The organism is Haloarcula sp. KBTZ06 (assembly GCF_048595605.1).
Classification (GTDB): domain Archaea; phylum Halobacteriota; class Halobacteria; order Halobacteriales; family Haloarculaceae; genus Haloarcula; species Haloarcula hispanica.
Map to the genome: position 1 here is coordinate 1209116 of NZ_CP184337.1, position 53234 is coordinate 1262349.

Annotated in this window: 60 protein-coding genes and 2 tRNA genes (1 of these 62 cut by a window edge); 31 read left to right on the top strand and 31 right to left on the bottom strand. The window is 63.4% G+C overall.

Going from position 1 to position 53234, the window contains the following annotated elements; genetic code table 11:
- Nucleotides 1-78 carry the beginning of a D-aminoacyl-tRNA deacylase gene (locus ACNO8S_RS06325; protein ID WP_420182669.1) on the bottom strand. The gene continues 1278 nt to the left of window position 1, outside the view, so 78 of the gene's 1356 nt are visible here — the first part of the coding sequence; the start codon lies at nt 76-78; its stop codon lies off the left edge, out of view.
- Nucleotides 78-1463, bottom strand: coding sequence for a sodium:calcium antiporter (locus ACNO8S_RS06330; RefSeq protein ID WP_420182670.1), 1386 nt, complete (start codon nt 1461-1463; stop codon nt 78-80). Before ACNO8S_RS06330 ends, ACNO8S_RS06325 begins: the two co-directional genes overlap by 1 nt.
- Nucleotides 1464-1576: 113 nt before the next feature.
- On the opposite strand from ACNO8S_RS06330, the gene ACNO8S_RS06335 reads away from it, so the two are divergent.
- From ACNO8S_RS06335 to ACNO8S_RS06355, 5 genes are all read left to right on the top strand, one after another.
- Nucleotides 1577-2374 (top strand): shikimate dehydrogenase, encoded by a 798-nt coding sequence (locus tag ACNO8S_RS06335; protein WP_420182671.1) that lies wholly within the window; start codon nt 1577-1579, stop codon nt 2372-2374.
- A 50-nt stretch (nt 2375-2424) separates the two neighbouring features.
- Nucleotides 2425-3042, top strand: coding sequence for a helix-hairpin-helix domain-containing protein (locus ACNO8S_RS06340; protein WP_008309421.1), 618 nt, complete (start codon nt 2425-2427; stop codon nt 3040-3042).
- Nucleotides 3043-3112: 70 nt separating this feature from the next.
- Entirely contained in the window at nt 3113-4582 is a 1470-nt protein-coding gene (gene pabB, locus ACNO8S_RS06345; protein ID WP_336330070.1) for an aminodeoxychorismate synthase, component I, read from the top strand.
- Complete coding sequence (locus tag ACNO8S_RS06350; protein WP_420182672.1) at nt 4579-5316, top strand: anthranilate synthase component II; 738 nt, start codon at nt 4579-4581, stop codon at nt 5314-5316. Before pabB ends, ACNO8S_RS06350 begins: the two co-directional genes overlap by 4 nt.
- The gene (locus ACNO8S_RS06355) at nt 5301-6173 is read left to right on the top strand and encodes an aminotransferase class IV (protein ID WP_420182673.1); all 873 of its coding nucleotides are present in this window, start codon (nt 5301-5303) and stop codon (nt 6171-6173) included. Before ACNO8S_RS06350 ends, ACNO8S_RS06355 begins: the two co-directional genes overlap by 16 nt.
- Nucleotides 6174-6248: 75 nt before the next feature.
- Here the strand turns inward: ACNO8S_RS06355 and ACNO8S_RS06360 are convergent, their stop codons facing one another.
- Together ACNO8S_RS06360 and ACNO8S_RS06365 are read right to left on the bottom strand one after the other, a co-directional pair.
- Nucleotides 6249-7550, bottom strand: a complete 1302-nt coding sequence (locus ACNO8S_RS06360) for an alpha-amylase domain-containing protein (protein WP_008309416.1) — start codon at nt 7548-7550, stop codon at nt 6249-6251.
- Between the two features lie 259 nt (nt 7551-7809).
- Nucleotides 7810-8868, bottom strand: a complete 1059-nt coding sequence (locus ACNO8S_RS06365) for a saccharopine dehydrogenase family protein (protein ID WP_420182674.1) — start codon at nt 8866-8868, stop codon at nt 7810-7812.
- Between the two features lie 217 nt (nt 8869-9085).
- Between ACNO8S_RS06365 and ACNO8S_RS06370 the strand changes: the two genes are divergently transcribed.
- Nucleotides 9086-9502 (top strand): Rieske (2Fe-2S) protein, encoded by a 417-nt coding sequence (locus ACNO8S_RS06370; protein ID WP_050037982.1) that lies wholly within the window; start codon nt 9086-9088, stop codon nt 9500-9502.
- A gap of 36 nt (nt 9503-9538) precedes the next feature.
- Here ACNO8S_RS06370 and ACNO8S_RS06375 read toward each other — a convergent pair whose 3' ends face one another.
- On the bottom strand, nt 9539-9829 hold the full coding sequence (locus ACNO8S_RS06375) for a transcriptional regulator (RefSeq protein ID WP_004592932.1): 291 nt from the start codon (nt 9827-9829) through the stop codon (nt 9539-9541).
- 125 nt (nt 9830-9954) lie between these two features.
- On the opposite strand from ACNO8S_RS06375, the gene ACNO8S_RS06380 reads away from it, so the two are divergent.
- Nucleotides 9955-10821 carry a universal stress protein gene (locus tag ACNO8S_RS06380; protein ID WP_014040221.1) on the top strand — a complete coding sequence of 289 codons (867 nt, stop codon included), beginning with the start codon at nt 9955-9957 and terminating at the stop codon, nt 10819-10821.
- Nucleotides 10822-10883: 62 nt separating this feature from the next.
- Here ACNO8S_RS06380 and ACNO8S_RS06385 read toward each other — a convergent pair whose 3' ends face one another.
- Complete coding sequence (locus ACNO8S_RS06385; protein WP_050007125.1) at nt 10884-11519, bottom strand: FAD-dependent oxidoreductase; 636 nt, start codon at nt 11517-11519, stop codon at nt 10884-10886.
- A 205-nt stretch (nt 11520-11724) separates the two neighbouring features.
- On the opposite strand from ACNO8S_RS06385, the gene ACNO8S_RS06390 reads away from it, so the two are divergent.
- The 4 genes from ACNO8S_RS06390 (at nt 11725) to ACNO8S_RS06405 (ending at nt 16857) form a co-directional block, all read left to right on the top strand.
- Nucleotides 11725-13485 carry a 2-oxoacid:acceptor oxidoreductase subunit alpha gene (locus ACNO8S_RS06390; protein ID WP_151146412.1) on the top strand — a complete coding sequence of 587 codons (1761 nt, stop codon included), beginning with the start codon at nt 11725-11727 and terminating at the stop codon, nt 13483-13485.
- Nucleotides 13482-14345 (top strand): 2-oxoacid:ferredoxin oxidoreductase subunit beta, encoded by an 864-nt coding sequence (locus ACNO8S_RS06395; RefSeq protein WP_151103327.1) that lies wholly within the window; start codon nt 13482-13484, stop codon nt 14343-14345. Before ACNO8S_RS06390 ends, ACNO8S_RS06395 begins: the two co-directional genes overlap by 4 nt.
- Nucleotides 14346-14601: 256 nt before the next feature.
- The gene (locus tag ACNO8S_RS06400) at nt 14602-15387 is read left to right on the top strand and encodes a methyltransferase domain-containing protein (protein ID WP_050037986.1); all 786 of its coding nucleotides are present in this window, start codon (nt 14602-14604) and stop codon (nt 15385-15387) included.
- A gap of 99 nt (nt 15388-15486) precedes the next feature.
- A complete protein-coding gene (locus ACNO8S_RS06405) occupies nt 15487-16857 on the top strand; it encodes a cryptochrome/photolyase family protein (protein ID WP_420182785.1) in 1371 nt (456 codons plus the stop codon).
- 22 nt (nt 16858-16879) lie between these two features.
- Here ACNO8S_RS06405 and ACNO8S_RS06410 read toward each other — a convergent pair whose 3' ends face one another.
- From ACNO8S_RS06410 to ACNO8S_RS06420, 3 genes are all read right to left on the bottom strand, one after another.
- Nucleotides 16880-17365: a metal-dependent hydrolase gene (locus ACNO8S_RS06410; RefSeq protein ID WP_014040227.1), complete on the bottom strand. Its 486-nt coding sequence runs from the start codon at nt 17363-17365 to the stop codon at nt 16880-16882.
- Nucleotides 17365-17913, bottom strand: coding sequence for a hypothetical protein (locus ACNO8S_RS06415; RefSeq protein WP_064287993.1), 549 nt, complete (start codon nt 17911-17913; stop codon nt 17365-17367). The genes ACNO8S_RS06410 and ACNO8S_RS06415 overlap by 1 nt, the downstream gene beginning before the upstream one ends.
- Nucleotides 17914-17981: 68 nt before the next feature.
- Nucleotides 17982-19148, bottom strand: coding sequence for a hypothetical protein (locus ACNO8S_RS06420; protein ID WP_420182675.1), 1167 nt, complete (start codon nt 19146-19148; stop codon nt 17982-17984).
- A gap of 111 nt (nt 19149-19259) precedes the next feature.
- Here ACNO8S_RS06420 and ACNO8S_RS06425 point away from each other — a divergent pair, with 111 nt between their 5' ends.
- The 4 genes from ACNO8S_RS06425 to ACNO8S_RS06440 all read left to right on the top strand — a co-directional run bounded on the left by ACNO8S_RS06425 (nt 19260) and on the right by ACNO8S_RS06440 (nt 22177).
- A complete protein-coding gene (locus ACNO8S_RS06425; protein ID WP_014040230.1) occupies nt 19260-20495 on the top strand; it encodes a digeranylgeranylglycerophospholipid reductase in 1236 nt (411 codons plus the stop codon).
- Nucleotides 20496-20549: 54 nt separating this feature from the next.
- A complete protein-coding gene (locus tag ACNO8S_RS06430) occupies nt 20550-21263 on the top strand; it encodes an NAD(+)/NADH kinase (protein ID WP_050037989.1) in 714 nt (237 codons plus the stop codon).
- A gap of 41 nt (nt 21264-21304) precedes the next feature.
- A complete protein-coding gene (locus ACNO8S_RS06435; RefSeq protein ID WP_420182676.1) occupies nt 21305-21766 on the top strand; it encodes a DUF7313 family protein in 462 nt (153 codons plus the stop codon).
- 234 nt (nt 21767-22000) lie between these two features.
- On the top strand, nt 22001-22177 hold the full coding sequence (locus tag ACNO8S_RS06440) for a DUF7317 family protein (protein ID WP_129755103.1): 177 nt from the start codon (nt 22001-22003) through the stop codon (nt 22175-22177).
- A gap of 44 nt (nt 22178-22221) precedes the next feature.
- On the opposite strand, the gene ACNO8S_RS06445 is transcribed toward ACNO8S_RS06440, so the two are convergent.
- The 8 genes from ACNO8S_RS06445 to ACNO8S_RS06480 all read right to left on the bottom strand — a co-directional run bounded on the left by ACNO8S_RS06445 (nt 22222) and on the right by ACNO8S_RS06480 (nt 27400).
- Nucleotides 22222-22491, bottom strand: coding sequence for a DUF7314 family protein (locus ACNO8S_RS06445; RefSeq protein WP_004517812.1), 270 nt, complete (start codon nt 22489-22491; stop codon nt 22222-22224).
- 10 nt (nt 22492-22501) lie between these two features.
- The gene (locus ACNO8S_RS06450; protein WP_014040232.1) at nt 22502-22801 is read right to left on the bottom strand and encodes a DUF7315 family membrane protein; all 300 of its coding nucleotides are present in this window, start codon (nt 22799-22801) and stop codon (nt 22502-22504) included.
- Between the two features lie 109 nt (nt 22802-22910).
- Entirely contained in the window at nt 22911-23675 is a 765-nt protein-coding gene (locus tag ACNO8S_RS06455) for a cytochrome bc complex cytochrome b subunit (protein WP_014040233.1), read from the bottom strand.
- A gap of 4 nt (nt 23676-23679) precedes the next feature.
- Nucleotides 23680-24483: a cytochrome b gene (locus ACNO8S_RS06460; RefSeq protein ID WP_008309387.1), complete on the bottom strand. Its 804-nt coding sequence runs from the start codon at nt 24481-24483 to the stop codon at nt 23680-23682.
- A 3-nt stretch (nt 24484-24486) separates the two neighbouring features.
- Nucleotides 24487-25353 carry a Rieske 2Fe-2S domain-containing protein gene (locus ACNO8S_RS06465; RefSeq protein WP_151146403.1) on the bottom strand — a complete coding sequence of 289 codons (867 nt, stop codon included), beginning with the start codon at nt 25351-25353 and terminating at the stop codon, nt 24487-24489.
- A gap of 1 nt (nt 25354) precedes the next feature.
- Nucleotides 25355-25774 carry a DUF7318 family protein gene (locus ACNO8S_RS06470; RefSeq protein WP_014040235.1) on the bottom strand — a complete coding sequence of 140 codons (420 nt, stop codon included), beginning with the start codon at nt 25772-25774 and terminating at the stop codon, nt 25355-25357.
- Nucleotides 25774-26430, bottom strand: a complete 657-nt coding sequence (locus ACNO8S_RS06475) for a halocyanin domain-containing protein (protein ID WP_420182677.1) — start codon at nt 26428-26430, stop codon at nt 25774-25776. Before ACNO8S_RS06475 ends, ACNO8S_RS06470 begins: the two co-directional genes overlap by 1 nt.
- A 64-nt stretch (nt 26431-26494) precedes the next feature.
- Nucleotides 26495-27400 carry a DUF7319 domain-containing protein gene (locus ACNO8S_RS06480; RefSeq protein WP_420182678.1) on the bottom strand — a complete coding sequence of 302 codons (906 nt, stop codon included), beginning with the start codon at nt 27398-27400 and terminating at the stop codon, nt 26495-26497.
- Nucleotides 27401-27487: 87 nt separating this feature from the next.
- Here ACNO8S_RS06480 and ACNO8S_RS06485 point away from each other — a divergent pair, with 87 nt between their 5' ends.
- Nucleotides 27488-27970, top strand: coding sequence for a DUF7321 family protein (locus tag ACNO8S_RS06485; RefSeq protein WP_064287997.1), 483 nt, complete (start codon nt 27488-27490; stop codon nt 27968-27970).
- Nucleotides 27971-28060: 90 nt separating this feature from the next.
- Nucleotides 28061-28567 (top strand): universal stress protein, encoded by a 507-nt coding sequence (locus tag ACNO8S_RS06490; protein WP_420182679.1) that lies wholly within the window; start codon nt 28061-28063, stop codon nt 28565-28567.
- A gap of 15 nt (nt 28568-28582) precedes the next feature.
- Here the strand turns inward: ACNO8S_RS06490 and nth are convergent, their stop codons facing one another.
- Nucleotides 28583-29266, bottom strand: a complete 684-nt coding sequence (gene nth, locus ACNO8S_RS06495) for an endonuclease III (RefSeq protein WP_420182680.1) — start codon at nt 29264-29266, stop codon at nt 28583-28585.
- A 117-nt stretch (nt 29267-29383) separates the two neighbouring features.
- On the opposite strand from nth, the gene ACNO8S_RS06500 reads away from it, so the two are divergent.
- Both ACNO8S_RS06500 and ACNO8S_RS06505 read left to right on the top strand, forming a co-directional pair.
- Nucleotides 29384-29902 carry a GNAT family N-acetyltransferase gene (locus ACNO8S_RS06500; RefSeq protein WP_044951813.1) on the top strand — a complete coding sequence of 173 codons (519 nt, stop codon included), beginning with the start codon at nt 29384-29386 and terminating at the stop codon, nt 29900-29902.
- A gap of 55 nt (nt 29903-29957) precedes the next feature.
- Nucleotides 29958-30497, top strand: a complete 540-nt coding sequence (locus ACNO8S_RS06505; RefSeq protein WP_044951815.1) for a GNAT family N-acetyltransferase — start codon at nt 29958-29960, stop codon at nt 30495-30497.
- Here the strand turns inward: ACNO8S_RS06505 and ACNO8S_RS06510 are convergent, their stop codons facing one another.
- Nucleotides 30498-30953 (bottom strand): redoxin domain-containing protein, encoded by a 456-nt coding sequence (locus ACNO8S_RS06510; protein ID WP_129755105.1) that lies wholly within the window; start codon nt 30951-30953, stop codon nt 30498-30500.
- 285 nt (nt 30954-31238) lie between these two features.
- Here ACNO8S_RS06510 and ACNO8S_RS06515 point away from each other — a divergent pair, with 285 nt between their 5' ends.
- Nucleotides 31239-31538 carry a PRC-barrel domain-containing protein gene (locus ACNO8S_RS06515; RefSeq protein WP_008309371.1) on the top strand — a complete coding sequence of 100 codons (300 nt, stop codon included), beginning with the start codon at nt 31239-31241 and terminating at the stop codon, nt 31536-31538.
- On the opposite strand, the gene ACNO8S_RS06520 is transcribed toward ACNO8S_RS06515, so the two are convergent.
- A complete protein-coding gene (locus tag ACNO8S_RS06520) occupies nt 31535-32998 on the bottom strand; it encodes a DHH family phosphoesterase (RefSeq protein ID WP_023843248.1) in 1464 nt (487 codons plus the stop codon). The genes ACNO8S_RS06515 and ACNO8S_RS06520 overlap by 4 nt on opposite strands.
- A 336-nt stretch (nt 32999-33334) precedes the next feature.
- Between ACNO8S_RS06520 and ACNO8S_RS06525 the strand changes: the two genes are divergently transcribed.
- Nucleotides 33335-33408 (top strand) — tRNA-Lys (locus ACNO8S_RS06525).
- A gap of 92 nt (nt 33409-33500) precedes the next feature.
- Here ACNO8S_RS06525 and ACNO8S_RS06530 read toward each other — a convergent pair.
- Nucleotides 33501-34292, bottom strand: a complete 792-nt coding sequence (locus ACNO8S_RS06530) for a YihY/virulence factor BrkB family protein (protein WP_151103337.1) — start codon at nt 34290-34292, stop codon at nt 33501-33503.
- A gap of 136 nt (nt 34293-34428) precedes the next feature.
- A complete protein-coding gene (locus ACNO8S_RS06535) occupies nt 34429-34869 on the bottom strand; it encodes a GNAT family N-acetyltransferase (protein ID WP_420182681.1) in 441 nt (146 codons plus the stop codon).
- An 87-nt stretch (nt 34870-34956) separates the two neighbouring features.
- On the opposite strand from ACNO8S_RS06535, the gene ACNO8S_RS06540 reads away from it, so the two are divergent.
- Nucleotides 34957-35181: a hypothetical protein gene (locus ACNO8S_RS06540; protein ID WP_014040247.1), complete on the top strand. Its 225-nt coding sequence runs from the start codon at nt 34957-34959 to the stop codon at nt 35179-35181.
- 205 nt (nt 35182-35386) lie between these two features.
- Here ACNO8S_RS06540 and guaB read toward each other — a convergent pair whose 3' ends face one another.
- Nucleotides 35387-36871, bottom strand: a complete 1485-nt coding sequence (gene guaB / locus ACNO8S_RS06545) for an IMP dehydrogenase (protein WP_050037996.1) — start codon at nt 36869-36871, stop codon at nt 35387-35389.
- Between the two features lie 413 nt (nt 36872-37284).
- On the opposite strand from guaB, the gene ACNO8S_RS06550 reads away from it, so the two are divergent.
- From ACNO8S_RS06550 to ACNO8S_RS06565, 4 genes are all read left to right on the top strand, one after another.
- The gene (locus ACNO8S_RS06550) at nt 37285-38172 is read left to right on the top strand and encodes a DUF5794 domain-containing protein (protein ID WP_014040250.1); all 888 of its coding nucleotides are present in this window, start codon (nt 37285-37287) and stop codon (nt 38170-38172) included.
- A 41-nt stretch (nt 38173-38213) separates the two neighbouring features.
- Entirely contained in the window at nt 38214-38441 is a 228-nt protein-coding gene (locus ACNO8S_RS06555) for a DUF5795 family protein (protein WP_004961693.1), read from the top strand.
- Between the two features lie 54 nt (nt 38442-38495).
- A tRNA-Trp gene (locus tag ACNO8S_RS06560) sits at nt 38496-38676 on the top strand.
- Between the two features lie 304 nt (nt 38677-38980).
- Nucleotides 38981-39661, top strand: a complete 681-nt coding sequence (locus ACNO8S_RS06565; protein ID WP_420182682.1) for a carbonic anhydrase — start codon at nt 38981-38983, stop codon at nt 39659-39661.
- Between the two features lie 5 nt (nt 39662-39666).
- Here the strand turns inward: ACNO8S_RS06565 and ACNO8S_RS06570 are convergent, their stop codons facing one another.
- Nucleotides 39667-39960 (bottom strand): chorismate mutase, encoded by a 294-nt coding sequence (locus ACNO8S_RS06570; RefSeq protein ID WP_420182683.1) that lies wholly within the window; start codon nt 39958-39960, stop codon nt 39667-39669.
- Complete coding sequence (locus ACNO8S_RS06575; RefSeq protein ID WP_420182684.1) at nt 39957-40835, bottom strand: shikimate kinase; 879 nt, start codon at nt 40833-40835, stop codon at nt 39957-39959. Before ACNO8S_RS06575 ends, ACNO8S_RS06570 begins: the two co-directional genes overlap by 4 nt.
- Nucleotides 40836-40974: 139 nt before the next feature.
- On the opposite strand from ACNO8S_RS06575, the gene ACNO8S_RS06580 reads away from it, so the two are divergent.
- Entirely contained in the window at nt 40975-41412 is a 438-nt protein-coding gene (locus tag ACNO8S_RS06580; protein WP_050007114.1) for a hypothetical protein, read from the top strand.
- A 100-nt stretch (nt 41413-41512) separates the two neighbouring features.
- Here ACNO8S_RS06580 and ACNO8S_RS06585 read toward each other — a convergent pair whose 3' ends face one another.
- Nucleotides 41513-41647 carry a hypothetical protein gene (locus ACNO8S_RS06585; RefSeq protein ID WP_256369578.1) on the bottom strand — a complete coding sequence of 45 codons (135 nt, stop codon included), beginning with the start codon at nt 41645-41647 and terminating at the stop codon, nt 41513-41515.
- A 132-nt stretch (nt 41648-41779) separates the two neighbouring features.
- Between ACNO8S_RS06585 and ACNO8S_RS06590 the strand changes: the two genes are divergently transcribed.
- Together ACNO8S_RS06590 and ACNO8S_RS06595 are read left to right on the top strand one after the other, a co-directional pair.
- Nucleotides 41780-42463, top strand: a complete 684-nt coding sequence (locus tag ACNO8S_RS06590; protein WP_014040256.1) for a potassium channel family protein — start codon at nt 41780-41782, stop codon at nt 42461-42463.
- 1 nt (nt 42464) lies between these two features.
- A complete protein-coding gene (locus ACNO8S_RS06595) occupies nt 42465-44159 on the top strand; it encodes a potassium transporter TrkG (RefSeq protein ID WP_050038001.1) in 1695 nt (564 codons plus the stop codon).
- A gap of 16 nt (nt 44160-44175) precedes the next feature.
- Here the strand turns inward: ACNO8S_RS06595 and ACNO8S_RS06600 are convergent, their stop codons facing one another.
- Together ACNO8S_RS06600 and ACNO8S_RS06605 are read right to left on the bottom strand one after the other, a co-directional pair.
- Nucleotides 44176-44535, bottom strand: coding sequence for a hypothetical protein (locus ACNO8S_RS06600; protein ID WP_014040258.1), 360 nt, complete (start codon nt 44533-44535; stop codon nt 44176-44178).
- Between the two features lie 73 nt (nt 44536-44608).
- Complete coding sequence (locus tag ACNO8S_RS06605) at nt 44609-46144, bottom strand: TrkH family potassium uptake protein (protein ID WP_050038002.1); 1536 nt, start codon at nt 46142-46144, stop codon at nt 44609-44611.
- Between the two features lie 272 nt (nt 46145-46416).
- On the opposite strand from ACNO8S_RS06605, the gene ACNO8S_RS06610 reads away from it, so the two are divergent.
- Together ACNO8S_RS06610 and ACNO8S_RS06615 are read left to right on the top strand one after the other, a co-directional pair.
- A complete protein-coding gene (locus tag ACNO8S_RS06610) occupies nt 46417-46857 on the top strand; it encodes a universal stress protein (protein WP_050007113.1) in 441 nt (146 codons plus the stop codon).
- Nucleotides 46854-49118, top strand: coding sequence for an amino acid permease (locus tag ACNO8S_RS06615; RefSeq protein ID WP_050038003.1), 2265 nt, complete (start codon nt 46854-46856; stop codon nt 49116-49118). Before ACNO8S_RS06610 ends, ACNO8S_RS06615 begins: the two co-directional genes overlap by 4 nt.
- Nucleotides 49119-49130: 12 nt before the next feature.
- Here ACNO8S_RS06615 and ACNO8S_RS06620 read toward each other — a convergent pair whose 3' ends face one another.
- Genes ACNO8S_RS06620 through ACNO8S_RS06630 form a run of 3 tightly spaced genes read right to left on the bottom strand, consistent with a single transcriptional unit; the run spans nt 49131 to nt 53026 of the window.
- Nucleotides 49131-49553, bottom strand: a complete 423-nt coding sequence (locus tag ACNO8S_RS06620; protein ID WP_420182685.1) for a hypothetical protein — start codon at nt 49551-49553, stop codon at nt 49131-49133.
- Nucleotides 49554-49573: 20 nt separating this feature from the next.
- On the bottom strand, nt 49574-50314 hold the full coding sequence (locus ACNO8S_RS06625) for a cell surface protein (RefSeq protein ID WP_420182686.1): 741 nt from the start codon (nt 50312-50314) through the stop codon (nt 49574-49576).
- Nucleotides 50315-50359: 45 nt separating this feature from the next.
- Complete coding sequence (locus tag ACNO8S_RS06630) at nt 50360-53026, bottom strand: alkaline phosphatase PhoX (protein ID WP_420182687.1); 2667 nt, start codon at nt 53024-53026, stop codon at nt 50360-50362.
- Between the last annotated feature and the right edge of the window lie 208 nt (nt 53027-53234).

Here is a 53234-nt window from a genome sequence, read left to right on the forward strand (position 1 = left end):
CCAGTCCCGCAGGGAGCGCAGGTGCTCGCCGATATGAGTCGACGCCGCGTCAGCGTGTGAGACGACGATTCCGAGCATCAGTCGGCGTTCTCCGGGTGGATCGGTTCACGGCCCATCGCAGTCCGGACGGCGTCACCGGCCAGCCCGAACAGGTGTTTCAGCGCCTCGCGGCGCTGGACGAACAGCGCCATCCCGACGACGAGATACATCCCCGTGTACGCAAGCAGGAGGTCGTGACTCGATATCGGCAGGTCGAGGAGGTCCCTGATGATAGCGAACTCCAGAATCACCTGCGAGATGAACAGCGCGAACAGCCCGACCGCTTCGCGGATACTGATCTCGAAGTTGACCAGGATGGCGAGCGCGAAGAAGGACTGGGCCGCCGTAATCCAGATCTCCGCGCCCTGTCTGGCGTCGAACGGCAGGACGCCGTACCCGCCCAGCGCGATGGAGTACACCACTGCGATGGTCCCGATGAGCAGCGTCCACTGGTTGAGCTTCGAGGAGATGAGGGCGTTGAACCCGGCCGTCGACCGGGCCTTGTTGACCAGCACGGCGACGACGATGAGTTCGGGCGACTCGCTGGCCAGCGGGGCGACCCACTGGATCATGAAGAACTCGGGGATTCCGTTCGCGACGCCGATTTCTTCGAGGCCGTGCGCGAACGGCTCGACGGCCGTGAAAATCATCGCGCCGGAGTAGCCAAACAGCGCCAGAACGACCAGCGGCCGCCACGGCAGCGACCACTCCTGGAAGTACTTCGGCACGCCGACGGTGTGCTCGCTGTGTTCGATGTCGGACTTGAGGACGAGCCCGATGTAGGCGACGTAGAGCCCGACCAGAAACAGCGTATCGAAGATACCGATACCGCCGCCAAGGGGGACGAGAAACGCCCACATCGTCGCCAGAAAGAGGAAGGATATCTCGGTCGCGATGTCGGTGTCCAGTTGGACGGCGTCCCGCAGGAACCCGTCGCGTTTCTGTACTGCGGGGTCTCGGGTTTTCGCGGCCCGCCAGACGGTGAACACGGCGATGCCCGCCCAGCCGATGCCGATGAGGATGCGGTTCGCGCCGGTCATGTTCGCGATAGCCAGGTTCGCGTCGTGACAGGCCCTGGCCAGCGATGTCGCGCCCGCTTCGATCTCCGCCGGGGAAAACTGCTGACAGGCTTCCGTTGTCGCTCCACCAGCTCCGGCGTTCCAGGCGTACAGCGCGTCGACGGCGTATTCGGGGGCGACTGCGAGAACGGCGAGAACGGCGATAGCGAACGATCTCGGCACGTCTTTCTCGGCCGTTTCAGCGCCCCACGCCAGCAGGAACGACGCCCCGAGGACCGCGATCCCGCTGACGGCGACGGTCGTCACGTTTCCGACTTCGGTACCAGTGACGAACAGATATATCCAGCCAACAGTCAGAGAAACCGTCACTGCGACCTGTACCAGCGGGTGGCGAAGACGACTCACTAGCTCAAACGTAACCGGGTCCGGCTGAAAAGCTTGCGAAAGTGTCGACTGAGTACCCTGACCACTTGCGTGAGAGCGTGGCGTTCATACGACCGGCGCGCGCTGGCGTTGGTATGGACGTTTACGGACTCATCGGAAACCCGGTCGGGCACTCGCTGTCGCCGCCGATGCACGAGGCGGGCTACGAGGCACTGGGGCTTGACGCGCGATACGTCACGTTCGAGCCGGCGGCCGACGCCGGTGCCGAAGCCATCGAAGCGGCGGAGACGCTCGGGATCGACGGCCTCAACGTCACTATCCCGTTCAAACAGGACGTGCTAGACGCCGTCGACCCCGCGCCGCTCGCCGAGCGCATCGGCGCGGTCAACACCGTCGATTTCAGCGGCGACACGCCGACGGGCTACAACACCGACGCGGTTGGGGCGGTCCGGGCGCTGGCCCACCACGACGTGTCGATGTCCGGCACGGCTGTCGTCGTCGGGGCCGGCGGCGCGGGCCGGGCTGTCGCATTCGGCCTCGCCGACGAGGGGCTGTCGGTGCGAGTCGCCAACCGCACCGAATCGAAAGCAGACGCGCTCGCCGACGAGGTCCCGGCCGCAACCGGCCACGGCCTCGACTCGCTCCCCGACCTGCTCGCGGACGCCGACATCCTCGTCAACTGCACCAGCGTGGGCATGGAGGAAGACGAGACGCCGGTCCCCGCCGATGCGCTGCACAGCGACATCGCGGTGCTCGATGCGGTGTACACGCCAATCGAGACCCGTCTGTTACAGGACGCGGCGGCCGCGGGCGCGACGACAGTCGACGGCGCGTGGATGCTCCTGTATCAGGGGGTCGAAGCGTTTGAACGCTGGACTGGCGAAGACGCGCCCGTGGACCGGATGAACGACCAGTTGCGCGAACACCTGTAGCGGAGCGGTCACCAGCAAGAGATTTGTGTGGGGGATAAATACGTTCATGTATGGGTCTGCTTCAGAAATTGAAATCCGCCCTCGGGCTTGACGGGACTGGGTCATCCGCGTCGGGAACCAATCGCGACGTGGACGTGACCGTCGAGCGAGAGCCCTCTACTGAAGACGAAGACGCTGTGAAGGGGACGAACACCGCGACGACTACCGAGACCCACACATCCGATACCGCGGACGGGGCTGGTGCCGAATCAGGGGACGGGAGTACGACGTCCGTTCAGACGGACGAGTCGGAGACCGCGGCGTCACCGACTGCGACCGACGACGAATCGGCATCTGCGACTGATGACTCTACCACAAAGGCCGAACCAGAAACGGCGGGCGACGACGAGGACAGCGATTCGGCGGCCACCGCTAGTGAGGACTCGACCGAGGCTGATGAGGAGCCAGCCGAATCCGACGAAGAATCGGCTGAGGCCGACGATGATGGAAGCACTGCGCCCGTTACGGATATCAAGGGCATCGGCCCCGCCTACGCCGACCGACTCGCCGAGATCGGTATCGAGACGGTGGGCGAACTGGCCAGCGGGGATGCAGCAGACATCGCCGCGGACACGGACCTCTCAGAGAGCCGCGTTTCGGGCTGGGTCGAGCGGGCCGAAGAGTTCTGAGAGCGTTTACGCCCCATCTCTGTGCGCCGAACCGCAAGGGAATTAGTCGCCGCACTGTTTTCGTTCGGTAATGCAATCGGTCGAAACCGACCGGACTGCGTTCACCGACCTCGCAGCCGACGCGCCCCCGGAGGCACGCGTCCCTGTCGAGGTTCGCGTGGACGTTGATGACCCGTTTCTCGCCTATCGCCGGGCGCGCGACGAGACCGGCGGCGTGTATCTGGCGACCACCGGCGGCCAGTCGGGGTGGGGCTACTTCGGGACGGCCCCGGCGGATTTCCGCGAGGTCGATCCGAGGGAAGGCGGGACTCTCGCCGCGCTGACCGAGTTCCTCGACGGCGAGCGACTGGTCCGCGGCGACTGCGACGTGCCGTATCCCTGCGGGGCCGTCGGGTGGTTCTCCTACGACGTGGCGCGGGAACTGGAGTCACTGCCCGACAGCGCCGACGCCGACCGCGCCCTCCCGAACCTGCAGGTGGCTCGTTACGACCGCTTCGCCGCCTGGGAGGAGCCCCGCGGTGAGTCGGTGACGCTGCGCGTGACGGCCTGCCCGCGGGTCGGCGACTTCGAGACGCCAGAACTGGCCTACGAGTTCGGGAAGCAACACGCGCTGGACCTTGCTCGGGCGGCCGAACAGGGCGACCCCGCCGTCGAGGCCCCGCCGGTCGAGGCCGACGAAGCCACGTTCGAGAGCGACTGCACGCGCGAGGAGTTCGCCGAGCGGGTCCGGACGGTCAAGCAGTACATCCGCGAGGGCGACACGTTCCAGGCGAACGTCTCACAGCGCCTCCGCGCACCCGCCGCGGTCCATCCGGTCGAGGCCTTCGACGCACTTCGAACTGTGAACCCGGCACCGTACTCCGCCCTGCTCGAGTTCCCCGGTGTCGACCTCGTTAGCGCGAGCCCGGAACTCCTCTTGCGCCGCGACGGCGACCGGATCGAAACCGAACCCATCGCCGGCACCCGCCCGCGGGGTGAAACACCCGAGGCCGACGACCGACTGGAGGCGGACCTGCTCGACGACGCGAAGGAGCGGGCCGAACACGCCATGCTGGTCGACCTGGAGCGAAACGACCTCGGGAAAGTGAGCAAATTCGGGAGCGTCGAGGTGTCGGACTACCGGCGCATCGACCGCTATTCAGAGGTGATGCACCTCGTCTCGGTCGTCGAGGGCCGACTCCGCGACGGCGCGTCTCTGCAGGACGCTATCGCCGCGGTGTTCCCCGGCGGCACCATCACCGGCGCGCCCAAACCCCGGACGATGGAGATCATCGACGAGGTTGAGGCCACGCGACGGGGGCCGTACACCGGCTCTATCGGCCTGTTCGGCTTCGACGGCCGGGCGACGCTGAACATCGTCATCAGGACCCTGGTCCGATACGCCGAGGAGTACCACCTCCGCGTCGGTGCGGGCATCGTTCACGACTCGGACCCGGACAGCGAGTTCCAGGAGACGCTGGACAAGGGCCGCGCGCTCGTCAACGCCGTCGACGAGGCCCTGGGGCGGCGCGTCGACCTGGCGATGGAGGACCAGCAATGAGCGGTCATCGTAGCGGTGGCAGCGGGGACAACAGTGGGAATGGATCGGGAACGAATGCCCTCGCTCCGACCGTATTGGTCGTCGACAACTACGATTCGTTCGCGTACAACCTCGTCCAGTCCGTCGGCGAAGTGGTCATCCGACTCGGCGGAACCGAGGACGACGTGGTCGTCCGGCGCAACGACGCCATCGACGTCGAGGATATCCGCGAACTGGACCCCGACGGCATCGTCGTCTCGCCGGGGCCGGGGACGCCCGAGGAGGCGGGCGTCTCGATACCGATATTCGAGGAACTGGAATATCCGACGCTGGGGGTCTGTCTCGGCCATCAGGCGCTGTGTGCGGCCAACGGCGCACCCGTCGGCCACGCCGAGGCGGTCGTCCACGGCAAGTCCTCGTCGGTTACCCACGACGGCACCGGCGTGTTCGAAGACATTCCGGACCCGTTCGAAGTCGGCCGCTACCACTCGCTAGCGGTCGACCGCGAGAACCTCCCCGACGTATTGATCGAGACGGCGTACACCGTCAACGAAGACGGCTCCACGAACACCGCTGCGACGCCAGACTCGTCCGAACCTGCCACCGCCGACGGCACGGACGAGTCCCAGGTCGTCATGGGCGTCCGCCACAGCAACCGCCCGCACATCGGCGTCCAGTTCCATCCCGAGAGTATTCTGACCGACCACGGCAAGACCATGATCGAGAACTTCTGCCTGCTATGCAATACCACGTAGACGGGGCGCTCGTCCCCGAAGACGAGGCGACGGTGTCGGTGCGCGACCGCGGGTTCATGTACGGCGACGCGGCGTTCGAGACGCTCCGGGCATACGGCGGCGACCCGTTCAAGTGGGAGGCCCACCGCGACCGCCTCCACCGGACGGCCGAGACGCTCGGGTTCGCCGACGCCGTGCCCGATGACCTCCGTGAGCGCGTCGACGAGACGCTCGCGGCCAACGACCTTTCGGAGGCGTACGTCCGGCTGTCGGTCACACGGGGCGTCCAGCCCGGGAAGCTCACGCCGGGGAGCGATGTTGACCCGACGGTCGTCGTCATCTGCAAGGGACTTCCGCGGGGCGGGCTCGACGGCGAGCGCGTCTGGGACGAGCCGGCGTCGGTGCAGACGGTCCGGACCCGGCGGATTCCGAGCGAGGCGGTCCCGGCAGACGCGAAGACCCACAACTACCTCAACGGGATTCTCGGTCGGCTCGAACTCCGGAAAGCCGCCGCTGGCGGTGAACCAGCCGACGAGTGTCTCATCCGGGACACGGACGGGAACCTTGCAGAAGGGGCGACGAGCAACCTCTTTTTCGTCACGGACAACGGCCTCCGGACGCCGAGTACGGACCTCGACCTGCTGCCGGGGGTCACCCGCGACGTGGTAATGGACATCGCTTGCGGCGAGGAGTTCCCCGTCGAGACCGGTCACTACTCGCTCGATGCCCTGCGTGACGCCGACGAGGCGTTTCTCACAAACTCGACGTGGGAGATCCGCCCCATCGCGACCGTCGACGGCATCTCCGTGGGGAGCGGGCCGATGACGAAGCTCCTTCAGCGGCTGTTCGACGAGCGAATCGAGGAGCGGTACTACTGATCGCGCTGAAGGTAGTGGAAAGCGAGCCAGCGCTGGTCGCTGGCGTGCCAGCTGACTGGTGTCCGCGTCCGCGGTCTACTCGGGTGCGTAGCAGACCCAACTTGTCGCGGGAACGGTGATCTGGACCCAACTATCGCCGTTGGTCGAGATATTGCCCGCGTTGCCGCTGTAATCGTTGAGTGTCTGGTTCGTCCAGCTTGTGGGGACCCACTTGCTCCGCTGGCCGCTCGCACGGTTCAGGCCGACGAGGAGGTTCCCCTCTCGTTCGTAGACGTACAGGTCCTGGTCGACGTGGCGGGTCTGTGAGCCGCCGCTCGCGAGGTTGTTCCGGATCCAGAGGAGGTTCCGGATATCGTCGTCGTCGACGCTGATACGGTTGCTGTACACGCGTGGATACCCCTCGTACGTGAGGATGTAGGCGTACGCGAGTTTCTCGTAGTCCGGCGGCCCGCTGTCGTGGTTCGAGACGAAGGTAAACGCCTGGAACGGCGACTGATTCACCATGCCGGCGCCGTCGAGCGCCTGCATATCGCCGTCGCTGTGGAACGCCTCCTCTTTCATCGTGTAATAGAGCGGGTAGTCGGTGACGGACATCCCCGTATCGGCGTACCCCTGGCAGACGCCGATATCGCCGTCGAGCACCTCACCCACTGTCCAGAGATCGAGGTCGTCGGCCCACTGGTTCGCGTAGTCAGCGAAAAACGACTCGGGGACGTGTTTGGCGGCGTCCCAGCGAATGCCGTCGACGCCGAGGTCCGCGTACTTCTGGACGTAGGTCTGTAACTCGCCGCGGACGTACTCGGACTCCTGTTTCAGGTCCTTCAGCCCGACGAGCCAATCGTCCTCGACCGACTCGGGGTCGTCGTAGTTAATGCCGTCTTGCGGGTGGAAATCGCGTTCGCTGAATCGAGGGAGATCCTCGAACGTAATGCCCGGTGCGCCCCGGAAGTCGTCGTTTGCGGCCATGTGGTTGATGACCGCGTCGGCGACGACGTCGAGGCCCTGATTGTGGGCCTCCTGAACCATCGCCTCGTACTCGGCCTCTGTGCCGAACACGCTGTTGAAATCCGTCAGGTCGACGGGCTGATAGCCCAGTGGCGGGTCGGTGACGCCGTTTTGGTGGCTCCGGTCGAGGCGGCTCCGCTGGGCCGGTGGGACCTGAATCGTGTCGTAGCCCTGTTGTGCGACTGTTTCCAGCGTCGCTGTGATTTCTGTCCAGTCTGTGTGGTAGTACTGGTACACCGCGCTATCGCCGACAGCCGCGCTACTGCCGACCGATGTGGCGGTGCCGAATACTGCGGCACCGAGCGCTCCGAGTCCTTTCAGAACGGTTCGCCGAGACGCCTGCTTACTGCCGGTAATTCGGGTTCGGTTCATCTGCTCTCGAAAGTATGTTTCATGTTATCTACCATGCTTTTCCGCAAAAGATGATGAGATTCTACATCATAATAAATAGTTGGTATATGAGATTTATTATGTGTCAGAAATAGAGTATACCTGAACAGTAATACGGAGATTATACGGGGACTAAGTCACTATTTCTACCGCGTTTCCGGCTCCCGAAAGACACACTTCTACGTTCCTATTTTATTTGTGATAGATACCCGACTTTCTCACCAACCTCGAAGTAGTCCGTTCACACCACGTCTTCGCGTTCGACACCGTCGACAGCGAGAATCAGGTCGGGACCGTACGCGCCGGCGGGCGTCTGGAACCCGGCGGGTGCGTCACCGCTCAAGACCCGCTCGGTGATTTCGACCGCCGTCGCCGCCGTGAGGTCGTAGGTGTGTGGCCCTCGCAGTCGGGACTCGACGCGGTCGCCGTCGTCAGTTCTGGCTTCGCCCCAGACGAAACTGGGCACACTTGCGCGCTCTTCAGCGTCGGGTCCCTCGGTCGTCTGCTCGATGACCCACTTGAGCGCGGCTTTCACCGGCGGGAGACCGAGTACGGGCGCGAACAGCCCCGCAAACCGCTGCTGTCGGGCCGCCGACGGGGGCATCGACATGTACACGGTCACGTTCGGTATGCCGGTGGTGTGGTACGCCGTCGACACGTCGCCCCACGGGATCGAGACGGTGTTCATCCCATCGTGTCCCCAGCCGAAGTCTATCTCGCGCGATTCGCTCCCGACGGTCACTCGCTCTATGCGGCCGTCGCGGCGCACCGCCCCGCCTGCGTCGATGTGTTCGACCATCGTCTTCGCGGTTCCCTTCGAGACGCCCATCTCCGCGTGAAACGCCAGCGCCAGCGTGTCGGCGTCGGGCAGCCGGTCGGCGAGGTGTGCAGCGAGGCAGTCCGTCGGGACCACGTCGAAACCGACACCAGGCAGGAGCATGATCCCGGCCTCCCGTGCTTCGCTGTCCCGCTCGTGGATGGCCTCAAACACGTCGAGCTCCCCGGTGATGTCCAGGTAGTGCGTCCCGGTTCGCAGGCAGGCCTCGACCATCGGCTCCCACGTCCGGCTGAACGGGCCGGCGCAGTGGACGACGGCGTCGGCGTCGTCGAGCAGCACGTCGAGCACTTTGGGTTCATCCAGCCCGACGACTTCGGACTCACAGCCGAGTTTGATCGCCTGCGTCGAGAGTTCGTCCCGGTTCCGGCCGGCCAGTACGGGCTCTAATCCCCGGTCGATGGCCGCCTGTGCGATGATGTTGCCGGTGTAGCCGTACGAGCCGTAAATGACGACATCTCCCATAGCGTCGCGTTCGCAGCGTCCCCCGATAACAGTTGACACTGAATCGACAACCTGACCAGTGACCGCTGGCTACTCACTTCACGAGAGCTTTGGCCGCGCTCTGGCCTCGCTTCTTACTGCACGGTGCCGTTTCCGTCTGAATAGCCCGTGGCGCTTCACGCGGTTACTCGCCGGGATCGGCGGTTTGAAACGGGTTACGTCCGTACGGATGCGTAGTATGGACGAGGACAGCCGTATCGTCGCGCTGGACGAGGTGCCCGCTGACGGAACCTTTCTGTTCACTGTTCGCGACGGCTTCGACACGAAGGAGGCGATTATCGTCGAGTTGTCCGACGCGGTCGTCGCGTTCGAGAACTACTGTCCACACTGGACAGACGTCCGACTCGACAAAGGCAGTGGGGCGACTGTTCGGAATGGGGAACTGGTGTGTGAGAAACACGGGGCGACGTTCGAATCCGATTCGGGGCTGTGTAACTACGGCCCTTGCGAGGGAGCGGTTCTGGAGGAAGTTTCGATTACCACCGAGGACGACGTCGTCTACCTGACCGACGAGCGCTACGAGTTCGAAAACCAGGGGCCGTCCGGCGACCACGACCTCTCCTCGCGCGGTCGCATCGGCTTCTCCGGGAACTGAGCGGCTGGAATCGGCTTCTCCGGGACTCCGTACCGGTTAGCTGATCCGGTACGCCGGCTCTGAGACCGCTTCGCATTTACACTCCGGACACCGGCTTGGTCGGTTTGTCAGGTCGTCGAAGTCCGTGAAGCCGCACTCCTCGCACTCCGGCGGCGCGACGAGGAGCTGTTCGTCGGTCGATTCCAGGGATTTCGAAATATGCTCTACGTGCGTGAGCGCGTCGCTGGTCTGTATTTCGAACTCGTTCGCGATTGTCCCGGCGGCCATCGCTTCGTCGCGTAGTTGGTCAGCGATGCGCTGGCGCGTCGTCCGACTTGCCTCGCGCATGGGGGATGTTGGCATCCGATTGTTATAGGTTTTGTTCCGGACTCACTGCGTCGCAGTGACGCTCTCCCACGTTCCTGTACCAGCCACGATACTTTATCACCGACGGCGGTGAATAGCGACACCCAATGTTCGACAGAATCCTCGTTCCGACCGACGGAAGCCCCGGTTCCGAGCGCGCGTTCGAGGTCGCCGCGACGCTCGCCAGCACTCACGATGCAGCCGTCCACGTTCTCTCGGTCGTCGACGAACACGGGCCTACGGACGACTGGGACTACGACGGCGACTCCCCAGCAGAAGCGTTCATCGAGTCCCAAGCCGACCACGTCGACACCGAGGGCCTGTCCGTCACCACCGCGGTCCGCGAGGGAGTCGTCCACGACGCGGTTCTCGACTACGGCGACGAGAACGAGATCGACCTCATCGTCATGGGGACTCACGGCCGCACCGGTGTCCGGCGGTTCCTCCTCGGCAGCGTTACCGAGAAGGTCGTCCGCCTCGCCGACGTACCAGTCCTCTCGGTCAAAGCCGACGCGGAGCCGGGGACCGTCTCGTTCGACGACATTCTGCTCCCGACTGATGGCAGTAGCGGCGCGGAGGCAGCTATCGAACCGACGGGCGCGCTCGCAAGCGCGACCGATGCCACTGTCCATCTCGTCTCGGTCGTGGATACGCGATCACTCGGCATCGATGTCGGGTCGAGCGTTATCGTCGACGAACTGGAGTCTGTCGCGACGGATGCTGTCGGAGATGCGTCCGATCGACTCTCCGGGATGGGAGTCGAGACTGTCGAGACAGCTATCACGCACGGTGTCCCGTATCGGGCCATCCTCGACGCCATCGAGGAGGCTGATGCCGACCTCGTGGTCATCGGGACTCACGGTCGCACTGGTATCGACCGCTACCTGCTGGGCAGCGTCGCGGAAAAACTGGTCCGAACCTCGCCGGTGCCGGTGATGACTGTTCGAGCGCCGGACGCTGGTGATGAAAGCTAACATCGCTCCCGGTTATCCATCGATGAAGTCAGGACCGACCGGTGACACGGCGCTTGACCGACCTATCCGAAGTTCTCGACCTTCGCGTCGTCGGTACTGACGCCGGCGTCTTCGAGCGCTTCCGTGGCGGCATCGAGGAAGTCCGCGAAGCCGTAGATGAACACTTGACCGCCGTCCTCGACGGCCTCGGCGACCGGCTCAGTCAGGGGCTCGTCGTCGTCGATGACCGAGACGAGCGCCCCGGCCTTGGCGAGCGCGTCCAGTCGGTCCTCGTAGACCGGCGCGTCGTCCTGGTACACGACTGCGGCCTCGTTGCCGTCGTCCAGCGCACGCTCGGCGATCCCGACCGCCGGGCCGACCCCGGGACCGCCGGCGAGCACGACGACGCGGCTCTCGCCCTCGTAGTAATCCGAACCGAACGGCCCAGCGATGCGGACGCCGTCGCCCGCTTCGAGTGCGCCGAGCTGTGGTGCCAGCTCGCCGTCGGGGTCAATGCCGACGGTGATCTCGAACGCCCCATCGACCGTCGGCGAGGAGATGGTGTAGAACCGCGAGATGTCCTCCCCGTCGACGGTCAGCGTCAGCTTGACGAACTGGCCCGGCTGTGCGTCGAAGGCGTCCGGCGTCTCGAAGTCAATCGCCACGGTGTCTGGTCCGACGTCTCGGACGACAACCACGTCGAGGACTCGTTCATCCATACCCGAGAGTTACCGTGACTGGGCAAGGGGGTTACGGTCGCGGAGTTTCACGTTAGCCAGCATATGTTGCCGGTGTTTTTCCACATACGGGGGATTATGCCGGTATTCCCTCGAAACTACGGCGGAATTCACTCGAAACCGAGTAGTGCGCGCGCGGGCGGTTACGGAAGGCTTTTCCTGCCACGCTGGCTACCCGAGGGATATAATGCCAGAGGACCTGAACTGGGCCATCGGCGGCGAAGCCGGCGATGGAATCGACTCCACCGGGAAGATTTTCGCGCAGGCACTCTCCCGGGCTGGTCGACACGTCTTCACCTCAAAGGACTTCGCCTCCCGCATCCGCGGCGGGTACACTGCCTACAAGGTACGGACGTCAGTCGACCGGGTTGAGAGTGTCGTCGACCGCCTGGACATCCTGATCGCACTCACCGAGCGCACGATCCACGAGAACGAGGACGAGCTCCACGAGGACTCCGTCATCATCTACGACGGCGAGCGCTCGACGATGCAGGACGTGGAAGTGCCCGGCGACGCGACGGCACTCGAAGTACCGCTGAAACGACTCGCCGAGGACGCGGGTGGGGCCATCATGCTCAACGTCGTCGCCCTCGGCGCGGCGTGTGAAGTCACTGGCTTCCCCATCGAGAACCTCGACGAAAGCCTCGAAAAGCGCTTCGGCGACAAGGGCGAGGCCATCGTCGAGAACAACAAGGAAGCCGCCCGGAAGGGACAACACTACGTCCAAGAGGAGTACGGCGAGTTCGACTACGACATGGAGACCACCGACGAGGACTACGTGCTCCTCAACGGCGACGAGGCCATCGGCATGGGCGCTATCGCCGCCGGCTGTCGCTTCTACGCCGGCTACCCCATCACACCGGCGACGGACGTGATGGAGTACATGACCGGCCGCGTCGACCAGTTCGGCGGCAAGGTCGTCCAGGCCGAGGACGAACTCTCCGCCATCAACATGGCCCTCGGTGCGGCCCGCGCCGGTGCCCGAGCCATGACCGCTACGTCCGGTCCGGGTATCGACTTGATGACCGAGACGTTCGGGCTTGTCGCCACCAGCGAGACGCCGCTGGTCATCTGTGACGTGATGCGTTCCGGTCCCTCGACCGGGATGCCGACCAAGCAGGAGCAGGGCGACCTCAACATGACACTGTACGGCGGCCACGGCGAAATTCCGCGGTTCGTCGTCGCTCCGACGACTGTCTCGGAGTGCTTCTGGAAGACCGTCGAGGCGTTCAACCTCGCCGAAAAATACCAGACGCCGGTCTTCCTCGTCTCGGACCTCGCAATGGCCGTGACGGAACAGACCTTCTCCCCCGAGACCTTCGACATGGACGAAGTCGAAATCGACCGCGGGAAGGTCGTCGACGAGAACGAGATCGACGCCTGGCTGGACGAGAAGGGGCGCTTCCAGGCCCACTTCGCGGCCGCAGACGGGGTCTCGCCGCGTGCGTTCCCCGGCACGACCGACGGCGCGCACATGACGACCGGCCTCGAACACGACGAACTCGGCCGGCGGACCGAAGACACGGACGTGCGTATCGAGCAGGTCGACAAGCGCCAGCGGAAAGTCGAGACCGCCCGCGAGCAGGAGGACTTCGACTACCGCGAGTTCGGCGACTCCGACGCCGATACGCTCGTCATCTCCTGGGGCTCCAACGAAGGAGCCCTGCGCGAGGGGCTGACACTGCTGGAGGAGGACGGCTACGACGTGCGATTCCTCTCGGTGCCGTACATCTTCCCGCGGCCGGACCTCTCCGAAGAGATCGAAGCCGCAGAGGACGTCATTGTCGTCGAGTGTAACGCCACTGGCCAGTTTGCGGATGTCATTGAGCACGACGTCCTCGAACGGGTACAGCGCATCAACAAGTACAACGGCGTGCGGTTCAAAGCAGACGAACTGGCAACCGAGATCAAGCAAACGCTTGACACACCCCCGGAGGCAACACAATGAGTTCCGACGTTCGCTTCACAGACTTCAAATCCGACAAGCAACCGACCTGGTGTCCCGGCTGCGGTGACTTCGGGACGATGAACGGCATGATGAAGGCACTGGCAGAGACGGGCAACGACCCCGACAACACCTTCATCGTCGCCGGTATCGGCTGTTCCGGTAAGATCGGGACGTATATGCACAGCTACGCCCTTCACGGCGTCCACGGCCGCGCCCTGCCGGTGGGCATCGGCGTGAAGATGGCCAACCCGGACCTCGAAGTGATGGTCTCGGGCGGCGACGGTGACGGGTACTCTATCGGTGCCGGCCACTTCATCCACGCCGTCCGCCGGAACGTCGACATGAGCTACGTCGTGATGGACAACCGCATCTACGGGCTGACCAAGGGGCAGGCCTCGCCGACGAGCCGCGAGGACTTCGAGACCTCGACCTCGCCCGACGGGCCGAACCAGCCGCCGGTCAACCCGAAGGCGCTGGCGCTGGCCTCCGGTGCCACGTTCATCGCGCAGTCGTTCTCCTCGAACGCCCAGCGCCACGCCGAGATCGTCAAGCAGGCCGTCGAACACGACGGCTTCGGCTTCGTCAACGTCTACTCGCCGTGTGTGACGTTCAACGATGTGGACACCTACGACTACTTCCGCGACGCCATCGTCGACCTCGACGAGACCGACCACGACCCCGCGGACCGCGACCAGGCCAAGGACAAGATCCTCGAAAGCGACAAGGAGTACATGGGCGTCCTCTACCAGGACGAGGACTCCGTCCCCTTCGAGGAACGCGAAGGCGTCGAAGGCTCGATGGCCGAGATCCCCGACGGCGCGCCTGAAGGTGCGATGGATCTCGTCCGCGAGTTCTACTAGTACCTTTTTCGACGGGGGGTTCGCGCTCGCCACTGGCGAGCGCGAACCCCCCGCCCAAAAATCCACGCTAAAAAGGCGACTTCGCGGCGCGCCGCGAAGTCGTGAAACGGCGGCCTGCGGCCGCCGTATGCTGGTGGTTCTATTTGAACCGGTAACAGTGACGGTTTCTCAGTAGTAAATCCCAGGGCCGAGTTGAGTCGAGTGCAACGCTACCGAATGGTTTTATTTATGACAGCTGAATGGGCAGTGTACGGAAATGGGCGGCACACTCGACTACGACGAGGCGGAAGCCCGGCAAGAGGAAGCGATATACAGCACGCCGGCGGCCGTGGCGCGACGGGAGCGAGTACGGGACCTGTTCGCGCCCGAACCAGGCGACAAGGTTCTCTCTATCGGCTGTGGGCCGGGCTTTGAGCCGGCGGAGATCGGCTGGGCGGTCGGCAATGCGGGACACGTTCACGGTATCGACCGGAGCAAGGCGATGCTCGAACTCTCCCGAGCGCGCTGTGCCCCGCTACCGCAGGTGACCCTAGCACAGGGAAACGCCGATGACCTCCCAGTGGCCGACGAATCGGCTGACGCGGCCGTTGCGGTGCAGGTGTTCGAGTACCTCGAAACAGTTGCTTCGGCTGTTTCGGAACTGGCCCGAGTTCTGCGGCCCGGCGGGACAGCTGTCGTCTGTGACGCCGACTTTTCCTCGCTGGTGTGGCGCAGCCCCAATCCCGAACGAATGGCGCGCGTTCTCGATGCCTTCGACGACCACTGCCCGCACCCGCGGCTGGGTTCCCACCTTGCCCCGCATCTTCGCGGGGCCGGACTGACGATTGACCGGGTCGAACCGAACACCATCGTCAACACCAGCCTCGACGACACCTTCGCGGCCCACCTCATGACGTTCATCGAGGACTACGCGGCCGACCACGAGGCAATCGGGCCGAGAGAGGCACAGGCCTGGGCCGATGACCTCCGAGAACAGGCGGCTCACGGGGAGACCTTTTTTAGTTTCACGCAGTACTGCTACCTCGTTCACAAGCCCGCGTAGCGGTCTCAGTATCCCGACCACAGACTGTGCTGTGGCCTTGATTCCCACACACAATAGAATCGGGTTCGGACCCATATGCAGGTATCCCCAATGAAAGGTATGCACGTCTTCTGGCACCAGCGTGACCTCCGGATACCGGACAACCGGGGGTTGACTGCCGCCGCTGCGGACGACGAAGTGCTGCCGGTGTACGTTATCGACACAGACCTGCTGGCAAGCGTCGGGAAGCGCCAGCGGGCGTTCCTGCTGGCCGGTGTGCGAGCGCTGAAACAGGCCTATCGGGACCACGGTGGGGACTTGCTCGTCAGGAAGGGGGCCGCCGTCGATGTGCTTTCGGACGTCGTCGAAGAGTACAACGCTGACCGCGTGTACTACAACGAGCATTACCGTCCCGCGCGACGCAACCGCCAACGCCGCGTCGACGACGCGCTCTCGACGAAATCGCTGACCGACCTCGCGCTGGTCGACCCGGCCGGACTTGACCGCGAGTACGAGAACCACAGTCGCTTCTACGACGACTGGCAGGCCCACCACAAGCTACCGCCGGTCGGGAGTCCGGACTCGGACTCGCTCGTCGATGTGTCGGACCCGACGACGGCCCCGACCATCGATACGGATATCGACCTGCCGACGCCCGGCTACGAGGGCGCACGGCAGCGGTACGACGACTTCCTCACCGGCGGTATCGAGACCTACAACGACACCCGCGACGACATGCGGGCCGCCGTCGAGCGGCCCACCAGCGCCGTCTCGCGTATGTCGCCGTATCTCGCTGCGGGTATGATCGGTGTCCGAGAGATGTGGCGCGACGCGTCCGACCGCCACGCCGAAGCCACCGGCGACGCCCAGCGGAACATCCAGAAGTACCGCTACGAACTCTCCTGGCGCGAGCAGAACTACCATCTACTGTACTACAACCCCACATTGCTGTCGGAGAACTACAAGGCGTTCCCGAACCCCATCGAATGGGAAAACGACGCGGACAACGTCGAGGCCTGGAAGCGTGGCGAAACTGGATATCCGTTCGTCGACGCTGGCATGCGCCAGCTCGAACGGGAGGGATACATCCACAACCGACCGCGTCAGAACGTCGCTTCCTTCCTCACGAAGCATCTCCTCGTGGACTGGCGCGAGGGGGCCCGTCATTTCCGCCGGAAGCTCGTTGACCACGATCCCGCCAGCAACGCCGCGAACTGGCAGTGGACAGCATCGACCGGGACCGACTCCGTGGACGTACGTATCTTCGACCCGGTCGCACAGATGAGCAAGTACGACAGCGGGGCGGACTACGTCACGGATTATGTGCCAGAGCTTCGCGACGTTCCGGCGAACATGATCGTCGACTGGCCGACGCTCTCGAACGGCGAACGCGAGGAACTGGCACCGGAGTACCCACATCCAATCGTCGACCGGAACGCCGCCTACGAGCGAGCCCAGCGCGTGTTCGAGACAGCGCTGGGGAAACGCTGAGGGAGGGTCGAGGGAAGTGGCGCTACGCTCTGTACTGCACAAAGAGATAGGCCGCCACTGCAACGGACCCAGTGACGCCGGTGAGCCAGATATCCGTACTCAGATACAGCCCCGGCGTCGGCGGGTGGTACTGCGTCAGTGGCCACAGCACTTCGTAGGACCGCCCAGAGGCTTTCAACAGGAGCGCATCGGCAAACAGATGGCTGGTGGCTCCAAGCGACAGCAGACCGAACACGCGCCGTCGGTCGGAGCGGTTCACGACGACCACGCCAACGAGGACGGCGACGAGAGCGCCGCCGAGCGTATGGACGCCCAGCCAGTCGAACGGGATATCCAGTGTTGCCTCGACGGTTGCAGCATCCACGAGAAGCTTGATCTTCGCCATGTCCGGGATGAACGCGCCGGCCATCCCCACGGTGACGTACTCTCCAGAGAGCCAGTCGTACCGCAGTGACAGGAGGGTACAGATGGTGAACGCGATGAAAGCGTGCGAGAGCAGATCCGGCATCAGGCACGCACCTCCCGCATCATCGTAAGGAGCGCTCGTATCGGCCTGAGCGGCTCTTCACGCCGGCACAGTGCCCCCGTTTGCCAGTCAAGCCGCCAGCCACAGATCAGTCGCCCGAGGGTCCACAGGCCAGCGAGGGCGGACACGAGGTACATCGCAGCGTAGTTCATCGCCGGGACGCTCACACTGTTCTCCGCGGTGATAGTCCGGTCCGGGCCGAGCGTGCCATACACTTGCAGTGACTGGCCCTCGGCGACGGCTGTGTCGACGTTCCGGACCGTGACTGCGAGCGTCCCGCTGTGGCGCTCGCCGCCAGTAGCGTACTCGTACTCGACGGCGATTTCGACGGGGCTGGTCCCACTGACCGTGCCGGTCACCTGAACGTACTCGCCGACGTGGCTGTCGTAGTCCTCGGCCAGTGCGTCCTCGGCTGGGTAGTCACCCAGCGCCGGAGCGGGCGTGGCCGCCCCCAGTCCGACCATGAGCGCGAACAGCACGGCCAACAGTCCACAGATAGCGACAACCCTGCCCACCCACGAGTGAAGCATTCAAATCCCGGTGCGGGCGGCGGGATATAAACTCTGGCGCTTGGGTCGAGTCGCTGTCGTTCGTGCGCCTACTTGGGCTTGCCGGGTAGGACGTCCGGGTCGCCGGAGCGGTAGATGTACTCGACAGCGACGCCGGTCAGCGGCGAGTCGGCGGCCGTCGCGTACGACTTCGCGAGGTCGAGATACTGTTCGGTCACGTCGACGACGCGCCGATAGGCGGCCTCGTCGTCGGGTGCGAGCAGGTACTCGGCGGTGACTGGCGTCAGTTGCCCCTCCGCGCGGTCGTCGTCGTAGTCGTCTACGTCGTCAAGCCACACCTGTGCGCCGATGATTGCGAGGACGATGGCTTTCGCGAACTCGTCGTCGATATCGAGGCCGGCGAGTCGGTAGAGGTCTAGCATCCCGTCGTAGAGGACGCCGACGCGCGCGTACTGGGTCTTGCTGTAGGGGAGTTCCTTTTCGGTCTCGGTGAGTGTCGCCGGCTCCTCGTCGTACTCGGCGAACTTGTACTCCTCGCGGATATCTGTCAGAGAGTCCTCGTCACCGTCCTCAGCCGCGGTCATCAGTTCCCGGAAGTAGCCGTCGCGGTCCTGATGGGCCTCGCTGTAGTCGACGGCCCACTGGTAGGCGTTCTCGACAACAGGCGGCATATCCTCCAACAGGCCGTCGAGGTGGGACTGGAGCGCGGATTGGGCGACCTCGGCGACGCGGCGGCGGTCGGCTTCACTCGCGTCAAAGTCGACCTCGAAATCTTCGAACTCGTCGTCGTTGATCGCGTCACGCATGTCGCCGTCGATAAGCGCCTCGATGGAGAGGCGAGTCATCTGCTCGGCGCGGACGACCATCTCGCGGGGGGCGAGGTCCTGTGCCGGCCCCTGTTCCAGTGCCGTCTCGTCGACAGTCGGCACGCCGTCGGCGATAGCGTCGATAACGGGGTCGCCGGGTGCTTGCTGACGAGCGTTGCGGTAGACGTAGCCCAGCGTTAGCTGCGCGGGCAGGATGAGCTTCGTGTCATAGGAGAATTCGACCGGACGGCCGAACTCGTCTTCGAGGGCGTCCTCGATGCGGTCGGTCACGTCGTCGACCATCGCCTCGGTGCGGTCGTCGATCTCGGATTTCAGCGAGAGGCTGCCGGCGTCGAACACGCCGGTGTCCGCGTAGTATCCCAGTACCGCCCGTACGGCCGTGGGAAGCCGCCTCCTGTCCGCGAGCACGCCCGCGCCTGTCTTGAACATTGTATGTCGCCCCGGGTGTTCCCGTCATGGTAGTGGGGCCGTCTTTACCCTTTCGAGACCGCCCTCGGTGTATTCGGAAAGACTGATTACCGACAGGGAATACCCACAACCATGCGCGAGCGCTTTGACGTGGTGATAGCCGGAGCCGGGCCCGCTGGAGCGCAGTGTGCCCGTGATCTAGCGGAGCGAAACTACGAGGTGCTCGTTCTCGAAACCGAGTCCGAAGACGAGTTCCCGCGTCAGAGCAACAAGTCCACCGCCGGGACGTTCATGTCGGCGATGACGGGCTTTGCGATTCCCGATGACGTGGTGATGAACTACACGGACGACGTCGTGCTCGAATCCCCCAACGACCACTACGTCCGCAATCAGACCGGAGCGGTCCTGGAGTTCGCGGAGTTCAAACAGTGGCTCGTCTCGGAGGGTCGGAGCAAGGGTGCGACCTACCGCTTCGACGCCCGTGTCTCAGCACCGATCATGGAGAACGGGGAGATCGTCGGCGTCCGGTACGACGGCGACGAGGAGGTGTACGCCGACATCGTCATCGACGCCACCGGCCCTGCCGCGCCACTGGCGAAGAAACTCGACGTGTGTAACCTCAAGCGGGATCATCAGGCTATCGGTGTCGAGTACGAGTTCGAGGGCGTCGAAGTCAACCACGACGACTACGCCGACCTCCGGGACGCGATGATGCTCCGCCTGGATCACGACCTCGCCCCGGGCGGCTACTCCTGGATTTTCCACACCGGTGAAGACACAGCGAAGGTCGGCCTCTGTTACATCCAGAACGGCTCTCACCAGAAGTACGCGAAAGACGGGATGGGCATCGACGACTATCTGGAGTACTGGCTCGACTCGGACCCCAGATTCGACGACGCCGAAAAGATCGAGGGTACGCAAGCCCACCGCGGGTCGGCCCACATCCAGCCCCCGGATTCGATGAGCACGGACAACTTCATGGCTATCGGCGACACCGTCCCGACCGTCGACCCGCTGTGGGGCGAGGGCATCCACAAGGGGATGAAGTCGGCCCGCGCCGCCGCCGCGACAGCCGATTCGGCGCTCAAGCCCGACGAACCCGACACCTCCGCGGAGAACCTCTCTGTCTACGATCAGCTCTGGCACAGCGAGGTAGCCCCGAAACACAACGCCCGCCTGATGATGACGGAGCTGCTGTATCTCGCTCCTAACGAGCGGTACGATCAGCTGATGGACGACCTCCGGAGCACCGGACAGGACACCCTCAGGCAGATCAACGGCGGTGACCGTCGGGCGATTGCGAAGCTGACCCACCTTTCGGATATGCCGATTCTCGTCGAATACGCGCGCCGTCGCCTCGATATTTGAAGTGACCGCGCGGAGTGCGGCAGGTTTTTTTCCGCCGGCCCGGAGTTTCAGATGATGGGAACCCCCGTTGGTGTGGTCGGTGACGACGCCATAGCAGACGAACTTCGAGACGCTGGCGTGGCTGTTGAACGGGGTAGTGACGGCACTGTTCCGAAGACCGACCGGGTCGTGGCAGTCGGTGAGGACGCCGTCGCTGCCGCGGCGCGGGTTGACGGTGACCCGCTCGTGTTGCCAGTCGCGGCTGGTCGCGGCGTCCGATCAGTACCGCGAGACGACGCCGTCGCCGCTGTGTCAGGGCTTGCTGACGCCCGGGTTGAGACGCATCCGGTCCTCCGCGTGGCGATGCCTGACGGAACGGTCGAACAGGCGTTCTGGGACGTGACTCTCGTTACCGCCGACGCGGCCCGCATCTCCGAGTTCACTATCGCGTCGACGGCCGACCGCATCGGGCAGTTCCGGGCCGACGGCGTCGTAATCGCAACGGCCGCTGGCTCACCGGGCTACGCCCACCGCGTCGGCGGCCCGATTCTGGCGCCGTCGGACCAGGCAGTGGTGGCACCGATCGCACCGTTTGCGACCGACCCGGATCACTGGGTGTTGCCTGTCGCCGGACTCAGTGCTTCGGTGGAACGCGACGAGGCGACCGTCGAGTTACTCGTCGATGACCGCGTATCGCAGCCCGTGGGCTATCAGGAGAGTATCACGATCTCGCTCGGATCCCCCGTTCGGACCGCCGTCGTCGACGAGAGCCAGTCCAGATTCGAGTGAGATTGGAAAGACACTAATGGACGGTGGACAGAGCTTTGCATATGCAGCCATCCGTAACGTTCTTTGGGCCACTGGATACCATTCTGGGGAGCCCCACGGTCGGCGGCGCGCTCCTCATCGAATACGTCATCTTCGGAGTGGTAATCGTCAACTTCCTGACCCGGCAGCTCGCCCACAGAAGCCACGTCAAACAGTACGAAAACGATGGCGCGGACGCAGTCAGCCGCCACCCGGCACACACGTTCACCAACATTGTACTGGTCGTGCTGTCGTTTTTCTACATGACGCTCCACCATCACGGCGGGATGGTCTTGTCGGTACTCGTCCTCGGCGCAGTCATCACTGACTTCTTCGAGTTCGAATCCCGGAAAGTCGAGGCGCGCCGTGACATTCCGCTGGAACGGCCGAAAGGGGCCATCGTCGCTGCCCTCGTAGTGTTCATGTACGCGGGCTACCAGAGCCTGTTCTGGGTCATCAAGGGTCCCTGGAGCGCCATCATCTAAACACGGTTTCTCGTTCTGTCGTCTTCGAGTGCCTATAATCCGCTAGTCGCGCGTACTGATAGCCCTACGTGTGTGGTCGGCAAGCAATACTGGGTTCAATATCTTACTTTTGTACACATTCTTTCCTTTATTGGCCTCATATATTCACTTTTCTCCGGATAGTCTGGCTGATTGGCTTAGAAGTAGGCGAAATAGTTTAATACTCGCACTGTATTTGTATCGGTGTAGACGAAGATGTCACACAGGTCCCTCACAACGGCACTGACACTGTATCGCGGGGAAACGCTCACGCTCGAAGAGGCGGCGACGTACAGCGGGGTGTCACCAACAAAATTCGCCGCGGCGCTTCGCTCACGCGGGATCCAGGTGCGTGACGAAGACGGTGCGCCAGTCGACCATACTGCGAACTGAGAGCGGCGTCTATTTCGCCTTCAGAGAACAGCTACTGCGTACTGTTACGCCGACCGCTCGTTGAGATACGCCTGGAATTCACTGATCAGCGGAAGCACGACCCAGAAGGTCAGCGCGCCCAGCACCGCGAACCAGAAGAACGCGTCGCCCATGAACAGGGCGATCTGATCGAACGTGGTCGGTTCCTCGATAGTAAGTTCGCCGGTGAGCTGTGCCCCCTCGAAACTCGGCGTGTTGTACCAGCCCTTGATGGTCATCCAGCCCAGTCCGCCGACCATGAGGCACGCGAACCCCTTCATGAACTCGTCAGCCATTATCCGAACGTTAGGTAGCGTCGTCTTTAGACTTTCCCATTTCCTCGGTACGGAAGCGCGTCGAGAACGCATAGACGACTGTGCCAGCGAGGATGCACGCGATCCCGGCGATGCCGACCGGAACGTCGATCTCCGAGGCGGGCGCCGAGGCCCGCTGTGTCGCCACGTCGACGAGGATGAATCCGGCGACGACGCTGACGACCGCAAACAGCGTCGAAAACACCGTCACGGCCTTGTACACGCGCAGCGGCACCACAACGTCCCGCCGCTCCGAACCGTCCTCAGCCCCCGCTGACTGGTCCTCTGTCATCGTCGCTAGTACGGGCGGGAGCCACTTTACTGCGGCGAGATGCAGTCGCAACGCTCCGGTAGTAGTAAGCAGAGAATGTAAAAACCGACGGAGAAATCGACCGGTCAGATTACTTCGGCGGCCGCAGCCGGTAGTACCGACGGTTGAGGTCGAACATGTAGCCCTCGCGCATCGTCTTGAGCACCGCGTAGGTGATGGTCGCGCTGACGATAGGGACGAGGAACGTCAGGTCGAACAGCAGGTGCGAGTCCATCGGGACGAGGTTCTTGATGGACAGCGCGGCGATGGTCAGGCTGAAGATGACGCCGGACATCCCGACCGCAGCCCAGAACGGCTGCTCGACGGGACGGCGCGCGGACCCCTTGTTCAGGAAGGGGACGATGGCAACGAAGCCGACGACCACGACGTTTGCCAGCACACCGTAGGTTCGGTCAGCCATGAGCTTCGAGCCGCCGAGGATGCTCAGCTCGGGGTTCAGCGGGCCGAGCTTGAGCAGGCCAAAGGACCAGTAGAGATACCAGTCCGGCAGGATAATTGCCGGCGTCACAGCGGAGTTAGCGGGGTTCGGCATCTCTGGCGGTAACGTCGCCGAGACGAACAGGATCATGCCCACGAAGAACGACGTCAGCGCGATGTTGCGCATCATCTCGTGGGGCCAGGCCGGGAACGCGAGCACGTCACGCTCGACGTAGTCCGACTGCTGGCGAAGGTCCTGGTCCTCGCGGCGCGCCCGCTCGAAGTACTCGTAGGTCAGCCGGGAGAGCCCCTGGGTCCGCTCCTTTCGCTCGGACCATGCGGGAGTCTCGTCGTCCGGCGAGACGATACCGGTGCCGGAACCGTCCGTGCGAACGTCGTCTGTGTCGTTGTCGCTCATAGTATTAGTGTGGCTCAGCGATCCCCTGCATCCAGACGATGCCGATGTGGACCGCGATGATGGCAGTCGTGATGAACGGCAGGAAGAACACGTGCAGGATGTACATCCGCTGTAGCGTGGCCTGCGAGAGCGTGAACCCGCCGAACATCAGCTGTGCGACCCACTCACCGATAAGCGGGATGGAGAGGGACATCTCGACGCCGATCTGGCCGGCCCAGAACGAGAGCTGGCTCCACGGCAGCAGGTAGCCGGTGTACCCGAACACTAGCGTCAGCGAAATCAGGACGATGCCGATGAGCCAGTTCAGCTCCCGCGGCTCCTTGTACGCTCCGGTGAAGTACACGCGGAGCATGTGGAGGAACACGGCGGCGACCATGATCTGTGCGGCCCAGCGGTGGACCGAGCGCAGGAAGTAGCCGAGGTTGAGCTGGCCCATGATGAGCATCACTGAATCGTACGCGACCGTCGGCGACCCATCGGCAGCTGCGGCGGCCGGTGCGTAGTAGAAGCCCAGCAGCGCGCCGGATATCGCGGCGACGACGTACGCAACTGTCGAGAACGATCCGAGTGCGTACAGTGGGTACCAGTACCAGAACTTGTTGTCGAGATTGTACTGTTCCGTGTGGCTCTTTGGCATCTGCATGTTGACCTTGTAGTAGAGATCTTCGAGGATCTCTAGGTAGTCAACGACGCGCAGTCGCCTGTCGAGCCAGATGAGCACGGTCAAGTACACCGATTCCACCGGCGTCAGCTCGCGCGATTCCATCCAGCCTTTGTGGTCGTGTTCGTCTTTGCGTTCGAGACTCATTGATTACTCCGTTTTTGGTGGGCGTGGCAGCGCCACGAACGTCGATTGCACAGGACTGAACGGGTCGTACACGGACTGGTGGCACTGACAGTAGATGTCGTTGGCTGCGGCGAAGTTAGCGCTTCCCTCCTGTGTCTTGAACCCGGGCACACAGCAGAAGTGTGTACATTTGTTCAGCCAAGCGATGAAGCCCTGGTCGGTTGCCTCGGAGACGAACGACTGGACGTTTCCGGGAAGGTTCGCGTACTCGCCCTCGCCGTTGGCCATCTTCTCGACTTCGACTGACCGGATTATCTGCACTGGGGCGCCGTTCTTGCCCTCGCTGTTGGTCCGCCAGACGACGCTTGCGGGCTTCCCGACGCCAGGGTCGCCGATGCCGTTGCCCCACTCCTGGTAGTCGTCGAACATGTCGACCGTCATCGGCTTGCCGGACTCGTACTCCCCTTGCCAGGAGAAGGATCCAGTACTGTTGAGGAACGTGTTGTTCCGTTCGGATTGCGGGTAGATAGCCGCAGTACTCTGGATACCGCAGTACTGGAACCACTGCGAGGAGTAGTCGATACCGCTCCCGCCGAAGTCGGATGCGACCGCCGCACCGGCGTTCTCGTCGTACTCCGGCCAGAGACCGCTGATTTCGCCGCCGTTGATCTCGATGGGAATGATCGGCATTCCCCGCGGGGCCGGTCCAGCGGTATTCTCGACAGCGACGAACGGCGTCGTCCCGCCACCTTCGCCGGCGGCGTCCGTCGTCGCGTCGACGGCTGCGGCGCCACCGACGCCGACGCTGGAGAGTGCCGCACTCCCGACGACGCCCTTTACGAAGCGACGACGGCCTGTTTCAGCCGGGTATTTGTCTTCATCAAGTGGCATATTATTTCTTGTAGTATGGGTACACTGCGCGTTTGAATGTCTCTGCGAACTTGTCGCCGTCCGCCATCGTCGTGCCGTCGACGTCTTCCTGACGGATATAGAGGTCTTCCCACTTGCGACGGCGCTTCTTGACGATCATTACGTCGGGGAGGAACTCCTTTCGGTACAGCAGCATGATGAACGCCAGGTCGATGAAAATCGCCGTCAGCACGCCGCCCATGAACATGTTGGCCTCGATGAGACGGACCGTCAACACCGTGCCGATGCCGGACGCCCATCCGGCGATCATGCCGTAGGTGAAGAGGCCGACGAGGCCGACCTGAATCACCGTCAGAAGTACGATACCGACAGCCGCTGCTGTGCTCTCGCGCGGCGGTTCGTACCGGTGGATATCACCGTACGTGGAGCCTTCGGACGCCATTAGTTGTTCCCTCCGCTAGTGTGGGGCGACTCGCCGTACTTCAGCTGGAAGAACGTGAATATCAGCGGGATGATGACTGCGAGGCCAGCGCCGAACCCGACGTAGTGTGGCTGAATCGGGACGCCGGCGTAGTGCGGGTCGACTTCGACCGGGCCGCCGCCACCGATTGTCTGCGTCGGGTACTCCTCGCCGACGACGATAGCGCCCTTCATGTTGAGTCCCTCGTGGGGGACACAGAGGTACGGGTAGATGCCGTCCTCCTCGAAGGTGTGCTCATAGTTGACGCCGGCACTGGAAGTCGTACTGCCGGAGTCCAGCGGCCCGTCGCCATCCGAGACGACGTTGTGGCCGCCGCCGTTGCCCGTCCACTCGAATTGGACGGTCGCGCCGTTATCGACGTGGACGGCTGGCGGACCGAACCCGTACGCGCCGCCGTTGGCCTGCACGCCGACCTCGACAGTTACTGTGTCCTGCCCGGTCGCGTCGACGGTCGACCCGTCGAAGTTCCCGACCGAATCCAGGAAACCGCCGTAGTCCGGGACGGTTTCGCCACCGTCACCGCCTTCCTCCTGTGCGGCGGCTGCGCCGGTGGCACTGAGGGTCGCCACAGCACCGGCGGCCCCCCCTGCTGTCCGGACGAACTCCCGTCTGTTCATATACACTCTGGAATCAGGACTGAGTTTGTATAAACCCACCGAATACCACCCGCAGGAACCGTCATTACCCGGCTTCGTCAGTCTCGGTCGCCCCGTCTTCAGACCCCGAATTCTGTGGGTCGAGCTCCGGAACGAACTCCGGTCGTTCGCCGTCCTCGAGTCCGATAGCCCGGAGTCTGTCCCGGTACTCTTCGGCGCGGAACGTGTCCGAGAGCCTCGCGTTTGCGACGGTGAAAAAGAGGACGAGCGACACACCGATGAAGGCAGCGCCAGCCACGACCAGGAGCGCAATGCTGGTTCCCCTGTTGCCGATGACGCCAGCGGTCGCGAGCACTGCGCCCCCGAGCAGGGCAATCCCGGCCAGGAGCTGCGCCCCGGCAATCGCCTGTAACATCCAGTTACCGAGTTCGCCGCCACCCTCGGGAACTGACTCCGGTTCGGGAAGGGGCCTGTCGGGGACGTTCTCTGGCACGTCGTAGGAATCCATGGAACACAGCGCGACCGTGGGCTTCACGTCACGCATGACAGTCCCCTCGCCTTCGAGGCTGCCGTCCGGATAGACAACCGCGTAGCCTTCGTCGGAGTACGCGAGAACTCGCGGCGGGTCCCGATGGCGTTCGATGCGGGCGAACACGTCGCGGTTTGCAACGCGGTTCCGCAGGTCCCGCGTGACCCGGTCGAGCAGGTCGTCGCCGGTGATCCAGGAGTCCTCGTCGAAGGCAACGTCCCATTCCTCAGCAGTCATCTCGGCCATGTCCGCCGGGCCGAAGTTGTCGAAGTCGTACTTCTCTTCGACCTGCTTCCGGAGTGCCTCCGTGTCGAGTTCCTCGCCCGACTCTCCGTCGTCGTCCGTCTCGCCGCCGTCATCCTCGGCCCCGTGTTCGCCGGGCTCGGTTTCGGCAGCTACCGCGTCCGCAGGGGTGTTCCCGCGCTCGTCCTCCGTGGGAGACGTCGAGTCCGGGTCGGCCATTGCCCGGGTGTACGGACCGCGACGGCTTACAAGTTCTGACCTTCTGCATCCGGCAGTCTTTAGCGAGCACTGTCCCTAGGTCGGCCTATGGTGTCGGACGGCCTCGTGGCCACAGTCGTGTTACTGTCGGTGAGCCTCAGCCTCCCCTGTTTCCTGTACGGCGCGTATTACATCATCGAGACGGAGCCGGTCACCTGGGACGTGCTCGTGCACCATCTGAAGTTCGTCACGACGGGGCTGGTGTTGACCACAGTCCCGATGGTGTTCTGGATGATTCCACGCCTGCCGGACCAGCTCGGTGGCTTGTCCGCCGTCCACGCGATGCTCGGCCTGCAGGCCTACGCGCTGCTTGCCTTCGGCGGAACCGGAATCGTTCGCATCTTCCGCGCAAAGCGGCAGCACGACCTCTACAACGAGTACGACGAAGACCTGTTACTGGACGAAATCGGGGACGAGACGTTCAGCCACTGGCGCTCGCGGCTCCGTATCGGCGTGTTCGGATACGTCATCTTCTGGCTGCTGGCGTATCTGGTCGGTATCGCTCGGTACGCCCTCCGCTACGTGGCGTGAGCGCCGTCGATAGCGGATCTGATTCTCGGAATCTGCGAACGGACTAGATGTTTCATTAGCATTGCATGTCCATCGCTAGCTGTGGTTCCAATGTACGAACACATCCTCTTTCCGACGGACGGTAGTTCCGGAGCAGAAGCCGCGCTGGCACACGCACGCACTCTCGCCGAAACGCACAACGCGACGTTACACATCATGACCGTCCTCGATACGTCGTCGCCGCATATCGGGATGACTGCCGCAGGCCCGGAAGGGGCAACGACCGGCATGACTGCGGAGGAGCACGACGAGTCGGAGTCGGGGATGGTCAACGAAGAACACAACATCGAATCGTCGCTGCGGGAGCGGTCACAGGCCATCGTCGACGCGGCGGCAGACGAGGTCGACGGAGTCGACACCGTCACCGCCGTCGAACGCGGCCCACCACACAGCGCGATCCTCGACTACGCCGACGAGAACGACATCGACCTCATCGTCATGGGGACCCACGGTCGGACAGGCGTCGAGCGGTATCTCCTCGGTAGCGTCGCGGAAAAAGTCGTCAGAACGTCTGATGTGCCGGTTCTCACTGTGCGCCTCGGAGAGGACGACAGCTGAAGCCCTCGCGCGGGGCTACCACGCCTCGCCGCTAGCGAGGTCGACGTCGCTGTCTCCTTTCTCCGAGGGGCAGATATCCGCGAGTACGCACGCCTCACAGTCCGCGGAGCGCGCGCCACACACCGCTCGCCCGTGGTCGATGAGCAGGTGCGTGAACTGCTGCCACTCGCCGCTGGGCACCACGTCGAGCAGGTCCTGCTCGATGGCTTCCGGCCGTTCTTCCTCGGTGAGTCCCAGTCGCCGCGAGAGCCGCTGGACGTGCGTGTCGACGACGATGCCTTCGACGATGTCGTGGCCGTGCTGGAGGACGACGTTCGCCGTCTTGCGGCCCACACCCGGGAGGTCGGTCAGCGCCGACATCGTGTCAGGTACCTCGCCGTCGTGTTCCTCGGTCAGAATTTCGCCGATTCCCTGGAGGTAGCCGCCTTTGTTGTTGTGAAAGGTGATGCCGTAGATGTCCTCGGCGAGTTGCTCCTCGGTAGCTTCGGCGTAATCCTCGGCGCTCTGGTACTTTTCGAACAGGTCCGCCGTGACCTCGTTGACTCGCTCGTCGGTACACTGCGCGGAGAGGACGACGGCGATCAGCAGTTCCAGGCGGTTGCTGTAGTTCAGTGAGATAGCCGAATCGGGGTATTCCTCGTGGAGGCGGTCGACGACCTCTGTTGCCTGTTCTTCGCGTGACTCCAGCGGCGTTCCCATACCGCAGAGCAGTGCTGGGTTCCCTTTGGCGTGTCGTTCTTCGCTGTCTGGACTACAAATGGTACCATTACACATACCACGGCAACACCCTTGTGTCAACTGTGAGCACTCTTGTGCGTGCCAGGACCAGTGTTCATCCACGGCGAGCAGGTGACACTCCACCCACAGCAAGCAACCGACAGCGACCTGCTACAGCGACTATTAAACGAGCCGCAGGTCCGGCAAAACATCGGGTTCACCGAGCCACTCTCCGAGCCAGCCGCCGAAGACCTCGACAGCCGCGATGCCGACACGCACTTCGTCGTCTGTGTAGACGACGAGCCGGTGGGGACGTGTTCGCTTCACGAAGACTACCACCCGTGGGGGTTTGGTGTGCTCGGGTACTCGATGTGTCCGGACCGCTGGGGCAACGGCTACGCGACTGACGCTGTCGACTGCCTCGCACAGTACGCGTTTCAGGAACTGCGATTGAACAAACTCGGAGCGGACTGCTATGCCACCAACCCGGCTTCCGCGCGTGTGCTGGAAAAAGTCGGGTTCCAGCAGGAGGGTCGACGCCGCGACCACGCCTTCGTCGACGGCGAGTACGTCGACCTGCTGGAGTATGGCCTGCTCGCTGACGAGTGGTGTCCTTGAAAATATCTCACACACCTACCGAAGCTTCTTTCACCATCCCTTCGTCGGCTTGTGTATGCCCGGACCAACATTCCTCCGGGGCGAGACAATCACGCTCCGAACGGTCGAAGACGAAGACGTGTCGTTCCTGCAAGAGACCATCAACGACCCGGATGTCAGACACGGCCTCTCGGCCACGGAGCCGATCTCCGAACGGGCTGAACGCGAGTGGGTCGAATCCGTGGCCAGTGGCGAGTCCGATGACGTCCACCTGCTCGTCTGTGCTGACGGCGAGGCGGTCGGTATCATCGGGCTGAACGACGTCACGGACCGAATGGGTATGGCCGAGGTCGGCTACTGGCTCACGCCGGACGCGTGGGGCAACGGCTACGCGACCGACGCCGTCCGGACGCTCACCGAGTACGCCTTTCAGGAGCGGCGGTTCCACCGGGTGTACGCGAAGGTCTTCGCCGGCAACGAGGGGTCCCAACGCGTGCTCGAAAAGGCGGGGTTCAAGCGGGAGGGGACGATGCGGGACCACTGGTTCCGCGACGGCCGCTACGAGGACGTGTATCTCTATGGACTGCTAGAGGGCGAACTGGACCGCGGTGAGTAGCTACAACTCGGCGAGGCCACGCAGAACCGTGTCGAGGTCCGGTACAGTCCCGTCCAAATCATCGAATGCTGTCGCCGCCCGAACGCGACATCGCTTGTCAACGACGAACGCCGCTTGCTGCATGCTCCCGTCCTGTTTTCGGACGCCGAACTGCGCAGCGACGCCGTGGGTGTCGGCCAGCAGGGGGTAGGGAAGCGACAGCGCCGCCGCGAGTGACTGGCAGTCGTCGATACCCGCCGGGAGAACGCCGAAGACTGCTACAGCGTCTGAGACACTCGCCCAGTCTGCCTGAGCTAACTCGATGAGGAGGGTCCGCGAATCGGAGGCGTCGCCGGGAGCGAAGGCGACGACCGCCGGCGCGCGGTTCGTTGCGGCCGACAGCCGATAGGTACCAACACCTCCGCCAGCGGTCCCCTGCAGGTCGAAGTCCGGGGCCGGATCGCCAGGGCTGAGCATACCGAGCGAACGGGGAAGCGGGACAAAAGTCCCGCGACCTATAGTAGCCATTGAAAATCAGTGCACACCTGCTCGCACGACGGCAGTGCGATCAGTGTGTAATTCGTTTCAATTGTTACTATAGACAGGCGACTGCTCCCTGTGTAGGGACGCTGGCAGCGGCATCAGAGTGCGGCCAGCAGTCGTTGTCCGGGGGCATCTCGTAGCATTTGCTCCCCCGAGCTGGAGACGTTTCAGTCGCAAAGAAGCTTTATAAGCCGTCCGACCAACCACCGTCGTATGGGAATGGAGAATCTACCACAGGAGATTACAGCCCTCGTGGGTCGCGAGGTGTATTCGAAAAACGGCGTGTTCGTCGGCGAAGTCGAAGACCTTCGGCTGGAACTCGACCGCAAGGAAGTGACGGGGCTGGCACTCACCCAGCTCAACACAGAGCTGTTCGACGAAGAAGTGAACACAGCCCGGGGCGTCATCATTCCGTACCGGTGGGTCCAGGCTGTCGGCGATGTCGTCATCGTCAGCGATATCGTCGAACGGCTCCGCCAGCCCGAGGCCGGCGACGAGGAAGAGGAAGTCCCCGCCTAGTTTCCGTTCGAACTCTCGCTACTGCTGTCGACACCCATCGCTTCGAACAGTTTCCGCTTGACTGCTTCTTCAGTGAGTTCTAGCAGGGTGTCTCTGTTGTCGTCGCTCGTATCTAAACCGGTGAAGATGCCGAGCGGTATCTCGACGCTGGCGTCCGTGGAGTGACCCGCCGTCTCGCCCATCCCGCCGAACGCGTCCGACAGCACTTTGCCGATGTTCATCCGGATATCCTTCGAGCGCGCGGCGAGATAGATTGTATCATCGGCGATAGCGAACACCGCTGTGGTCGTGATGCCCTCCAGATTGAGGAGGTGCTGGGCCGCCTGTGCCAGCGCATCGCGGTCCCGAATGAACCCGGCGTTGGAGACGAGGTGGCTTCCCTGCACCTCGCGGTTCCGAATCGCTTCGGCAAGCACGTCCAGCGTTTCCGGACTCATCGACGGCGATTCGACCTGTTCGAGCGTGTCGTGGTCGGCGAACGGATACAGGTACGCCGCGGCGGTCAGGTCCGCCGGCGTCGTGTCCCGTTTGAAATCCAGCGTCTCGGCGCGGATGCCGTACAGCAGCGCTGTGGCGACGCTCTGGTCGAGATTGAGGTCCAGTTCCTGAATGTATTTCGTGAGAATCGTCGACGTGGCCGAGATGTTCGGCCGGATATCGGAGAAGGCGGCGTCGTGTTCCAGTTCGTGTTCGTGCTCGTAGTGGTCGACGACGATGTCGACCGAGTCGATGGCCGGTTCGCCGCCCTTGGCAACGTCCACCAGCGCGAACGTGTCGTATTCGTCGAGGTCGACGTCCTCGTTCGAGGTCAGTTCGATACCGAGGAGATTGACGAACGCGCGGTTCTCCTGGTGGCCAATCTCGCCCTCGTAGATGATGTCGGCCTCGACGTCGCGGCTCGCAGCGATGGCCCGCAACGCGGCCGCTGAAGCGATGGAGTCCGGGTCCGGCGACCGGTGGATAAGTATCGCCATGCGTTCCTCGGTCCCGTCGATGACGTCCCCGAGCTGTGAGGCCTTGTACTCCAGTTCCCCGGTTTCCAGCGCTCGAAGCGCCGAATCGGCAATGACCGCCGAGGGGTTGATGACCACGTCCGCACCGAGCTCAGTGAGGTCGTCGGCCGACACCGGGTCGTCGGCGCGGGCGACGATGAACTGCTCGCCGCCGGACTCCCGGATGTTCCGGACCGCTTCGGCGTTGGCGTTCACGTCCGGGGACATGATGAGCACCACGTCGCGGTCGGCGACCGTCTGGGCGACGTCAGTCTCGCAGATGTCTGCCTGCTGTGCGTTGAGGTCCTGATCGCGGAGCGCCTCGACTCGCCCCTCGTCCGCGTCGAGGATGAGTACGTCTTTCCCCTCCTCGACGAGTTCTTCCGCCACGGCGTGGCCAACACTCCCACACCCGAGGATGGCGTAGGTCGACATAGAGGCCATCGTGATGCCGCTGGCTGTACTCATTAGTGTCTGTATCGCTTGGCGTCAAGCCTCTTTAATGCCAGCTATTTCTCCAACAACTGGGAACGGCTCCCCGAAAGATCGGTTCGAGAGGGCGTCAAAGGGCGTCTAGTGTGGGCATAGTCGGACCCTGTGCGATTGGTCTCTCATACTGCCGGCTGTAACTATTTCAAGAGATTCGCCACCCCGAGGTGGCGAGATCCTTCACAGACTTACAGCCGGCAGTATCAGTTCAGCACCGCTAGCTGACTGGTGTGTACAAGAAACGTGAGACCGACCGACACGAGGCGTCCGAATGAAAACCTATTTTACCGGGCCGTCCAGAGAATTGAGTGCACTGGGCCGGTAGCTCAGTCTGGCAGAGCGACGGCCTCTTAAGCCGTCGGTCGAGGGTTCAAATCCCTTCCGGCCCGCTTTTGCGACGAACTCTTCGTGAGGAGCAAAGCGACTACGAAGCGGTTTTGAACGATGGAACGAGCGGTGGAAAGTGGCGACGTTTACAGACTCAGCCACTCACGTCGTACAGGTCGTCAGTGTCGGTGGCGAGCACTGCGTTGACGACGACGCCGACCATCAGGACGATCGCGGCCACGTACGTGCTCGTGAGGATGAGGATGAGCCCGCTGAGGACGCCGTAGATGGCGTACTGTCCGGCGTTGGCGGCAAAGAACTGGATCACTGCGTGGAGGGCGGTCCAGCCCATCGCGGTCGTCATCGCGCCGGGGAGGGCATCTTGCGGCGAACTCGCGACGCGTGACGGGACGAAATACAGGGGCAGCAGCGTGACTGTCAGCGCGACGAACAGGACGGCGAACCCGACGAGTACGCTCAGCGGGCCGGCAGCGAAGAGAGCCAGGAACACGCTCTGGACAAGTATCACGAGAACGGCGGCCGTAAGCGTCCCGAGGACAGTTGCGGCGTCACACACCTGCCGCGCGAGTGGCTGCTCTGTCACCGCCTCGATACGCTCGACGACGGTCAGGAAGCCGACGGCGACGTTGGCACCGCTCCACGCCAGCACGACCACGGAGAGGACAGTCGCCGCTGTCCGGCCCGTCGCCGCCGTCAATCCCTCGTACAGCAGTTGCTGTGTGTCAGGGGTGAGAAACTGCGCACCAGTGACTGAAACCACGCCGGCCAGTTGCCGGCCGAAGACGATGAAAACGAGCAACAGCACCGGCATGAGCGAGATGAACGCGTAGTACGCCAGCGACGTCGCGATGTACCTGATATCGCTCTCGTACGCGATACTGGCGACTGTCTTCGCAGTTGCCACCCACTCGACTCCTCGCGCCATATCCCGAAAAGGGTGGAAGCAGGGAAACATGTTTGTGCTGAGATAACTGTGGTCGAGGGACAGCTACGACTGGTCGTCCGCGAACCGTCCTCAGCCCTCACGACGTACTGCGCCTGCAGGGCCACGTATGGTTAGCTCAGCCGTCCAATCGCTTTCGCATCTCGGCGTGTGGAATGCCGGCTTCCTCGAATTCGTCGCTAACCGTCTCGTAGCCGAGTTGCCCGTAAAACGACTCGACGTGGGTCTGTGCGTGGAGTATGAGCGTAGTCGCGCCGGCGTCGCGAGCGGCGTCTTCGACGGCTCGCATCAGCGCTGCGCCGACGCCGTCGCCCCGATAGGGCTCGCGGACCGCGACCCGTTCGACCTTGCCGACCGTTGACTCGGGGAACCGGAGTCGGGCGGTCCCGACGGGATACTCGCCGTCACGGGCCAGAAACTGGACGGCGTCCGAGTCGTTCCCGTCGAGTTCTTCGTCCTCGGAGACGCCCTGCTCCTCGACGAACACCGCTGTTCGGACGGCTGTTGCCGCGTCTTCGAACTGGTCCCAGGTCCCAACCTCGACAGCGTGGTCGCTCATGACCGCAACTTCGAGCGGGTCCCCTGTATGTGCTGTTACTGGGAATCGCCGAAACCATCAACACAGACCCGGGTGTAGCGGGCATGCATGACGTACGACTACGCTCGCGACCACGAGCACGAACTGTCGGCGGAGTATCTGTACGCCTCTGACGCAGAGGTTCTGGGAATCTACGACTCCGATGACTCTCTACAGGTCGACGTGGCCGTCATCTGCCCCGAATGCAGCGAGACACTCTGCCTGGAAACGACCGTCGACAAAGTCACGTCGTCCGGGACGGATCTGCCACTGGACGAAGACTACTACGACTAATCGACGTATCCGCAATAATTTTTTCCGCGGCGCGAGTACGGCCGTCCGCTATGTCCGACTTCGACACGTTCGAGTGTTCGAGCTGTGGTGAGTCGTTCAAAGCGTACCCCGACGCGAATGCAGCACGGAAAGAAGCGTGTAGTCCGGCCTGCGAAACCGCGGTATAATCAGCTGCGGCTTTTTACATCCCCTTCGGTTGTCAGCGTTAGCTGTCGGGGCTGTAGTTGGGCGCTTCGTCCGTAATCATCACGTCGTGCGGGTGGCTCTCCTGCTGTCCGGCCGCGGAGACCCGCACGAACTCGGCGCGTTGCTTGAACTCGGGAATCGTCTCGGCCCCGACGTAGCCCATCCCGGACTGCATCCCGCCGACGAGCTGGTGGAGTTCGGAGGCCAGCGAACCCTTGTACGGCGTCGCGGCTTCGACGCCCTCGGGGACGAACTCCTCGCCCTCCTCGTCGTCCTTGAGGTAGCGCTCGCCGCCACCCTCGTTCATCGCGCCGACGCTGCCCATCCCGCGGTACTGCTTGTACTTCTTGCCGTTCATCGTGATGACGCGGCCCGGAGCCTCGTCGGTCCCGGCGAAGTACGAGCCAAGCATCACCGCGTCCGCACCCGCGGCGATGGCCTTGATGGCGTCCCCGGAGTAGCGGATGCCACCGTCGGCGATGACCGGCACGTCGTGCTGGCTCGCCACGTCAGCGACCTGCGCGACGGCGGTGATCTGGGGCATTCCCGCACCGGTGACCACGCGGGTCGTACAGATGGAACCGGGACCGATACCGACCTTGACGCCGTCGGCGAAGTCGACGACGGCCTCGGCGGCTTCCCGGGTGCCGATGTTCCCGACGACCACGTCGGCGTCTACTTCGGCCTTGATCTCGCGGGCGCTCTCGATGACGTTCGCGTTGTGGGCGTGCGCGCAGTCGATGAACAGGATGTCGACGCCGGCCTCGTCTGCGACCTGCGCGCGGTCCATCTCGAAGGGACCGACGGCGGCACCACAGCGGAGCGAGCCGTCGTCCGCGCGGGCGGCCTGGTCGTACTCGCGGCGCTGGAGGATGCCCTGCATCGTGACCAGCCCGACGAGCCGGTTCTCGTCGTCGACGATGGGGACGCGCTCGATCTTGTGGTCGTACATCAGTTCCAGCGCCTCACGGGGCGTCACGTCCTCGGGGGCGGTGACGACTTCGTCGGTCATCGCGTCCGTGACGGCGTCGTCCTCGCCGACCTCCAGATACGGCCGGATGTCCGTCCCGGAGATGATGCCCAGCACTGCGCCGTTGTCGTCGTCGACGACCGGCGCGCCGGAGACACCCTCGTGTTCCATCATCTCGTCGACCTCACTGACGGTCTGGTTCGGGCTGGCCGTCACGACGTCGCGGATGATGAGCTCGTCGGCGCGTTTGACTCGCTCGATCTCGGTCGCCATCTCGTCGGCGTTCATGTTGCGGTGGAGGACGCCGATACCACCCTGTCGCGCCATCGCGATCGCCATGTCGCTCTCGGTGACGGTGTCCATCGCCGCGGAGAGGACGGGAACGGTCAGCTCGACGGATTTCGAGACCCGCGTCGTCGTGTCTGCCTCGTCTGGTTCGACCCGGGACTCCTTGGGTCTGAGGAGTACGTCGTCGAACGTCAGCGCCTCCGGCACTCGGAGCTTCTCTGAGAAAGGCTCGGAATCGTTCGCCATGTAAATCGTCCACGACGGCCCGGCAAAAACGTTGCGAGACTCGGCGCTACGTGGGGTTCGATGCCACACTTGTCTCGGGAAGCCCGTTCCAGAAATACGCCCGTGATGCCGCACTTGTCATTCCCTGCTCTCGAAGGTGAGACATTCGTCCACAAACATCGAGGTATTTCGGAGAATCGGTGGCGTATGTGCGCAGTTCTCACGCAACGGTTATGTGGGAATGAAGGATAATTAAAAACATGCGACTCACCGAACCCGCACGGAACGGTACTGCCCGCCAGATGACGCCTACAGCGTCGGGCAACACAGCGTTCGCGTGGTTCGGTACCAAGTTCTGGCAGTTCTGTCGTGTTTGTCAGGACCGAGTGAGAACCTCCCGACGGGAGTTGGGTTACGCTCGACCGTAACACGACATGAGTATCTCCAGACACCCGATTGCACTCGACATCGAGCAGCAGGTCGGCCGCGGTGGCCGGCTTCTAGCGACAGTCATGGGTCTGCCGCTCGTCGACGGCATCTTCCCGGTGCTCGTCCTCGCGGGGGCACTCTCGACCTGGATGGGCGTCCTCGAAGTAGGCTTGCTGGTCTTCGGCGGGTCGGCCACCGTCGCCGTCGTGCTGGCCGAGCTCGAAGGCGGTCCCCGCCAGCAGGCCCGCGCGGTACTCATCATCGGAGCCGTATTGATGCCGATTGCGCTCATCGAAGCAGCGCTCGCACCGACGATTGCGGGGGTTGTCAAACTGGGCACCCTCGAACGATTCGCCGGCCTCGTCATCCTCGCCATCGCCGCACAGACCGCAAGCGCCCGGATCGGCGAGTACCTGCCGCGTCCAGCCGTCATCGTCGTGCTCGGCCTGCTGGCCAGCCTCGACCCCGCCGGCGCGACGCTGGTCACCGCCATCGAACCCGGCGTCTTGCTCCGGGCGGCCGCTACCACTGGCGTCGGTATCGGCTTCGCCCTCGCCGTCGCGCTGGCGAGCCCGTGGCTCCGCAACGCCGTCGACATAGACCGGTTCCGCTTCGGCAGCGCTGTCGCGCTCGGCGTGCTCGCCCTCTCCGTCCTCGGCGTGATGCCGACCGACGCACCAGTCGCGCTGGCCGTGCTCGCTGTCACGGCGCTGCTCTCCTTCGACCCGGAGAACGCCCGCACGCGCCACACGGAATACCGCCCCGACGCTGTGGACCTCACCGCCGCCTTCGCCGACGGCGGCGCGTCCCAGGGGGTCGCCGCCGACGAACAGACCGACGAAGGGGCCGCGGTCGAGTACGAACCCGACCAGGAACGCGCCCCGTGGCTGTGACGAGGGAGAACTTTTAGGCCCATCAGGCCCGGCTGTCCGGTATGAGCGACAATCGCGTGGTCCAGGGTCGGATGCAGACCCCCGAGAGCCTGGCCGAACTCATCGAAGGAGACGGTGTTATGGACGCAGAGCCTATCGAAGACGCCGATGACGACTGCCCGGAATGCGGCGAGAACGTCATCTCCGTGGGGTACATGCCCTCTGCGCTGGAGTTTGTTACTGGATACAAGTGCCAAGAGTGCGACTGGTCCGACACCGACCGCGACTGAGCGCCGTCTGCCAATCGAAATCCCTTTAATGCGAGTCGGCTTACGCCGGAGTGCGGGGTCGTGGCCTAGTCCGGGAAGGCGGCTGACTCCAGAGGCCACGCGCCTGGGACGACACTTCGAGGGCTGATATACTGAGCGGCCGGCTGATCACCGGTTCGCGACGATGACCCTCTGGAGTTCCGAGGCGCAGGACGGAGATATCAGCCGATCGGGGGTTCAAATCCCTCCGACCCCATTTCCTGCCGCGAGCTATAACACGAGCGGCAGAACTGTTGAGAGGTGGATTTGAGCCACGCGAGACGAACGAAGTGAGTCTCGCAGTCAGGTGAATAATCTCCGATCCCATACTGTTACTCTTCCAGATCCGTCTGTTCGTTTGTTTTCGCCGTAGTCGTACGTCTAAGCCCCTTCAGTCTCGGTTTTCACCCTCTCGACGCAGCCAGAGCGTTCCGAACACGGCTCCGAGTCGGCGTCAGGTTTGGGAGGGCAACACTGCCCCAGTCCAATGAGTTTACTTCATGGCGGCTATCTGCCCACGCATGAGCCAGTTATTACGCGATTTACTTGCCGGAAACGCCGACCACGCGGCGGAGTTCCGGGACCGGTTCGACCAGGTCCAGAACTCGCAAACGCCCGACGCTGTCACGGTCTGTTGCTCCGATTCGCGGGTGCTCCAGGACCATATGTGGGGCAACAGCGAGCCGGGGCATCTCTTCACCTGTAGCAATATCGGAAACCGAGTCATCCAGCGGACCGCGTCCGGCGAGGCGGTCTCGGGTGACGTGTTGTACCCCATCGAGCACACGATGACCGAAACCGCCATCGTCGTCGGCCACACCGGCTGTGGAGCGGTGACGGCGACCTACGACGACCTGACGGACGGCCTCGATGAGCCGGCCGGTATCGAGCACTGTCTCGGCGTTCTCAAACCGCATCTCGAGCCCGCGCTGGAACACCTTCCCGAAGACATCGAGCGAGCGGCGGCTGTCAACCGACTCGTCGAGTACAACGTCGACAGGCAAGTCGAGTTCCTCCGCAGCAGCGACGACGTTCCCGACGCTGTGGACGTGTTCGGCGTCGTCTACGACTTTCAGGACGTGTACGGCGGCCGACGGGGCGAAGTCCACGTCATCAACGTCGACGGTGAAACCGATGTCGACGCACTCCGAGCGGCCCATCCCGATATCGACTCGCGGATTAACCGCCTCTGGGAGTACTAGTCCCGCTACCGACTCTCTCTTTGTTCTACCTTGTTCAGTTCGATCAGGAGTCGGAAAATCGCTTTCACGAGGTTCTCGTCGACGTCGAACTGCTCCGCGTTGTCGCCGGCACGGTCCATGACGGCTTGCTCCTGTTGCTCGTCGGTCGTCGGCAGCCCCTTCTCGTCTTTGACCTGTGCGATGGTGTCGGCCACGTAGGTGCGCTGTGCGATCTTCTCGACAATCTCCTGGTCGATAGTCCGGATTTCGTCGCGCAGTTCGTCCAGCGACATGTCATCTGGGTTCGGATTTGTGCTCATACTGTGTGTGTTCCCTTGGTCTGTGTCGTCGTCAGCCAGGTCGCTCCGGGTCGCTCGTCCCAGGCGTCCTGTACGGCTTCGAGTGCGGCCCGCTCGCCAACGGCAGTGAACGACGGGCCCGTCCCGGACAGCGAGACACCCTCGACGTGCCCGAGCGCGTCGAGGACCGGGTCCGTCTCGAAGTCCAGCGCGGCCGAGAACGCGAGGCCGTTGACCGTCATGGCCCGCTGATAGTCGCCGTCGAGCGCGAGGTCCTCGACGAGACGGGCCATCGGTGCGATCTGGCGGCATCGCTCGACATCCGCGTCAGCACTAAATGACTGTTCCGGCGGCGTCCAGACGAGGACGTCCCAGTCGATTTCCTCGCGGGCAAGGAGCGCGTCGTCCTCGTTGTCGGTCACGGTGACGCCGCCGAGCATCGACGCCGACGCGTCGTCGAAGGCCCCGGTGACGGTGACGCCCACGTCGCGGGCGGCCATGACGCCGAGACGGGCCATGTCCTCGCGGCTCATCCGATCGGTCGCATCGAGCGCGTCGAGCGTCGCCATGACGGTCGCGTTTGCGGCCGCACTGGAGCTCTTGAGTCCCGAGGCCATCGGGACCTCGCTCTCTGTGCGGACGGTGCCGCCGGAGACTGCCGGCACGCCCACGTTCTGTGGGCCGCCGTGGGCGTCGATGACGTACTCGACACAGCGCTCGATGAGCCGCGTGTCGGCGTCCGGCGCGCCAGCGACTTCGCCGGTGACGCCGTCGGTCTCAGTCGAGAGCGTGACGGTCGCTGTCGTGTACTCGTCGATAGCAAACGCCGCACCGCGGCCGGTCGCGAGCGCGTTGAGGACCGTCCCTGCTGCGGGCGCTGCTGCCTTCCCTTCCATCGACGTGTACTCCCTCGCGGACCTATTTACTAACTGCGATACCCCTGTAGCGGCACGTTGACCGCAGTACGAAGCAGTAGCGTCGCAGTAAGACGGACAACACTATACCGATCAGTTCGAAGGGAACCAGCAACGGGAAATGAGCATCGGGAACGCACTCCGGGGACTCACCGCAGGCATCGCGGTTCTGGGCTACGTCAGCCTGTTTCTGTTGTTGCAGGTCCGGGCGGCCTCAGTGTCAGTGCTGGCGGGAATTGCGGTACTCGCTACTGCTGCACTCGCCGTCGCTGGCGGCCGGCCCGCAGTTCGCCAGGTTCTGGGTCGCGGGTCGTCATCTCAGGAGGACGCGACCGGGTGGTGGCTCGCTCGCGTCGAACCCGCGCTCGAAGACGCCTGGAACACGTATGCGGACCTCGTGCTAACGGTCGGCCTGTGGGGCATCAGTATCGGCTCCTTCGGCGGACTCGTAACCTATCCCGGCGACGAACCGCCGTTTGGCCTCGCTATGACCGGGTTCCTGTCGATGGTCTGTGGACTCATCTCACTCGGATTTCTCATCGATTCGAGGTACGAGTAGCGGCCGGTGGGACGGCTTCGACGCATACGGATTGTTTGCGCGATGTCCCGGTCTGTTCCGACGCCGGGAGCTACCCGGAAATAATCTACACCGTCCCGTCTCAGGCCGGGAAGAGGAGGTACGGGACGATGAACAGTAACAGAAACATGAACAGAAGGATGAGGCCGTAGCCGGCGAGTGTCCCGGCGGCTGTCAGCCAAACCGGATGGTCGAACTGCTCGGTGATGTTTGCCATACCGAGCAGTTCAATCGGGGACAGTATAGTGGTTTGGGAGGAGAAGGCACTGACAGACCGAACTACCCGCAATGTCCTGCTTGTGATTGATAACGGTAGTCTTTCAACCATCGGTTCAGTACACTGGCAAAAATGTATATCGTCATCGTCGGCGCCGGTGATATCGGGTCGCCGTTGCTTGAAATCGCGACAGCAGGCGGCAACGAGGTCGTTGCCATCGAAAGGGACGAGGAGCGAGCGGAACGTGCGTCGAGACAGTACGACTGTCTCGTTATCAACGACGATGCGACGTCGAAAGACACGCTAGAGGACGCCGGTGCGGACCGTGCCGATGCGCTCATATCGACGACCGATCAGGACGCGACGAACATCATGGTCTGTCTGCTGGCACAGGAACTGGAAGTGCCGGACATCGTCTCGGTCGTCCACAACCCCGAGCACATGAACGTGTTCCGCCAGATCGGCGTCAACACGATGCAGAACCCACAGCGGCTCATCGCCGAGTACCTCTATCGGGCCGTCAAACGGCCGTCTATCGTCGACTTCATGCGCATCGGCGACCAGGCGGAAGTGTTCGAGATCACTGTCACACCCGGCGCACCGATTGCGGGTAAGACGTTGCAGGAGGCCAATACGGAAGGCCTCATCGGCGGCCAGACGCTCATCGTGGCCATCGAGCGCAACGGCGAGGGCGACCCGATAACACCCCGCGGCAATACACGTATCGAGGCCGACGACTTGCTAACGGTCTACTCGGGCGAGGGGGCGACACCGGAGGTAACCGACATCTTCGGTCACTCCGAGGACCACAACTGACATGTCGCGACGGAACGGCGGGCTACTCCCGACGGACCTGAAAACAATCGCCCGTGATATCGGCTCGCTCCTGCTGATGGAGGCCGGGCTGATGACGATTACGGCCGCCATTGCGCTCGGCTTTCAGGAGTTTCACGCCGCTCTCGGGTTCTTCACCGCGGCCGGGGTGACCGCCGCCGTCGGCGGTCTCGCGAACCGTGGGTTCACCGACGCGCCGGCCCCCCAGATGAAACACGGCATGGTCATCGCCGCCGGCGGGTGGCTGCTGGTCGCCACGTTCGGCTCGCTGCCGTTCCTGTTGACCGCGTGGTTCACGCCCCCCGCCGTCATGGATACGTTCGTTCCAGTCGGAGCGGACACGAGTACGTGGGAGCCGATCAGGGTCGGCGGGACGACGACGCTCTCCAGTCTGGCGTACTTCCGGAACCCGCTTCACGCCTTCTTCGAGAGCATGAGCGGATGGACCGGGAGCGGCCTGACGATGGCGATTCACGAGCCCTCGCTCCCCCGCGCAGTTCAGTGGTGGCGGTCGTTCATCCAGTACGTCGGCGGCGTCGGCGTCATCGTCCTGACCGTCTCCATCCTCTCGCGGCCCGGCAGCGGCAGTTACGCGCTCTACCAGAGCGAGGCCCGCGAGGAGAAGATCCACCCGAGCGTCGTCTCCACCGTCCGAACGGTCTGGAAACTCGTCGTCGGCTACACGGTGCTCTCGTTCGCGCTCCTGTTCGGTGCCATCCTCGCCAGCGATAGCGAGTACGCCGAGTCGCTCCCCCTGTGGGAGGTCGCCTGGCAGGCGCTCAACCACGCCATGACCGGGCTCACGACTGGCGGGTTCTCGGTCACGGACAACTCGATTGCGACGTACAACTCGCCGCTCGTCGAAACCGTTCTGTTGCCGATCATGATTCTCGGTGCGGTCGCGTTCCCGGTCCACTACGTCGTCTTGCACGACAGGCAGATTCGCGAACTGGTGTCGGACTTACAGACTCGCTGGCTGTTCATCCTGCTCGCGCTCGGCGTCGTCGCGCTCTCGGCACAGAACGTATGGTCCGTGCCCGCGACGACTGAGGCGTTTGCCACCCAGTCGTTCCTGCCGTTTTCGGTGCCGATGCTCGACGCCGCACAGCTCGATGCGGTCCGGGACTCGACGTTCCAGTGGGTCAGCGCCCTCAGCTGTACCGGCTTCCAGTCGGCCCCGATCGGCCGCTGGCTCGCTGGCGGGAAAGTGCTCGTGGTCGGCGCGATGGTGCTCGGCGGCGCTGCCGGGTCCACCGTCGGCGGCATCAAGATCATCCGTGGCTACACCATCGCTCGCGGCATCATCTGGCAGTTCTCGCGGGTGTTCCTCCCGACGAACGCGGTGATTACGGCCCGCATCGGGGACCGGACGCTTGACCGCGAGTCGATGGAACGGGAGTTCAGCGAAGCGGCCATCGTGACGCTGCTGTGGCTCATCATTCTGGTGACCAGCAGCGTCGTCCTCACCAACGTCGCGGGACCGGAGTTCGGCTACGCCGATGCCCTGTTTGAAGTCGCCAGCGCGCAGGGGAACGTCGGCCTCTCCTCGGGCATCACCGGCCCGTCGATGCCCCCGCTTGCAGAGGGGATGTTCGTGCTGAATATGTGGGTCGGCCGGCTGGAAATCATCCCGATACTCGTGTTCATCCGCGCTGGACTGTACGGGCTGGAACCGTAGTTGAGCGGGCGGCCCCTTACTCTCCGTCGTCGGGATAGACCTCGCCGAGGAACATCCAGCGTGCCTTCGTTCCACCCTCGGGCCGGGATTCCTGTTTGACGTGGTAGAGATACGGACCGTGGGGACAGTCGTCACAGCCCTGAGCACAGGAAGCCAGCTTTACCACCTCAGTGTAGCCGTCGCGTTCGGTTGCCCGGATGATGTCTTCGTTGGGACCCGGTTCTATCGGCGACGCCGTCTCGTCGTGGAACTGCAGCAGTTCCTGCGCGTAGATGATCGTGTTGCGGAGTTCTTCAGGCGTCAACTCCGGTAGGTCCGTCGCCACCCGGTCCGGAACCCCCTCAGGTGGTGTCGGTTCGTCTGCAGGACTGGTCATACCGAAGTCTCCGTCGGGTAGGTACATAACTGAACTGCCAGCTAGAACTGCCGACGGAACGAGTCTCCCGGACTCACTCGTTCCAGAACGCGCCGGTGAATATCACGAACACCGGGATGATCTCCAGTCGACCGATCCACATCAGGAATATCATCAGCAGTTTGCTGGTCTCCGGGAAGAGTTCGTAGGTCCCGAACGGCCCCAGAAACCCGAACCCGGGACCGATGTTCCCGATGGTCGCCAGGCTTGCGCTGATGGCTTCGAAGACAGTCAGGTCGAGCCCGACACGGCCCGCATCGAGGAGGAGAAACACTGTCGCGACACCGAACGTGAGCAGGTACAACAGCGTGAACCCGTATATCGCGTTGATGACGTCCTCGTCGATGACCTGCCCGCCGAGCCGAACTGGTTTGACAGCGCTGGGATGAGCTGTCGTGAACAGTTGGCGTCGGATGCTCTTGAGCACGACCAGCCATCGGACTATCTTGACACCGCCACCGGTCGACCCTGCGGAGCCACCGATGAACATCGCGAACAACAGGACTCCCTTTGCGGTGTTACCCCATTCGGCGAAGTTACTGGTCGCGTACCCGGTCGAGTTCAGCAGCGAGGCGACCTGGAATGTGGCTTGCCGGAGCGAGTTCTCCAGTGCTCCCTGTGTCACACCGCCGAGTTCGAGCGGCGGCGCGGACCCGGTAAAGAGCAGTCCCCAGAGGATGACGGCCACGCCGGCGTTCGCACCGAGGTACGCCTGGAGTTCGCGGTCCTGAAGGAAGGCGGCGTACTCGTCCTGTAACAGGAGGTAAAACAGCGCGAAGTTCATCCCGGCGATGAGCATGAACGGGATGACGACCCACTGGACGGCCGGTGAGAAGTAGGCGATGCTCTCGGCCTGGGGGGAGAACCCGCCGGTGGGCAGCGTCGTGAACCCGTGTGCGACGGCATTATACGCATCCATGTTCGGTGCGTAGCCCGTGTAATGGAGGCCGAGCAGAATGAGGATATACAGAACGGTAAAGCCCAGATAGAACAGCCAGAGGAGCCGTGCGGTTTCGGCTATCTTCGGCGTCAGCTTCTGGAGTTCGGGGCCGGGCGCTTCGGATTCGATCAACTGCGCCCCGTTGACGGCCGCTTCCGGAAGAATGGCGACCATCAGAACGATGATACCCATCCCGCCGAGCCACTGGGTGAGCTGTCGCCACATCAACAGCGCATGCGAGTGGCGGGCAAACGAGATTTCGTTGGTGACAGTCGCCCCGGTCGTCGTGAAGCCGGACATCGACTCGAACAGCGCGTTCACGGGTTCACCGAGCGCTGATTCGGTCCCGTACCCGGCGATAACGTAGGGGATCGCGCCGATAACCGCGACAGCACCCCAGGAGAGGCCGACGAACAGCAGCGCCTCGCGTGGCCCGAGTTCGTGACTGTCGCTGGCTTGCTCCAGCGCTATGCCGAGCGTGATGGCGATCGCGATAGAAATCAGGAAGACGACGGTATCTTCTCCGTACAGAAAACTGATCCCGAGCGGGACCAGCATTGCGACGGCGAGATACTTGATTACTGTGCCGGTCAGGGCGACACTCTGTCGCCAGTCGACGCGAACCGACATCACTGATCACCGACCATTAACTGACGCTCACACTCCCGATATGAAAAAGCCCCACGTTCCAACAGCGCTGCTTCTGACGGAGATACTCGGGAACAGCGCTGCTGTAGGGTTTTCCCTTCCGCCACGGAACTCGCTATATACTGACAGGTACCGATCCGAGTGTTCCGTTGACGACGATTGGTTTTCCGAATTCGAATATCTATATTTAAATAAGGTTCGAATATACGATATAAGTAGACACATTCTTACCGACCTATCTACTCCGTCTGTGTATGAACAGTAGCACCAACGAGACAACCACGGACATTCTTGCACATGTCTTGCTACCGGTTGCCAACGAGGACGACGGGCTTACGACGGCGACTGCGCTCGAACCGTACGAGCCGGAGCAGGTGACGGCGTTACACGTCGTCGAAAAAGGCGAGGGTGTTCCGGACAAGACGCCAGTCGAGCAGTCAGAAGAGCTGGCGGCAGAGTCGTATGCGGCCGTCAGGACGGTGTTCCCTGACGCCGACGACCGCACCGCGTACGCTCGGGACGTCGTCGAGGCTATCTTCGATGTCGCCGAGGAAGTCGAGGCGAGCGCCATCGCATACCGGTCCCGCGGTGGTGGTCGCCTCATGCAGTTCCTCTCCGGTGATCTCTCGTTGAAGCTTGTGACGAACGCGGAGGTACCGGTGATTGCACTTCCACAGGCGGACTCGAAGGAATGAGCGACGAAGAACTGGCGAAAGACCTCGGGCTGGTGTCGGCGATGACCATCGGCATCGGGACGATGATCGGTGCCGGTATCTTCGTCCTGCCCGGCGTGGCCGCGAACGCGGCCGGTCCCATCGTCGTCGTCTCGTTCGTCGTTGGTGGACTGATTGCGATGGTGAACGCGCTATCGGTCTCGGAACTCGGCACGGCGATGCCGAAGGCGGGCGGCGGGTACTACTACATCAACAAGTCACTCGGGCCACTGTTTGGCTCGATAGCCGGAATGGGTGACTGGATGGGCTTGGCCTTCGCCTCGGCGTTCTACTGTATCGGGTTCGGCCAGTATCTCGCCGTCTTCGTCCCACTCCCTGAAATCGCCTTTCTCAATCCCATTCAGATAGGGGCGCTCATCGCCGGGGCGATATTCGTCGCCGTCAACTACATCGGCGCAAAGGAAACCGGTGGCATCCAGACGGTGATTGTCTTTATCCTGCTCTCTATTCTCACCGTCTTTGCCATTGCGGGCTTCTTTTCATTCGACTACGCGACCCTCGCCGGCGAGGACGGGCTCGCCCCGTTCGGGACCGGCGCGATTCTCCCGGCGACGGCGCTCGTATTCGTCTCTTTCCTGGGGTACGCAAAGATTGCGACCGTCGCTGAGGAACTCAAAAATCCGGGTCGGAACCTGCCGATTGCTATCATCGGAAGCGTCGGCATCGTGACCGTCATCTACGCCATCCTCGTGTCGATGATGCTCGGCGTCGTTCCGTGGCCGGACCTCAGTCAGGATGCCCCGGTCGCACAGGCCGCGGAGGTCGCGTTCCCGGCATCTATCGGACCGATAGGCGGCGTGGCCGCCGGTGCCGCGGCGATTATGACCGTCGGCGCACTGCTGGCGACAGCGTCCTCCGCGAACGCGTCGATTCTCGCCTCGGCCCGGATCAACTTCGCAATGGGCCGGGACAAGATCGTCACGAACTGGCTCAACGAGATCCATCCCAACTACGCCACGCCCTATCGCTCGATTCTGGTCACCGGCGGGCTCATCATCGTCTTTATCGCGTTCCTCGGACGGGACATCGAGGTGCTGGCGAAGGCGGCCAGCGTCCTCCACCTCATCGTCTACGCCCTGATGAACGTGGGACTCATCGTCTTCCGCGAGGCCGACGTGCCGGAGTACGACCCGGATTTCACCGTGCCGCTGTACCCCATCACGCCGATACTCGGTGCGGTACTCTCGCTCGGCCTCGTCGCGTTCATGGACAGTATCGAGATTGCGCTGTCGGCCGGATTCGTCCTTGTCGCGGTCGCATGGTATTTCGTCTACGCGCGCGGCAAAACCACACAGCAGGGTGTGCTCTCCGACTACATCAGCAACCGCGAGGAGCAGCTCCCGGACCAGGTGGTGAACGCCGCCGACGCGGTCGCACCGAACGGAACCGGGGGACCGACGATCATGGTGGCACTTGCGAATCCCCGCACCGAGAGCGCGCTCATCACCCTCGCAGGTGCGCTGGCGAAACACGAAGGCGGACGGGTGCTCGCGACCCACATCGCGACGGTGCCGGACCAGACCGCGCTCGAAACCGCCGCCGCGAACCGGAACCAGATAGACGCTACCTCGGAAAGCCTTCTGGACGCCGCCAAGGCCGACGCGGAGGCCTTCGACGTGCCGATAGAGACGAAGACGATCCTCTCACACCGCGGCATCGGGGAGGTGTTCGACGCGGCCCGGACGAACAACGCCGACACCGTCGTGATGGGCTACGGCGGCACCCAGTTCGCCGGCGGTCGCGCCGAAGGCACGCTGGACGAACTGGCCCACGACTTGCCGTGTGACTTCCTCGTGCTGGACGGGCAGGACCTCGACCTCAGTGACGTCCTGGTTCCGACCGCTGGCGGTCTCTCGTCGGACCTTTCCGCGGAGGTCGCCAAAGCGCTCCAGGAAACTGTCGACGTAGCCGTCGACCTGCTCCACGTCGTCGACCCCGGTGCAGAAGAGAGCGGTCGCACGTTCCTGCGCGAGTGGGCGGCGGAACACGACTTGACCGACGCCGAGATACGCATTGAAACCGGTGACATCGAGAGGACCATCGAACGGATCGGCCGCGACTACAGCCTCGTCATCGTCGGCGCGACGGAACGAGGCCTGCTATCACGCATCGTTCGCGGCTCGCTAGTGTTCGACGTCATCGAGACGCTCGATACGCCGGTCCTGCTGACCGAGCGCCCGTCGTCGCGGTCCCTCCGAGAGCGGCTGTTCGGTCGGGAGTAGCCACACGGCGTGTCAGGCGTGGCCCCGTTCTTTCGCCCCTTCGCGGATTTTCTTCGACCGCTTGCGGACGCGTGAGACGTACCGTTCGATTTTCTCCGGTTTCTCGCCGTAGAACGACGCGGCCCAGTGAACGTCGACGCCGTCCTGCGTGAGGAAGTACGCCACGAGCGTATCACGGCCAGCCTGTATGACTGTCGGCGGCACGCCGCGGTCGCCGGTCCCGGCCTCCTGGAAGCCGTTCACGTCGAAGTACACGTCGGCGTACAGCGTCGCCATCTCGGGGTCTTCGAACTCGATTCCCTCGTGGTCCGGGGCCTCGAATCGGTAGCGCGTGTCGCCGTCGCCTGTCGCTCGCTCGACGACGCGCACGTCGAGGATGTACTCGCGGTAAATCGAACTGTCCGTCGGTGCAGCGGTGGTGTCTGGTTGTGGCATAGGTGGGTATTGCTGTGGAGTTACTGTTGCTGAGTGCGTCTGGCTGCCAGCGCCGCCACCGCGGCGAGTGCGGCGATAGCCAGCGCTATTGGGAGTGGACCGTTCGCGCCGGTCGTCGACTGGTCGCCGCCCGCGGAGTCGTCCTCTGCGGCGCTCGCGGTGCCCGCTGACTCGGCTGTGCGCTCGCTGGCGGGTGACGATGCTTCGGTCACGGCGGCCACTGTCTCCGTCGTCGCGCCCGGTGACACTGCGAGCGCCGCCTGCTCGGTCGCTGGCTCGACTGCGCCGCCGCCGTCGGCGTCGACCTGGTTCGATGCGACGGTCACCTGCGTCTCACCGCCGGCGACGCCAGTAAGCGAGACTGTCGCGAGTACCACGTCGCTGGCTCCGGGCTCGATCTGGCTGTCGAGGTCAACCGCCTCGAGCGTGACCGTCCCGCCGTCTGAACTAACGACGGGGTCGGTCGTGAGCCCGAACCTGTCGGGGTAGCTCGCGTTCTCGAACCGGGCGACAGCGGGGTCGTCGACGGCGAGTTCGAGCTGGTAGCCGGCAAGGCCGTCCGGCGCGCTCGTCAGGACCACTGGAACGGTCGTTGTCTCGCCGGCGGCGACGGAGCCGGCCTCGATGCTGATTGTCGGCGTGCTCTGCCCTGTGGCGAGCGCGGGGACCGTCCCCGCGAGGAGGACGAGCGCGACGAGCGCGAGGGGGCGGCTGGCGGTTCGGACGCGACCGCGTATCGAACAGGTGGTGTCGTCGGTCATTGTGTTGCTGTATCGAAAGATGGGAGGAGGACTCGGTCGCTGTCGTCAGTTGACCTCTTCGTAGAGCGCCGTCACGTCCGCGAAGTCGATCTGGCCGTTCTCGTTGAAGTCGTACGCGCCGGTGTTCAGTTGGACGCTGTCGGAGTCCATGTTCGAGAACAGCACCTGCACGTCCTCGTAGTCGAGACGGCCGTTGCCGTTGAGGTCCTCGAAGTGGCCGTCGCCGTCGGGGTCGGTCGGCGCGGCGTCGCCAACGACCGTCTGCGGACCGCCCACGACGATGCCGTTTCGAACCTCTGCCTCGATGGCGTTGCCGTTCTCGTCGTCCATCTGCTCGATGGAGACGGTCAGGTCTGTCGTGCCACCGCCGTTGGCGCGGACGTCGAGCGTTGCGAGTGGCACGTCCATCGCGCCGGACTGGACGTTCGTGTCGACGTCGGCAACCCGAATTGTCGCCGACGAGCCGTCGTCGCTGATGGAGCTTTCGGTGAGTCCGAGCGCGTCGGGGAAGGAGACGCCGGTGATAGACGCGATTTCGGGGTTCGAGACGCTGACGGTGAGCCGAGCGCCGGAGAAGCCTGCGGGGAGCGACGAGGCGGTCAGCGGGACGCTACCCGTCGACCCGCTACCGACCGCGGCGGAGTTGGCGCTGACGACGACGTTGGGCTGGTAGACATAGAGGCCGTCGTTCGGGTACGAGCGCGCGGGGCCGCCGAAGCCGTCCTCACAGCAGATGACGCGGCCGTCGCGCATCGTGTAGACGTTGTCGATGTTCCGGAGCGCGTCGTTTGCGTCTTCCGGCGAGTCGGTGAAGTCGGGGCCGGTGATGACCGGTTCGAGCGTCGAGACGTTGTAGTCCGATTCCAGCACCCCGCGGTAGACGACGCCGCCGTCGACGCGGTCCATCTGGATGTCGCCCTCGTCGTCCGCGAGCGCGTCGTTGAACTCCGAAATGCCGAAGTAGATGAAATCGCCGGGCTGGGAGTCGTCGACGCTGTCGACGCCCTCGGCCTTGTTGAACTCGATTGACGCGCCGATTTCCTTGGCGGCCGCGCGGGTCTCCAAGAACGGGACGCGCCGGAGGTCCTCGTCGACGCCGTCGGGACCGTTGGCCTCGTACTGCTCGGCCCACTCGACGATGTCCTCGTTCGTGATGTAGTTCTGATTCCCGTTCTCGATGACGGAGAGATCGGCTTCCTTGATGGCCGCTTCGGTCACCTCGTCGCCGTCTTCCCAGTCAGCGTGTGCGCTGAGGTAGTCGGCCTGGGTCACGTCGTCGTACTCGGCGACCCAGGACTCGACCTCGCCGTTCGTGGCGTGGCCGAGTTCTATCCACTCGATTTCGAGCGGGGTCTGTGCAGGGGAGTTCCGCTCCCCGGCTTCGGCGGCGTTGGCCGCGTCGTTCGTGATCTTCGGTGCGTACAGCGTCCCGGCGACGTCCATTGGGTCGTCGTACTCCGGAATCGGCTCGTCGGCAACGAACTTGTAGATGCCCTTGCTGTCGCCGTCGGAACAGCCGTAGACGGTCCGCTGGTCGCCTTCGATGTCGGGTGCCTCCCACGAGGCCCGCCCCATCACGTAGTACTTGACCGCTTCGGGTTCGTCAGCGGTCGGTTCGCGGAAGTCGACGAAGTACCCGTACCGGTACGGGTTCGGATACACGTCGTCGAGCAGCGTCGTTGCGAGGTTCTCGCCGTCGCCCTGGTCATCGCGCTCCGCCCCGAGGTAGTACGCGAGGAACTCGACGCCGGTCAGCGCCCAGTAGCCCTGCGGGCCGAAGTTCTCGTCGAGGTCGCCGCTCTCGGCGTAGGACTCGATCGCGCCCGATATCTCGCTCGGGTTCGGCCGGTTCCAGAACTGACATCCGCCGATGAGTCCCTCGCCCGACCCCGCCTCGACGATGTCGCTCACCGTCGCCGTCAGACTGACGCGGGGGTGTGCGTAGTTCTCCTCGGCGGAAATCATCGTCTCCCACGGACTGAGGTCCCCGTAGCAGTTGATCCGCGTCCCGCCGTGTTCACGGAGGGAGTCGGTGTTGGTCAAGTTCATTGCGTTCCCGGTGTCCGCACTCCACTCGCCGTTTTCGTCCTGGCTAAGGGGGACCCGCGAGACGCATCCGGGGCTGTTCTCCCAGTTCGTGAACAGGTATCCCTCGGTCCCCTCGTCGTTGGTCGGGACGAACTGATTACAGTCGGGGTTCGTCGCCGCACCGCCGTACTGGGTGCCAGCGAAGTTCTCCTGGGTGATATCCGTCCCGTCGGGCGTCTGGACTACACCGAGCCGTTCCGCCCCACCGTTGATGGGTTCGCGTCCCTGCACGAGGATTTCGTAGTCGCCGGCTGCGGACCGGACCTGACGCTGTTTCTCCTCGGTGTCCGGAACCCCCACCTCCGGGAAATCGTCGTTACTCCCGTCGAACTCGAACTGGAAGCCGCTGAAATAGCCCACCGCAGCCCGTCCAAACGGTTCGGGGTTCTCCCCTTCCGGGTGCTGGAGACTGTACAGTAGTGACCCGTCTTCGAAGACGAACGGGCCGGTCACCTCCGCACCGAACGCCGTCGTCGAGAAGCGTTTGAGACTCCCGGCGACGCTCGGAGCGCCCGGTGTGTCTGTCTCTTCGACCTCTTCCCCACTTGCCACGCCGATGACGCTGGCCCCAAGCGCAGCAGCCACCGACTGTGAAAGTACCTGCCGTCGAGTGAAATCGACCATGCGAGTGAGGGGTAGCAGTGATTATTAAAGCAAGTTTATAATATTCGTATGATGTTTTTAGAGCGGTCATATTGCCTCGGTTCGATACGTACTGCTAATGAATTAGACGTATCAGAAATAGTGCTATTTTGTCGGGATGGGTACTGAATAGCTCTGATTGCAGTCGTTCACGCACTGATTCGTCCTCACCTACGTACCAGTCCGCTTC

Coding starts and splice junctions, on each gene's coding strand:
- ACNO8S_RS06335 (WP_420182671.1), top strand. CDS start 1,577: ATGGACGTTTACGGACTCATCGGAAACCCGGTCGGGCACTCGCTGTCG.
- ACNO8S_RS06340 (WP_008309421.1), top strand. CDS start 2,425: ATGGGTCTGCTTCAGAAATTGAAATCCGCCCTCGGGCTTGACGGGACT.
- pabB (WP_336330070.1), top strand. CDS start 3,113: ATGCAATCGGTCGAAACCGACCGGACTGCGTTCACCGACCTCGCAGCC.
- ACNO8S_RS06350 (WP_420182672.1), top strand. CDS start 4,579: ATGAGCGGTCATCGTAGCGGTGGCAGCGGGGACAACAGTGGGAATGGA.
- ACNO8S_RS06355 (WP_420182673.1), top strand. CDS start 5,301: ATGCAATACCACGTAGACGGGGCGCTCGTCCCCGAAGACGAGGCGACG.
- ACNO8S_RS06360 (WP_008309416.1), bottom strand. CDS start 7,550: ATGAACCGAACCCGAATTACCGGCAGTAAGCAGGCGTCTCGGCGAACC.
- ACNO8S_RS06365 (WP_420182674.1), bottom strand. CDS start 8,868: ATGGGAGATGTCGTCATTTACGGCTCGTACGGCTACACCGGCAACATC.
- ACNO8S_RS06370 (WP_050037982.1), top strand. CDS start 9,086: ATGGACGAGGACAGCCGTATCGTCGCGCTGGACGAGGTGCCCGCTGAC.
- ACNO8S_RS06375 (WP_004592932.1), bottom strand. CDS start 9,829: ATGCGCGAGGCAAGTCGGACGACGCGCCAGCGCATCGCTGACCAACTA.
- ACNO8S_RS06380 (WP_014040221.1), top strand. CDS start 9,955: ATGTTCGACAGAATCCTCGTTCCGACCGACGGAAGCCCCGGTTCCGAG.
- ACNO8S_RS06385 (WP_050007125.1), bottom strand. CDS start 11,519: ATGGATGAACGAGTCCTCGACGTGGTTGTCGTCCGAGACGTCGGACCA.
- ACNO8S_RS06390 (WP_151146412.1), top strand. CDS start 11,725: ATGCCAGAGGACCTGAACTGGGCCATCGGCGGCGAAGCCGGCGATGGA.
- ACNO8S_RS06395 (WP_151103327.1), top strand. CDS start 13,482: ATGAGTTCCGACGTTCGCTTCACAGACTTCAAATCCGACAAGCAACCG.
- ACNO8S_RS06400 (WP_050037986.1), top strand. CDS start 14,602: ATGGGCGGCACACTCGACTACGACGAGGCGGAAGCCCGGCAAGAGGAA.
- ACNO8S_RS06405 (WP_420182785.1), top strand. CDS start 15,487: ATGCACGTCTTCTGGCACCAGCGTGACCTCCGGATACCGGACAACCGG.
- ACNO8S_RS06410 (WP_014040227.1), bottom strand. CDS start 17,365: ATGCCGGATCTGCTCTCGCACGCTTTCATCGCGTTCACCATCTGTACC.
- ACNO8S_RS06415 (WP_064287993.1), bottom strand. CDS start 17,913: ATGCTTCACTCGTGGGTGGGCAGGGTTGTCGCTATCTGTGGACTGTTG.
- ACNO8S_RS06420 (WP_420182675.1), bottom strand. CDS start 19,148: ATGTTCAAGACAGGCGCGGGCGTGCTCGCGGACAGGAGGCGGCTTCCC.
- ACNO8S_RS06425 (WP_014040230.1), top strand. CDS start 19,260: ATGCGCGAGCGCTTTGACGTGGTGATAGCCGGAGCCGGGCCCGCTGGA.
- ACNO8S_RS06430 (WP_050037989.1), top strand. CDS start 20,550: ATGGGAACCCCCGTTGGTGTGGTCGGTGACGACGCCATAGCAGACGAA.
- ACNO8S_RS06435 (WP_420182676.1), top strand. CDS start 21,305: ATGCAGCCATCCGTAACGTTCTTTGGGCCACTGGATACCATTCTGGGG.
- ACNO8S_RS06440 (WP_129755103.1), top strand. CDS start 22,001: ATGTCACACAGGTCCCTCACAACGGCACTGACACTGTATCGCGGGGAA.
- ACNO8S_RS06445 (WP_004517812.1), bottom strand. CDS start 22,491: ATGGCTGACGAGTTCATGAAGGGGTTCGCGTGCCTCATGGTCGGCGGA.
- ACNO8S_RS06450 (WP_014040232.1), bottom strand. CDS start 22,801: ATGACAGAGGACCAGTCAGCGGGGGCTGAGGACGGTTCGGAGCGGCGG.
- ACNO8S_RS06455 (WP_014040233.1), bottom strand. CDS start 23,675: ATGAGCGACAACGACACAGACGACGTTCGCACGGACGGTTCCGGCACC.
- ACNO8S_RS06460 (WP_008309387.1), bottom strand. CDS start 24,483: ATGAGTCTCGAACGCAAAGACGAACACGACCACAAAGGCTGGATGGAA.
- ACNO8S_RS06465 (WP_151146403.1), bottom strand. CDS start 25,353: ATGCCACTTGATGAAGACAAATACCCGGCTGAAACAGGCCGTCGTCGC.
- ACNO8S_RS06470 (WP_014040235.1), bottom strand. CDS start 25,774: ATGGCGTCCGAAGGCTCCACGTACGGTGATATCCACCGGTACGAACCG.
- ACNO8S_RS06475 (WP_420182677.1), bottom strand. CDS start 26,430: ATGAACAGACGGGAGTTCGTCCGGACAGCAGGGGGGGCCGCCGGTGCT.
- ACNO8S_RS06480 (WP_420182678.1), bottom strand. CDS start 27,400: ATGGCCGACCCGGACTCGACGTCTCCCACGGAGGACGAGCGCGGGAAC.
- ACNO8S_RS06485 (WP_064287997.1), top strand. CDS start 27,488: ATGGTGTCGGACGGCCTCGTGGCCACAGTCGTGTTACTGTCGGTGAGC.
- ACNO8S_RS06490 (WP_420182679.1), top strand. CDS start 28,061: ATGTACGAACACATCCTCTTTCCGACGGACGGTAGTTCCGGAGCAGAA.
- nth (WP_420182680.1), bottom strand. CDS start 29,266: ATGGGAACGCCGCTGGAGTCACGCGAAGAACAGGCAACAGAGGTCGTC.
- ACNO8S_RS06505 (WP_044951815.1), top strand. CDS start 29,958: ATGCCCGGACCAACATTCCTCCGGGGCGAGACAATCACGCTCCGAACG.
- ACNO8S_RS06510 (WP_129755105.1), bottom strand. CDS start 30,953: ATGCTCAGCCCTGGCGATCCGGCCCCGGACTTCGACCTGCAGGGGACC.
- ACNO8S_RS06515 (WP_008309371.1), top strand. CDS start 31,239: ATGGAGAATCTACCACAGGAGATTACAGCCCTCGTGGGTCGCGAGGTG.
- ACNO8S_RS06520 (WP_023843248.1), bottom strand. CDS start 32,998: ATGAGTACAGCCAGCGGCATCACGATGGCCTCTATGTCGACCTACGCC.
- ACNO8S_RS06530 (WP_151103337.1), bottom strand. CDS start 34,292: ATGGCGCGAGGAGTCGAGTGGGTGGCAACTGCGAAGACAGTCGCCAGT.
- ACNO8S_RS06535 (WP_420182681.1), bottom strand. CDS start 34,869: ATGAGCGACCACGCTGTCGAGGTTGGGACCTGGGACCAGTTCGAAGAC.
- ACNO8S_RS06540 (WP_014040247.1), top strand. CDS start 34,957: ATGACGTACGACTACGCTCGCGACCACGAGCACGAACTGTCGGCGGAG.
- guaB (WP_050037996.1), bottom strand. CDS start 36,871: ATGGCGAACGATTCCGAGCCTTTCTCAGAGAAGCTCCGAGTGCCGGAG.
- ACNO8S_RS06550 (WP_014040250.1), top strand. CDS start 37,285: ATGAGTATCTCCAGACACCCGATTGCACTCGACATCGAGCAGCAGGTC.
- ACNO8S_RS06555 (WP_004961693.1), top strand. CDS start 38,214: ATGAGCGACAATCGCGTGGTCCAGGGTCGGATGCAGACCCCCGAGAGC.
- ACNO8S_RS06565 (WP_420182682.1), top strand. CDS start 38,981: ATGAGCCAGTTATTACGCGATTTACTTGCCGGAAACGCCGACCACGCG.
- ACNO8S_RS06570 (WP_420182683.1), bottom strand. CDS start 39,960: ATGAGCACAAATCCGAACCCAGATGACATGTCGCTGGACGAACTGCGC.
- ACNO8S_RS06575 (WP_420182684.1), bottom strand. CDS start 40,835: ATGGAAGGGAAGGCAGCAGCGCCCGCAGCAGGGACGGTCCTCAACGCG.
- ACNO8S_RS06580 (WP_050007114.1), top strand. CDS start 40,975: ATGAGCATCGGGAACGCACTCCGGGGACTCACCGCAGGCATCGCGGTT.
- ACNO8S_RS06585 (WP_256369578.1), bottom strand. CDS start 41,647: ATGGCAAACATCACCGAGCAGTTCGACCATCCGGTTTGGCTGACAGCC.
- ACNO8S_RS06590 (WP_014040256.1), top strand. CDS start 41,780: ATGTATATCGTCATCGTCGGCGCCGGTGATATCGGGTCGCCGTTGCTT.
- ACNO8S_RS06595 (WP_050038001.1), top strand. CDS start 42,465: ATGTCGCGACGGAACGGCGGGCTACTCCCGACGGACCTGAAAACAATC.
- ACNO8S_RS06600 (WP_014040258.1), bottom strand. CDS start 44,535: ATGACCAGTCCTGCAGACGAACCGACACCACCTGAGGGGGTTCCGGAC.
- ACNO8S_RS06605 (WP_050038002.1), bottom strand. CDS start 46,144: ATGTCGGTTCGCGTCGACTGGCGACAGAGTGTCGCCCTGACCGGCACA.
- ACNO8S_RS06610 (WP_050007113.1), top strand. CDS start 46,417: ATGAACAGTAGCACCAACGAGACAACCACGGACATTCTTGCACATGTC.
- ACNO8S_RS06615 (WP_050038003.1), top strand. CDS start 46,854: ATGAGCGACGAAGAACTGGCGAAAGACCTCGGGCTGGTGTCGGCGATG.
- ACNO8S_RS06620 (WP_420182685.1), bottom strand. CDS start 49,553: ATGCCACAACCAGACACCACCGCTGCACCGACGGACAGTTCGATTTAC.
- ACNO8S_RS06625 (WP_420182686.1), bottom strand. CDS start 50,314: ATGACCGACGACACCACCTGTTCGATACGCGGTCGCGTCCGAACCGCC.
- ACNO8S_RS06630 (WP_420182687.1), bottom strand. CDS start 53,026: ATGGTCGATTTCACTCGACGGCAGGTACTTTCACAGTCGGTGGCTGCT.